Consider the following 56,281-nt stretch of genomic DNA (forward strand, 5'->3'; position numbering starts at 1 on the left):
CAGTTATTATGATACTTGACATATCATCTTGCCATTTTTATATGGCAGTCATAGACGTCAGGACATGATCCATGATTACCGCTACCCAACTCCGTGCCGCGCGTGCATTACTTGGTATTGATCAAAAAAGACTGGCTGAATTAGCGGGCCTTTCGGTGCCCACGATCCAGCGGATGGAGGCCAGCAGCGGCAACGTCAGGGGGGTTGTGGACAGCCTGACCAAGGTTGTTGGCGCGCTTGAACAGGCCGGCGTTGAGCTGATCAGCGAAGGTGCAACCAGCACAGCCAGCGGACGCGGTGTTCGCTTGAAGACCCCCCAAACACCCTAACACGACTTTACCCCGCGACGGCGACCGCCGACCAAAGCCTGCGATCCCGCCGCCTTTTTTACCAAGGTGCGGATAAGATGAATACCAAAGCAAAAGAACCAAGCAACGCGCCCAGTTTCGCAGAACTTTTTACACCAAAGCTGGTGACAGTCCTGCGCGAAGGCTATGGCCTGGCGCAATTGCGCGCCGATGCGGTGGCCGGGCTGACGGTCGCTATTGTTGCATTGCCACTGAGCATGGCCATCGCCATTGCATCAGGGGCGACACCGGCGCAGGGGCTTTATACAGCCATCGTCGGCGGGTTTCTTGTGTCGCTGCTGGGCGGGTCGCGGTTTCAGATCGGCGGGCCCGCGGGGGCCTTCATTGTTTTGGTGGCCAGCACCGTCGCGCTGCACGGGATGGACGGGCTGATCCTTGCAACATTGATGTCAGGCATGATGATGGTGGCCGTCGGTTTTCTGCGGCTTGGCACCTATATCAAATTTATCCCCTTTCCCGTCACGGTCGGCTTTACCGCCGGGATCGCAGTGATCATCTTTGCCAGCCAAATCAAGGAATTGCTGGGTTTGTCGCTTACCGACGAGCCGGGCGAGCTGCTGGAAAAACTCCCCGCGCTGTGGGATGCGCGCGCAAGCTTGACAGCGGCGGCATTGGCGGTCTCGGTCGTGACGGTCGCTGTCATCCTTGGATTGAAAAACTGGCGGCCGCATTGGCCCGGCATGTTGATTGCAGTGGCAGTTGCGGCGGGGGCAACGGCCCTGTTTGGCTTGCCGGTGGAAACCATCGGGACCAAGTTCGGCGGCATCCCCTCTGGCCTGCCTGCACCGGCTTTGCCTGTTTTCACGGTAGATCTGGCGCTTCAGGTCTTGCCCGCCGCCATTTCCTTTACCCTGCTTGGCGCGATTGAATCGCTGCTTTCAGCGGTCGTGGCCGACGGGATGACCGGGCGGCGGCACCGGTCAAACAGCGAACTGGTCGCACAGGGTGCGGCCAATATCGGGGCGGCACTGTTTGGCGGGTTCTGCGTCACGGGCACAATCGCGCGGACCGCCACCAACGTGCGCGCCGGGGCGCATGGGCCTGTCGCAGGCATTCTGCACGCCATTTTCATTCTGTTATTCATGCTGGTGGCCGCACCACTGGCCGCCTATATCCCGCTTGCGGCTCTCGCCGGGGTCTTGGCCGTGGTCGCGTGGAACATGATTGAACGGCCCGCCATTTCGGTTCTGGTCCGGTCCGGCTGGGGCGATGCCAGCGTGCTGGGCGCGACCTTCTTTCTGACCATCTTCCGTGACCTGACCGAGGCAATCATCGTCGGCTTTGCGCTGGGGTCTGTCCTGTTCATCAACCGGATGAGCCAAAGCGCCGCAGTAGAAACAGAGACCCCCTTTGTCGGGCAGGATGTTGCCGACAGCGGCACATCCTATCAAGAGACGACAGCCGCTAACCCCGAAATTGTGGTGTATCACATCACGGGCGCATTTTTCTTTGGTGCCGCCGCATCCATCGGGTCGGTGCTGGACCGTATTCAGACAACACACAAAGCACTGATTGTCGATTTTGGCGCTGTGCCATTCCTTGATTCCACCGGCGCAAATGTGATCGAAGGTCTGGCCCACAAGGCACACCGGCAAGGGGTGCGGCTTTATATTGCTGCCGCAAACCCAGACATTCGCCGCGCCTTGTTGACGCATGGGGTGCGGCCCCCTGAAACTTGTTACACGACAACGGTCGCAGACGCGCTTGAGATCGAAGGACAAACCGCCGCATGACACAGCATCACTTGGTATCATCGGATTGACCATCATCAACGCAGTGCACGTTATCATCGGAGAAGGCCATGAAGTTTGAACAAGCACAAACCCTTTTACGGCGCCGCAATTCGGGTGCAACGTTTCGCAGAAGGGTCGTCTTGCGCGCGCTTGAACGGCCCCGGACGCAGACCGAGTTGCGCAACTATCTGGGCATGAGCAATTCGGGCACCCTGCATCTGTTGCGTCGCATGGAAAGCGAGGGGCTGGTGCGCGCGGTTCAGCGTGTCGGTTGGACCCAAGTCTGGGAACGGCGCACCAATACATGCGACACTGACACCGCAGACGAAAGCGTTACGGGCAAAACCTGAACAGGCTTTTGCTGCAATCACGGGCCGCCATGGGTTTTGCCGGCCTGTGCCACCACATAGGAACCAAGAAAATGGGTATTTTCTTTATTTTCGCACTGATCGCATTTCTGCTTTATCTTTTCTAATCACGGCATTTTCCCGATACCATGTTAGGGGGGTGCGCTTTTTCATTCATCAGATGCAGGCAAATACTGCGGATTGGCTGACATCAGACGACACGACGCATCCACCGCAGGCACCAGCCCTGCCCCAAAAACAGGATCGGGCCCAATAGGGCCAATATCCGTCGCCAATTGATTCAATGACTCGGCGACTTCCGGGGCCGTCAGGTCAGGCACGGCCACCCGGAGCAGCCCAGCAGCAGCCGTTACAAAAGGTGTTGCAAAGGATGTTCCGGTTTTCCAACGCGCGCCCCGCACAGAAGCGGCCGTCCAGACTGCAACACCCGGCGCGGCAAGATCGACGTGTTCGCCCTGCACCGCGCGCCGATAGATATTCTTGTCACGGTCCACCGCGGTGACTGCAATCACCGGTTCAATCGCCGCCGGATACAGCGGGTCGGACCGTGGCCCAGCATTGCCCACAGCGGCCACAACGACGATATCCCTTGTCTCGATGATCCTGCGGATTAGCTCGTCCAAAACGGCATTTGGCGGCCCGGCAAGGCTCAGGTTCATCACATCGATATCCTGTTTGGCTAACAGGTCAATCGCCGCAAGCAATGAAAAAACATCTGCACGTTCATCGCCGTTCTGAACGCTGAAGGCATCGACAGCAAACACCTCGGCCTTGGGAACCAGCCCCGGCGACCGTGTGCCAGGTTGACCGATCAACAAGGCCACGATGGCGGTGCCATGCAGTTCGCGCGACGGTGTGGCCACCGATGGCGCAAAATCCAGTACAGTCAGCGCGGCACCTGCAAAAGTCTCATGGTCGGGATTGATGCCAGTATCGACAACGCCGATGCGCAGTCCGCCGCCACACCCATTGGCCCGGTTTTCGGGTAAGGACCACCCGAAATCAATTCTGATCGGGCATTCGAGGGCGATGCAATCGGGGTCAAACCCTTGTTCGGCGCGGTAAAAATGGTTCAAATCCGCAGCTTCGCCACTTGGCGCGGCGCGCACAATATCGCGGGCCGCGTCAAGCGTCAGCCCCGCCGGGATGCGCAGCCGCCGCGAAACGACACCAAGCGAATCAAGGTCGCGTTCTTCAATGATTGCAAACCCTTGGGACACCAGCCCTGTCAGATCGTCAGGCGACAGGTTCAAAGTGACAATTTCATCGGAAAACGCCACCGGCCGCACCACAGGCGCTGCGGTCGGGGCAGGCCCAGGCGCAGGGCGAAAAATGCGGGACAACAACGGAGCAAGATCAATCGTGACAGGGTCAGCCGTGGGGGCCGGTCGTCTGGCCGAACGGGACCGGCTGGACCTGTCATCGTCGTCATCATCATCATCGTCATCGTCATCGTCGGCATAGGCCATACCGAACGACCAGCTTTCGCCAACCGACAAAATCGGTGCGACCATCAACAGGCCAATACAGAGAAAAAGGATGAAATGACGTGGCATGAATGAATTCCGATTTGTTATCTGACGTGAATTAGACGCATGGAAAAAGAATATATTCCCCGCTAACCATTACAAGCCGAAGTAATTCATGATTCCCACAGCTGGCTCAAGCGATTGTCTTACCCTGATTTTGAAAACACCCTGATCGCCCTGATGCCGAATTTGTATCGGTATGGCCTGCGCCTTTCGCGCCGGCCCGACATCGCAGAGGATCTGGTGCAGATCACGGTCGAACGCGCACTTGGCGCGCGCGACACGCTGGATGCGGCGACCCGCCTTGAACCCTGGCTGATCCGCATTCTGCGCAACGCCTATATTGACATGACCCGGCGCAACAAGACGCGGGGCACAGAAATCGATATCTTTGACGCGCCAGATGCAGCGACGGTCGATGGGGCACGTGTGACCGAAAACGCACTGATGCTGGACGCCACCGAACGCGCCTTGCAAGACCTGCCCGAAGACCAGCGCAGCGTGCTGTTGCTCGTGTGTTATCAAGAGATGTCTTATGCTGATACAGCAGACATTCTGGGCATCCCCAAAGGCACTGTCATGAGCCGCCTTGCCCGTGCGCGTGCCGCCTTGGCAGAAAAGTTGGGAATAAATTGACAGCGCATGCGTCATCACAGGGCAATGTGCGGAGATGGACATGAACAGTGATAAAGTTAACGATCTTACCTTGATGGCCTATGCCGACGGCGCGCTTGACGCCGCAGAGGCCGCGCGCGTTGCGCAAATGGTCGCAGCGGACCCGATACTGGCGCAGCGTCTGGCAGGTTTTACGGGCACCCGCGATGCGCTGGCGGCGCTGCGGCGTAAGGATGATGACAACATCCCACTGCCTACCGACTTGCAGGCGAAATTGCGCGCACAGATAAACGCCGCTGCGGAGGCAAAGGCGGCAGCACCCGCAAACCTGTTACCTTTTGCCCGCAAATCGCGCGGATTGGCGCCGTTTTGGTCTGGCGCGCTTGCTGCCAGTCTGGCCTTGGCCGTGGGCCTGGGTGCAGGCTATTTCATGGCTTCGCAACCTGCCGGCAGCGACAATCTGGCCCTGGCGGCGGCGCTAGACCGCGCGCCATCAGGATCCGAGGAACACTTGGCAGACGGAACCGTCGTGCGGTTGGTATCCAGTTTTTACAATGCACAAGGCGCATTTTGCCGGGAATACGAACGCCGACAGCCCACCGGCGCACAGACGATCGAAGTCGCTTGCGACGCCGGCACCGGATGGCAAATGCAGTTGATGCTGGCCTTCAATGACACCGAAGGTTACGCCCCCGCCGCTGCGCCCGAACTGCTGGATCTGTATTTCACGCAATCTGCCGCAGGCGCGCCGCTTTCGGTCGCGCAAGAGCAAAGTGCGCTTGCAACACGGGGCCGCTGATTTGACATCCGCCGCATGTCTGGCGCCGCTTGTCTGGCGCGGCACGGCACAGCAAAGCGCGCAGTGATCGGGCTAGGTGTTCAGGCCCGAGATGTGTTAGGCTTATGCTGCGATGTGGCCGCCACGTGATGACGTGTGCTTTACTGGAAAATCTTGCGCAAACATGCAGGATCCATCCCCGGCATATATCGGGTCCGCATCGCACAACCAGATAAAGGAGAAACCTTAATGTCTGACAAAAACGCATATACCGAAAAAGCAAAGGCAAAACTGGATCAGTGGAATGCAGAAATCGACAAGCTGAAAGCCAAAGCTGAAGAATCCGAAGCCGATGCAAAGATCGCATATCAAAAACAGATCGACGAACTCCGCGACCAGCGCGATGCCGCGGAAGCAAAGCTCAAGGAAGTTCATGAAGCCAGCGACGATGCATGGTCCGAAATGAAAGCCGGCTTCGATAAGGCGTGGGATAACATATCGACTTCGATTGAAAAGGCCATGTCCCGGTTCAAATAACGTCCCGGCCCAGCCTCGTGCGCAGGCAGATTTTTATTGTGATCCGATCGGCGTCGCAATAGCCTTGCTGCAACGCAGCATGAGGGCGACATGGCCGGGTTTCGCACGCAAGAATACATTAATTCGGTGCTTTCAGGCCAGCGCCCCCGCGGTGTAAACAGCATGGGGGCGTTGGTCAGGCACATCATCTTTGCCTGGGCGAAGGGCTAGCGCATGGTGGGTGGTTTTGTCATTTTCGCGGCACTGGCGGCCCTTATCTTTTTAGCCTATCGCGGGCTGAGCCTGTTGCTGATCGCGCCGGCCATGGCCATGACCGCCGTGCTGATCGCCGAAGGTGGGCCAGTTCTGGCAAGCTATACCCAGGTTTTCATGCGCGCGATGGGCGGATTCGTCATCCAGTACTTCCCGTTGTTCTTGCTGGGCGCGGTCTTTGGCAAACTGATGGAAGCGTCGGGTGCCGCGCGCGTTCTGGCAGATGGTATTATCCACCGGCTTGGGGAACGCCGCGCAATTTTGTCGGTGATCCTGTCCTGCGCGGTCATGACATATGGCGGGGTCTCGCTTTTTGTTGTGGCTTTTGCCGTCTGGCCTATCGCAGCGGCACTGTTCCGCGAGGCGAACCTGCCCAAAGTCCTGATCCCGGCCACGATCGCGCTGGGTGCCTTTACCTTTACCATGACAGCCCTGCCCGGCACGCCAGCGATCCAGAATGCTATCCCGATGCCGTATTTTGGCACCACACCCTTTGCAGCACCGGGGCTGGGGATCATTTCAGGGGCGATGATGTTCGGAATGGGCTGGGCGTGGCTGGAATACCGCGCACGGGCTTTGGGACCGGGCTACGCCAGCACCGCAGAACCCACCCAAAATGCGCAACAGGACAATCTGCCGTCGCTTTTCGTTGCGGTCATTCCGTTGGTTCTGGTCTTGGGGATAAACCTTGTTTTCACTTTCTGGGTGATCCCGCGGATGGACACCGGCTATCTGGCAAGATCAGACTTTGGCACAACAGATGTCTCAGCGCTGCGCGGCATCTGGTCGATCATTGCGGCGCTGACGCTTGCGTCGCTGGTGCTGGTGGCGTTGAACTGGCGGCGTCTGGCGGATGGTCTGGGCAAGACGCTGGACGATGGCGCGCGGGATTCGCTGCAACCGATTTTCAACACCGCAAGCCTTGTCGGCTTTGGCGCGGTAATTGCAACGCTGTCAGCCTTTGGCGTGATCCGTGACTGGGTGGTCAACCTTGGCGGTGACAACCCGCTGATATCGCTTGCCATTGGCACAAGCTTGCTGGCGGGGATGACGGGCTCGGCATCGGGGGGGATGTCCATTGCACTGGCGACCTTGGGCGAAACATATCTGGCGATGGGTCAGGCGGCGGGGATATCGCCCGCGCTGCTGCACCGTGTCACGGCTGTTGCCACAGGAGGGCTGGACGCCTTGCCACACAACGGTGCGGTGATCACCCTTTTGACGATCTGCGGGCTGACGCATCGCGAAGCCTATCGGGATGTCGCCGTGGTCGCCGTCATCATACCGATCATCGCGCTTGTCGTGCTGGTGACGCTGGGCAGCCTGCTGGGCAGTTTTTGAAACACACGATCGAGGATGCGCCCTTTTTCTGATCCGCTTGCACAACAATTCCGCGAAGTCTGGCATGATGCCTACGCTGATCGGCAAGCCGACAAATCTGATTGTATCCGGGTTTCAGCGATGGCACCGGCAATGTGCCTTTCGGTGATCGTGGCGGTGATCGCCTTCCCCTTGTTGCGGGTCGTCAGGCCATTCTGGCGGCACGGCACCTGCCTTGCGCCTCCAGCGTTGTTTTCACTGGTATCGTCATTTCCCGATTGATATGTATAGGCTAAAGACGATACAGGAGCATGCCATGCCGATCAAAGACCACCAGGTTTTGTCGCCCCTGCTTGCAGAGAAAGACATCGCCGCGATTGCCAAGGCGCTGGCACATCCCGCGCGGGTCAGGATCATTGCTTTTGTGTTGTCGCGTCCCGGCTGCATAGGCGGCGATATCGTCGATCAGGTTGGGCTTGCGCAATCGACGGTGTCAGAACATCTGCGGATTCTCAAGGAATCGGGACTGATCGAGGGCACCATCACCTATCCACGGACCTGCTATTGGCTCAACCCTGCGTCCTTGGCCCCGCTGCGCGCCTTGATCGATGCAGTCGCCGCGCGCCCCGCAAGCGGGGAAAACAGTGTTTGCGACACGTCGCCTTGAAAAACGCCGCAACATGCGCCGCCCCCCCCGCCGAGATACCGCGAACAAAGGAACGAATGAATGTCTGCTTTTGAACGATACCTGTCCGTCTGGGTTGGGCTGGCGATTATCGCCGGTCTCGTGCTTGGCCAGATCACGCCGGGGCTGGTCAGCTTTCTGGCCTCGCTGGAATACGGGTCGGTCAATTTTGTTGTCGCCGTACTGATTTGGGCCATGGTCTATCCCATGATGGTCTCGGTGGATTTTCGCGCGCTGGCACGGGTGCATGAACGCCCCAAAGGTATCATCATCACGCTGGCTGTGAACTGGCTGATCAAGCCGTTTACCATGGCCGCATTGGGGCTTTTGTTTTTCGAATGGATTTTCGCGCCTTACATCGAACCGGGCACATCGGGGCAATACATTGCGGGTTTGATCCTGCTGGGGGCCGCCCCTTGCACGGCCATGGTCTTTGTTTGGTCGCAACTGACCAAGGGCGATCCAAATTACACGCTGGCGCAAGTGTCGCTGAATGACGCGATCATGGTGTTTGCCTATGCACCGATCGTGGCACTGCTGTTGGGTGTCACGGATATCGTGGTGCCTTGGGCGACGCTGGTCCTGTCTGTCGGGCTTTATGTCGTCGTGCCATTGGCGGCGGGGATCGTAACGCGCGTGTTGATGACACGCCGCACGGCTCGTCCCGCCGAAGCTGACGCCGCCGTCAATGCCTTTACAGCAAAGGTAAAGCCCTTTTCAGTGATCGGTTTGCTGGCGACTGTAGTGCTGCTTTTCAGCTTTCAGGGCAAAGTCATTCTTGCCCAGCCAGTCGTCATCGTGATGATCGCGATCCCCTTGCTGATCCAGTCCTACGGTATCTTCGCGATTGCCTATTATGCCGCAAAAGCGTGGCGTGTGCCGCACAACATCGCCGCCCCATGTGCAATGATTGGCACATCGAATTTTTTTGAACTGGCAGTCGCCGTGGCCATTGGGCTTTTTGGCCTCAATTCCATCGCAGCCTTGGTCACGGTTGTCGGTGTGCTGGTCGAAGTGCCCATCATGCTGTCGCTGGTCTGGTTTGCCAATCGCACGCGCCACTGGTTCCCCGCCACGCAAACCGCGATCCGCCCAGCCAGTGGAAAAAGCGGGCCTGATATTTCGCATAGCCCTGATCGCAGTTGATCATTGCGCAACCCAAAGCGCGCGCTTTGGGCCCGAAGATGCGCTAAAAGACCGGCTTTCGGGCCGTGCGGCCCCGTTGCGTGATGCCGGGCCAAAGGTTAATATCGACAATGGCGCCGCGAATTCTGCACGCAGTCAGATGACCCAAGGTTTGGCCCACGCCCTGTTGCCCGCCACAGTGACAAGGGCCAGCGCAGGGTCAGCCCCTGGGGCGACTGGTGTCATCCTCTGATCCGGGTGGCTCTTTGCGCCGACGAAATCTGCGCCTATGCGCCCAAGGCGCGGAATTTGTCCCATTTGTCATTAAAATGCCTTTGTTGCGCCGTAACAAACCGCAAAATTAATCCAAAATTAATGGATGTTTTGAAGATATTCAGAGCGGGTAACAGGACAGGCAGCAGGACATGCGACCAAACTCAACGCAAAAAAAACCGGCGCAATCAATCACCGTGAAAATAAAATATAGCTTGAAAACAATCATTTGCGTGGCAGGCGCCAGCATGATGTCCATGGGGCCAGCTATCGCCCAGAATGTTTTTATCACGCCCGATATTCCTTATGTCGAATTTGACAACGGGCGGGAATTTTTCGTTATTGAACGCAATCAGGACGCAGAAGCGCGGATCCCTGACTTTTTCACCATGACGTCGCGCCAATGCCCGCCATTTTGCATACAGCCAATGTCTGGCGGTGAAGGTGTGACAACCGTTGGTGAACTTGAAGTGCTTGAATTCATGCAACAACAGGTCACAAACGGCACGGGGTTGATCGTTGATGCCCGGCTGAACGAATGGTATTTGCGCGGAACAATCCCGGGCGCGACCAATTTGCCATTTACGCTGTTCGACAACCCTGCAAATAACCCGTTTCTGGTGCCGGTGCTGAAGGCACTTGGCGGGGTGCAGGCGGATGATGGCAATTGGGATATGTCTGATGCCCGGGAACTGCTTATGTTTTGCGACGGCCAATGGTGCGGGCAATCGCACATGGCAATTGGAAACCTGATGAAGATTGGTTACCCGGGCGAAAAAATTCGCTATTATCGTGATGGGATGCAGGGTTGGTTGACCGTTGGTCTGACCGTGGAAATGCCGTCGCAATAGGGTCCGGGGGGAACAGCAGTCATGCTGATCACGGTTCGAAAGTTCGCGACCGTTTTTGCGATAGCGATCACACCTCAAATCGCCAGCGCTGCGGGTGACATTGCGCGCGTCGCTGTGCCAACGGACCGCGCGGATCTGGTGCTGGTTGATCTGGACGCATTGACCGCGCAGGACAAGCGACGGTTAACTTTCTATGCTGAAAAAATCATCCTCGGAATAAAGGAAATCAGTGACCTTGAACTGGCTGCGGATGCTGACGGTGTTGCCAATAAAATTGATGCTTGTCGTAATCTTGCAGGAAGATTTACCACTGCATCCCAAGAGCTTGGCCTGACCACAGACGAGGCGCGGCGTTATTTTCTGGTGCAGTTTGTCAGCACCTATACGGGACGGCTGCCTAACGCGATGGTGGATGATACGGGCACCTTTGACCTCAATGCGCTTTTCAGTGGCAACGCCGAACCGCCCAAGCCTCGCCCCACAAACCCAGACGATATTGTTGACCTGCTGCGCAACGAAACGATTAGGGGAACCGCCACCCCGAATTAGCCAATTCGTCACAGGTGACGTTTGCTGTTCTTGCGCTATTCTCTTGCCAAATTTGTAGGAATCCGGGATCATGTCCTACCAACCGCACGGCCGGGTCGAAAATTATACACGCCCATTTCTTGTTACGGCATGGGTATTTGTTTTCATGACGTTATGGCTGATTGCATCGCTTTTTGGGCTTTTGTGGGTGATCGCTGTATCTTATGCGTGTGACCTGTTGCTGAAATGGGCGGGGCGCCGCAAACAGGGCAAATGAATCGCAACATGCTTTTCGATCGAAATGCGGGTTTCGTGACTTGTCCAGCAGTGACTGGACTCTACGTTCCCGTGTGACAACAACAGGAGAATAAAATGAAAAAACACACCGTCCTTTTCAGCGCGCTGGCACTTGCAGGTGCTGCGGCCTTTGCCCAGCAGGCCACGATGGATCATTCAAACATGGATCACGGGGCCGCAACACACGGCATGGCAGACATGTCAGGATCTTCCGCCGCCTATACGGCTGTCAATGATGCCATGCATGGCGCAATGATGATCGAGATGACAGGTGACGCGGATGTCGATTTCATTCGCGGCATGATCCCGCATCACCAAGGGGCCGTCGATATGGCGCGAATTGTGTTGGAATACGGCAGCGACCCTGATGTGCGCAAACTGGCGATGGAAGTCATTGCAGCACAAGAGGCCGAGATCGCCTGGATGCATGACTGGCTGGCGAAAAACGCGCCAAACCAATAAACATTGCGGCATTCACTTAGGGGATCACAAAACGCGACCATCCGCCCAAGAGAGGTAGCAACTTGTGATCCAGGTTAAGTCGAAACGCGAAAAGGTCAGGAATGTTCCTCGGCGGCGGTTTCGGCCAATGCACGGTTCATCACCCGCAGCGCATCGACCTGAAACAGCGCGCCCAAAAGCGCGGGCGGGCTGTTTTCCCCCCCTAAAATGACAACGGGCACAAACGCATGCCCGGTGCGTTCAAACAGCGGCATCGCCTGTTCCAACGTTGCCTGTCCGTCAATATACACCCCGTCGCGGACAAGATCCCAGCACTGGTCTTCAGGCGCAGCGCGCGACATCGACTTGTCCCGCATGATATCAGCCACTTTGAACGTGGACAAAAGATAGGCTTGCGGCCCCGCAGCAAGACGCACGCCCCGCCGTTCCAGCTGGGTCAGAAAGAACGACCGGTCCACCAGCCGTGACGCCAAAGCCGTTGACAGCGACACGGACACCATCACGGCAAGGCCTGTTTGCCAATCTCCGGTCAGTTCGAAAACGATCAAAGTGGTCGAAATGGGCGCCCCTAAAACGGCAGCCGCCACAGCACCCATACCTGCTAGCGCATAAAGTGTCCCTTCGCCCGACATGTTGGGAAAAACGGCTGTCGCAACGATACCAAAGGCCAGCCCGGTCAGCGCCCCTACCATCAAAGATGGCGAAAAAACACCGCCGCCCATGCGCCCCCCGACAGTAATTGCAACAGCAATCACCTTGAGAATGACAAAAACAACCGCTTCATGAAACAAAAGGCTTCCTGTCAAGGCGGCCGATGTCGTTTCATAGCCCACCCCGATGATGTGGGGCCACCAGATTGCCAACCCGCCCAAAAGCGCGCCCGCAATTACCGGACGCAGATAGCGCGGCAGTTTCACGGCGTCTTGCAAATAGCTGGCGACATCCTCTGCCAAGAAAATCGCCTTCATGAAAACAACGGCAACAAGCCCGCACAGCAACCCAAGCAACAAGAATGCAGGCAATTCGATGTAAAAGGTCAGCGCCGTCGAACCCGGCAAGATAAACTCGGTCACATCGCCAAAGGCCAAGCGGTTGATCACCGTCCCCGCCACAGACGCGATGACGATAGGGGCAAAGGCGTGCACCGCGAAATGCCGCAAGATCACTTCAAGCGCGAAGAGCGCACCAGCGATCGGCGCATTAAAACTGGCCGATACCGCCGCGGCCACCGCACAACCCAGCAAATCGCGCCCCGTGATGCCATTTGCCTTGATCACGCGACAGACCCAGGTTGAAATAACAGCCGCCAGATGCACGACCGGCCCCTCCCGGCCGCTTGACCCGCCAGTTGACAAGGTAATCAAAGACGCAAGCGCCGACACAAGGCCGCGCCGCGCCTCGACCCGACCATTGTCAAGGGCGGCGCCCTTGATCACGTCAGACACAGACCGGACGCGGCCGTCATCGGTTCCGAAATGCAACAACAACCCGACAACGAACCCGCCAAAGACAGGGATCAACAAGATCTGGAACCATGCCAGATCGGCGGCAAAACTTGCCAGCAGCGTGGGGTCATCGGACCCGTAAAGCGACGATTGGATGGCGTAGATGCCAAGCCGGAACAACAAAGCCGCAAAACCCGCAGCGATCCCGATGGCCAGCGCAATGAACCAGAACTGCACCTGGCTTGGACCACGGGTTTTTACCACCCGCAGCGCGTTGGCCAAGGCCGCACGCAGGTTTATCGCACCCTGCCCCACGACCGATTTCAATGGCTCTGGCATCAGGAAGACCCTTTTATCAACTTTCTGGGCAGCAACAGATGTTACAGCCGGTCTGGGTGGCTTGGGTGACCTGCCGCAGCACCACATCATCGTTACTAAAAGAACATCTGCCCCGCTCCAACCCTGCTATCGCGGAATCTTGTCCGGCATATAACCTTGGCAGCTGAGAGAATCATTTCAATCACAAAAACCGCAAATTTCACCAAATTGACTTAGCGATTGCAAAGGGCATCGCATCGCCACAAAACAGACAAAATTACAACCTTAACGAAACTTTGACCCGCGACAGCATTGTTTTTCAAACATGCCGCAATGGTGACCAAAATGGACGACGAATGCCCGTGGATGCCAATCAATACCTATTTTATGCTTGTATTGTTGCCAATTAATGTATCACTTTACCAATAATCCCGCTTGGCGTTCATCTTGTGATAATCTCTCAAATTACCTCTTTTGGTTGTGGGTCAGTATATATGACATACTTTGGTATAGGTTGTCGAAAAACAACCAAAACTGCTAAAACAAGGGTGTCGAGAAAGAAATATCTTGACCTTGCCGCAAGTAAGTGAAGTCAAAAGCCGGTTTGAGTGATGACTTCATGACGTTAAAACAGGGGCCTTGTTTGGCCGTTGTCGCGTCAGATTATGTTCGTGATGGGCGTGAGTGGCCAGAACGGACACCTGTTAAAGAGTAAGCGTGTTGACAAGTAACAGAGGTGGCAAAATCCAACGGCAGCTTCGACTGTTCGCGGTTTTTGTCACTTCTTTTTACTGGTCGATCAAAACCTTTGCGGCAGCGCGCGCCGCATCCGTGACGGTATCGCCTGACAGCATCCGCGCGATTTCATCGACCCTTTGCGCCGCGTCCAACGGCACAACTGTCGAGATGGTCGCATCTGCATCCTGATGTTTCTGAACGCGCCAATGGTGCTGGCCAAAAGCAGCAACCTGCGGCGAATGGGTAACAACCAGCACCTGCCCGCCCTGCGCCAGGGCCTGCAAGCGGCGCCCCACCGCATCCGCAGTGGCACCCCCGACACCACGGTCGATTTCATCAAAGATCATGGTCAAACCGTCGGTTGCCTGCGTCAGGCACACCTTTAACGCCAACAGAAACCTGCTCAGCTCACCGCCAGAGGCGATCTTGTTCAATGGCCCGGCGGGCGCACCGGGATTTGTGGCAACGCGAAAAGCAACCGCATCACGCCCCTCGGGGCCCGCATCGCCCGGGGTGATCGTTGTCGCAAAAAGCGCCCGCTCCATTTTCAAAGGGGCCAGTTCGGCCGCCATCGCCATATCCAACCCCGCCGCAGCCCCTTGCCGCAACTGTGACAGTCGATCCGCTGCATCATCATATTGTGCCTGCGCCGCCGTCAGATCAGATTGCAGCTTTTGCAAATCATTTGCGCCGGCATCCAGCAGCACAAGCCTGGCGCGCAGGTCATCGGCAAAACCACCCAGATCATCGGGCAAAACGCCATGTTTGCGCGCCAGCCCCCGGATCGCGAAAAGGCGTTCCTCGACATCCTCCAGATCGGATGGATTGAACGACAGCGCATCAAGACATTGCAGGACGCCGCCCTGTGCGTCATCCAGAGCCAGCATCGCCTGTTCGAGCGCGGCAAGAGGTGCGTCAAGCTGGCCTTCAGCCTGATCTGCCACACCCTGCAACCAACGCGCAGCATCATTTATCATGCCTTCGGCCCCGTTCAGGCCCAAGGCGTCACCCGCCTTGCCAATATCGCTGCGAATCCGCGCCGCAGCCTGCATCATGCGGCGTTGCGTATCCAGCGCTGCCTCTTCACCCTGTTCAGGGGCCAGAGCATCCAGTTCAGCCACAGCATGGCGCAGATAGTCTTCTTCATTGCGCACTGCGGCAATGCGGGCTTCGGTTGCGGCCAATGCTTGACGAATATCATGCAGCTTGCGCCAAGCCGCACGCGTTTGCGCCAATGCATCATCTGCCCCTGCGTAACTGTCCAGCATCTGCCGGTGTCCGCGCGGGTTGAGCAAGCCATGGTCATCATGCTGGCCATGCAGTTCGACCAACGTATCCGACAGGGCGCGCAGCACCTCGCCGCTGACACGCCGGTCATTGACCCAAGCAGTTTTGCGGCCATCGCGCGTGTTCACCCGCCGCAAGATCAGGTCATCTTCAACGGCGATGCCGGCCTCTTGCAAAACCGCATGCGCGGGGTGGTCTGGCGGCAGATCAAAGCAGGCTATTACCTCGCCGTGGTCAGCACCTTGACGGACCAGCTCTGCCCGGCCACGCCACCCCAACACAAACCCAAGTGAATCCAGCAAAATTGATTTGCCCGCGCCGGTTTCCCCCGTCAACACGTTCAGGCCCGGCTGGAAAGCCAGTTCCAGCCGGTCAATGATCAGCATGTCACGGATATCAAGGCTACGCAGCATAACCGCCCCACGCGCCAGGGTTCATGCCCCTGTGACTAGAGCCATTCACCGCGCACCACCTGCCGATAAATCGAGGCAAGCCAACTGTTGCCCGCCGCATCCGCTGTCAGGCCCTGACCGGTCAGCAGGGCATAGCTGGACTGATACCATTCGCTGGACCGATAGTTATACCCAAGGATCGCACCAGCGGTTTGCGCCTCTTCCACCAGCCCCAGCGACAGATAAGATTCAACAAGCCGGTGCAGCGCCTCTGCCGTGTGGGTCGTGGTCTGAAAGTCCTCGACCACGATGCGGAAACGGTTCGCTGCGGCCCCGTAGTACCCACGTTTGAGGTAATAGCGCCCGATTTCCATTTCCTTGGCGGCAAGATGGTCAAAGGCCAGATCGAACTTGAGCTTGGCAGGGCGCGCATATTCGCTGTTGGGATAGCGTTCAAACACATTGCGCAAGGCACCCAGTGCCTGAACCGTCAGGCCCTGATCACGGCCAATTTCGTCAATCTGGTCATAGAATGACAGCGCGACAAGATATGCGGCATAAGGGGCATCCTGTTCGGCTGGATAAAAATCAAGATACCGCTGCGCAGAGGCACGGCTGTTAGGATAATCCTGATCCCGGTGATAGGCAAAAGCCTGCATGATCAGTGCCCGCTGCGCAAATTCGGAATAAGGATAAAGGCGCTCGATCTCTCCGAAGGAAAACGCAGCATTATCCGGTCGCCCCTGTTCGATCTGTAATTCGCCCCGCGCAAAAATCTGTTGCGCAGTCAGGTTATCCAGATTCGTAGCATCACCGCCGCTACAAGCTGCCAGCACGACAAAGGCCAGTGCCGCACACCACTTGTCACTGCTACCCAACATAATCGAAGTCCCCACAAGTCGCGCTTGATAAACAGGGCTGACGCCCCGTCTTATCTTTTTCATCTAGCATAGAAAAATCTGAGGCAAAATGCCTTTTGCATGGTGTAGTCGACAAGACCGAGCGCCGTTGTTTCAAGCAACAGCTGGCAAATCCGCCAGACTGACACCCACACCGGGTAAACGCGCCGCAATTGCGGCATCACAGGCAACCCAGCGCCAATTTTCCGGCTGGTCAAAAAGCTGGCGCAACAACCGGTTGGTGATCGCGTGTCCCGCGCGGATCCCGGTATAACGGCCAAGAATTGGCGCACCTGCGGTGTAAAGATCACCCAAAGCATCCAACATCTTGTGACGCACGGCTTCATCCGGGTGGCGCAGGCCGCCAGGCGTCAGCACCTGATGCCCATCGAACACGACAGCGTTATTCAACGTGCCACCCAATGCCAGCCCATTGGCGCGCATGACGTCCACATCGGACGCGCGGCAAAAGGTCCGGCTGTCGCAAAGCTGGCGCACAAAAGCACCATTGGCCATATTCAGCGACTTTTGCTGCCTGCCAATTGCGGGTTCTTCAAAATCAATCTGGAAATCAATCTGCAATGTCGTGGCCGGCGTCAGGCTAGCCGTCGATACCCCATCGGTAACAGTGACATCGCGCAAGATTTCGATTGCGCGCAACGGTGCGGACACCGTGGCAAGCCCAACATGCATGATACCGCGCACAAAGGCAGCCGCACTGCCATCAAGGATCGGCACCTCTGGTCCATCAATGTCGACCACTGCGTTATGCACACCACAGCCAGACAAAGCGGCCATCAAATGTTCAATGGTCGAAACCGTCACACCCGCAGCCGTCACAAGCCGCGTATTCAGCGGCGACACAACCACATGATCCCAACGGGCGGGTAAAATGGGCTGACCAGGCAAATCAACGCGGCGAAAGACGATTCCGCTTTCCGCACCAGCGGGGCGCAGGACAACCCGCACAGGCGCACCAGAGTGCAGCCCAACACCGTCGAAGGTTACTGGCGAATGAAGCGTGGTCTGCACGCGAACGTCCCTCTGATTATATTTCTTCATCTCGCTTCACCACCTAAGATGCGCGGCGACGAGTCTCAACTCACTCTTTGCAACGGTCTGAAACATGCGCCGCAAATCCCCCCCCCGCAACCAAGCCGCCGCGAACATCCGCTTGTTTCAAAACGGAAAAAGGCCACCCTTGGGCGACCTTTTATAGCGCAAAGCACCCGCCTGTGCAGAAGCAAACTGCCTCAGTTCGCTTGGCGCCGCAGGAAAGCCGGGATTTCAACACGTTCCTGATCTTCGTCTGCATCCTCATCGTGACGCAAAGCGGTGACTTGCGGTTGGTGCCGCGACGGTTGATGCCCGCCCGCATCAGGCTGCGCGCCGGTCATCCGGTTAATCAGCGAATTGATCCCGAAACGGGACTTTTCCTGTTCAGCAGGCGCTTGTGCTGCTGGGCGCTGTTGGGCGGCCTGCTTGGGAACACGGTTCACGGCCGCTTGCAAGCGCGCCATCGCTTCGGGTGTCGGGGTGCCGGGGGCGGCGGCAGGACGCGGTGCGACAAAACTGTCTGCTTCGGTCATCGCAGGTTCCGGGCGCGACGGATAAGCCGGGGGTGGCAGATCATCGGCAACCGCCTTTGTGGCCTGTGTCCGGTCGTCGGTATCGCGCCGGGGCGTAAAGGCCGCAGCAGATTGCGTTTCTTGTTCGCCGAAATCTTCGAACAGGGTGCGTTCTTGCGTGGCACGCGCCGCAATGGCAGGGGCCTGCAGATCTGGTTCGTCCATAGCGGCGGGTTGTTCTGCAATCACAGGGCGGGAAACATGGTTTGACATGGGCCTGCGGGGCAAAGGTGTATCCGCATTGCTGACAATGGCATCAATACCCGTGGCCACCACGGAAACGCGCATCTTGCCTTCCATGTTGGTGTCGAGCGTGGAACCAACAATGATATTCGCTTCTGGATCGACCTTTTCGCGGATTTTATTCGCGGCTTCGTCAAGTTCGAACAGGGTCAGATCATAGCCGCCGGTGATGTTGATCAGAACTCCTTTCGCACCCTCAAGGCTGATTTCATCCAGAAGCGGGTTCGCAATCGCCTTTTCGGCGGCCTGGATGGCGCGGTTTTCACCTTCGGCTTCGCCGGTGCCCATCATCGCCTTACCCATTTCGTCCATGACAGACCGCACATCAGCGAAATCAAGGTTGATCAGGCCGGGACGGACCATCAGGTCGGTCACGCCTTTGACACCCTGATACAGCACATCGTCTGCCAGCGCGAAAGCTTCGGTAAATGTGGTGTTTTCATTGGCCAGACGGAAAAGGTTCTGGTTGGGGATGATGATCAGCGTATCCACGACCTTTTGCAGCGCCTCGATGCCTGCATCGGCCTGTTTCATCCGCTTGGCGCCTTCGAACTGGAAGGGTTTGGTCACAACACCGACAGTCAGAACACCCAGCTCGCGTGCTGCTTGCGCGATGATCGGCGCGGCCCCTGTCCCGGTGCCCCCGCCCATACCGGCAGTGATGAAACACATATGCGCACCAGCCAGATGATCGACGATCTGTTCAATGCTTTCTTCGGCGGCCGCAGCGCCGACACTGGCGCGCGCGCCCGCACCCAGACCTTCGGTGACTTTCAGACCCATTTGAATTTTCGCCTCGGCCCGCGACTGTTGCAGCGCCTGCGCATCTGTATTGGCGACAACAAATTCCACACCATCGAGCGCCTTCTCGATCATGTTGTTGACAGCGTTACCACCAGCCCCGCCCACACCAAAGACGGTGATGCGTGGCTTCAATTCTTCGTGTCCCGGAAGGGAAAGGTTTAATGTCATAATGTGATCCGCCTGTTTACCTCTGCGCCCACCCCAGCGAACGCTGCCTGCCATGTATAGTTGATCGTAACCGAGTGATGCGGAAACGTCACGATAAAAACATAAAATGACCACCAAATATGGATGAATTTTTCACTTTAACCGCCCGATATCCACAAATCGGCAAGATATTGCGCATTACCAGTTATCCTTGAACCATTTGACGGCCCGCTTGAGCGAACGCGCGGGGTATCTATCGGCCGGAATTTCGAAATCCCACCATTCATCTTGCGGATTTGCGGCAAATAAAGTCAGCCCGACAGCCGATGAAAACGCAGGGCCAACCGCCGCCTGCGGCAAGCCTTGCACCCGCAAGGGACGGCCCAGGCGCACCTGCTGGCCCAGGATCTTGCTGGCCAACCCGTCAAGACCCGGGATCTGGCTGCCGCCGCCGGTCAGCACGATTTGCTGACTTGGCAGATGTTCGAACCCTGCCGCGTCAAGACGCGCGCGCACCTCTTCCAAAATCTCTTCGACGCGGGGGCGCATGATCCCGATCAATTCGGCACGGCTGACAGTGCGTTTGTCATGCTCCCAATCACCTGTGTCGCCCCCGATATCGATCATCTCGCGGTCATCCATGCCGGTGGCCACAACCCCGCCGTAAAAGGTTTTGATCCGTTCGGCGGTTGCCGCGGGAATTTGCAGACCCATGGAAATGTCAGATGTCACATGATCCCCCCCCATGCGCACGGCATCGGTATAAATCATGTGCTTTTTCATAAAGACCGAAATACCGGTAGACCCGCCCCCCAGATCAACACAGGCCGCCCCCAGTTCCTGTTCGTCTTCCACAAGCGATGCCATGCCCGACACATAGGCAGACGACGCAAGACCAGCCAATTCCAGGTCACATCGTTTAATGCAGTAAAACAGGTTCTGGATCGCCGTCGCATCCACCGTCAGCATATGCATGTCCGTGGTCAGCCGGTTGCCGATCTGCCCGCGCGGGTCCGCCAAACCCGACCGGTGATCCAGCGCAAAGTTGACCGGATGCGCGTGCAAGACTTCGCGGCCGGCACCATAATCTGGCACCTCGCAATTGGCCATCACCTGGCTGATGTCCTGCTCTGTTACCATCGCGCCCGCAATATCCAGCGCCCCGTCCAAGCCGTATGACCGCGGGCGCGCGCCCGACAAAGCCGCGATCACATGATCGACACGCACATTCGCCATTTTTTGCGCCGCCTGCACCGCCGTGCGGATCGCGCGTTCAGTTTCCTGCATCGCCTCGACTTCGCCAAAGCGCACACCACGGGACCGGGTTGTCGCAGCACCGATCACCCGAAACTGTGACTGGCCCGCCATCGATCCGATCCCATCGATACTACGGAACCGCTCTGGCCCGTCAAAGCGCAACACCAGACAGGCGATTTTTGACGTGCCTACATCCAGAACAGCTACTACACCACGTTGCAGTGCGGCCTTGCGCATCTGGCGCATCGCACGTTGGCTGTCGTAAAGATCGCCCATCAGTTATTCGCCCCGTTTGTTATTTGTATTTCATTTACCCGCCGCATTGCTGCCGCAGCTTCTGCATTCATGCGCAAGGTCGGACGGCTGGCTTTGCGCATGTCAACAATCGCCACATCCCGTTCCAACATGTCTTGCGCGGCGTTCAGCGCGATGATCCGGTCCAGCGCCGCAGGGGCATCTGCGCCGGGCAGCAGCAGGCGCTGATCACGGTCAAGGATGATGTCCCAGCGGCGCTGTCCGATCCGCACCAACCCGCGCACCCGGTCGCGCAAGGGGCCGGCACGCGCATAAAGCGCCAGCGCCTCGGCGATATTCTGTTCCGCACCATCCCCCGCGATCAGCGGTAAATCCAACCGGTCGCTGCGGGCATCGACCGTGCCGGCAGGCACGCCATCGGCGTCGATCAGGCGCAGGGTTTGCCCGTCACGCCACAGGGCTGCGGGCACACGCGGTATAAGCGCAACTTCGAGCGCGCCGCCTTCGCCAAGCCGCACGCGGGCCGATCTGACCGCAGCAAGGGCCTCGATCGTTTGGCGCATCGTCTCCAGATCAAGTTGAAAAGACGACACCGGGAAATTGTCTGGCAAAAGCGCCGCGACGCGCGATTGCAGCGCTGCATCCCCTCCTGTCAGCAGCAGTGATTGCACCATGAATTGCGGGCGTTCCTGAAAATTCTGCTTGACCTGTGCGACCTGCCCCTCAAGCAAGGCGCGGTTGTCCGGTTTGGCCAGCCAAGACCCTGCAAGCGCCGCGATCACGATCAGCGGCACACCGATGCGCACGAACAGCCGAAACCCCGGCGTCAACATCAACCGTTGATAACGATAGCCCAGACGCGATGGCGCAGGGTCACGCAGGGGCGATTGCGGGCGGCGCAGGGCGGTCATCTGTCGCATGATGCATCCTCGACCAGCCAACGGCAGAAATCGGGAAAGCTGATGCCCACATGTGCGGCCTGTTCAGGGGCCAGTGATGTCGGCGTCATACCCGGTTGCGTATTGGTTTCCAGCAGGATCAGGCCATCAATGCCACGAGATTCATCCCAGCGGAAATCGGTGCGGCTGATGCCACGGCACCCCAGTGCGCGATGCGCGCGCAGGGCGTAATCCAGACAGGCATCAAAGATTTCTGTTGGAATTTCGGCTGGCACCACATGGCGCGACCCGCCGGGTTTGTATTTGGCGTCGTAATCATACCAGCTGTCGGTCAGAATATCGGTCACCGTCAGGGCCCGGTCCCCCATCACCGTGGTGGTCAGTTCACGCCCCGGCGCGAAAGCCTCGACCATGACGCGATCGGGCATATCATCGCCCAGTTGCGGCGGGCCGTTGGCATCGTCATGCACAAGATAAATACCAACGCTGGACCCTTCGTTGTTGGGTTTGACCACATAGGGCGGCGGCATGACGTGTGCTGTGCGCACATCATCGGCGGCCGCGATCACGCTGTTGACCACAGGCAGCCCGTTGAGACGGTAAATTTCCTTGGTGCGTTGTTTGTCCAGCGTCAGCGCCGAGGCAAGAATGCCCGAATGTGTATAAGGTATGCGCAGCCATTCCAGCAGCCCCTGAATGGCCCCGTCTTCGCCCCAGCGGCCATGCAGCGCGTTAAAAACAGCGTCAGGCGCGATATCAATCAGCCGTGCAGATATGTCGCGGCCCGCATCGAGCGCGATCACTTCGCATCCACTGTCCCGCAAAGCTGTTGCACATTCACGGCCCGACGAAAGCGACACCTCGCGTTCAGCCGATGGGCCACCCATCAGAACAACAACCTTCGGGTTTGCCCTGCTCGACATACCCTTACCGCCTCGAACGCGGGTCATTTTGACCCGTCAATTATGTGGTCCTTGCCCGGGACCTTGGCCATTTTGGCCTGTTATTCCGCGCTGTCGTCGCCCAACCGTTTGCCGACCCGCATAATTTCCCAGTCTAGCGTAATGCCTTGGCCAGCGTAAACCTTTTTCCGCACCAATTCGCCCAAATCTTCCAGATCGGCCGCGGTGGCCCCGCCCGCGTTGGTCAGGAAATTCGAATGTTTTACATTCATGATCGCACCGCCAAGCGCAACCCCGCGCAAGCCTGCGTTATCAATCACCTTCCATGCCTTCAGATCATGGGTATCATCTGCCCGCCCGGTCGAGGAATATCCCACCGGATTGCGAAAGGTCGATCCGGCGGTGCGGTCACGTGTCGGCTGGGTTTCATCACGCTTGGCCAGCTGGTCGGTCATCCGCTGCGCCAGAACGGCCGGATCCCCTGCAGCGGGGGTAAACCGGGCAGCAACAATCACCGCACCGTCGGGCAAAACGCTGCTGCGATAGGCCAGTTGCAGATCTTTCACCGCAAGTTCAGCCACAGACCCATCGCGGCGCACGACCGTCACCGATGTCAAAACATCGGCCACATAGGCCCCGTAACAGCCCGCGTTCATCCGCACCGCCCCGCCGATGGTACCAGGAATGGTGCGCAGGAATGTCAGATCCAGCCCCGCCTCGGCGGCCTTGCGGGCGACATGGGCGTCAAGTGCTGCGGCACCGGCGGTGACAATGCCATCCGCGATACTGATCGTGTTGAACCCACGGCCAAGCCGGATCACCACACCGCTGATGCCACCATCGCGCACGATCAGGTTAGAACCGACGCCCATCGTAAACACCGGCACATCGGTGGCAAGGGCAGCAAGAAAACTGGACAGATCGTCAATATCAGCGGGCTGAAACAGCACCTCGGCCGGGCCGCCGACGCGCATCCACGTCAGGTCGGCAAGCGGGCGTTGCAGCGTCAGCGTGCCGCGCACGCAGGGCAGATCGAACGTCACTTTGTTTTGCACGGTTTTTGTCACCCTTTTCGATCATCACGTCGACGCAAAAGCCACCCCAACAGCGCGCCGGCCAATCCGCCCAGCAGCGACGGAAACACCCATAACAGCGCCAGATCCATTGCCAACAGCGGATTTATCCCAAATGGGCGGCCGGTGGCATAGATCAGGATCGTCAGACAGCCCCCGATGACCGACAAAACGCTGAGCGCCAGACCAAAGCCCCCCGCCCGCACCCAGCGCAGCAGCAGCGCAAAGGTCACCAGCGCGCAAACCGCCATGATTGCAATGATCCCGAAACCCGCCATCAACGCGCCGCCTTCCGCCTGATCCAGCGCCAAAAATAGAACAGCGGCCAACGCAAAAACGACCCGCCCGCAACCAGCCCAAGCACCCCATACCAGATACCGCCCGTCCATGTGACCCAGACCAGCAAAGGCACACCGATTGCGATCAGCACATAGGCCCGCCGCCAGTGGTTATCACGCGACGGGATCATCGCCAGCACAAAGGCCAACACCACCCACAAGCACAGGCCCAGCAACTGCGGATCGGACCACAGCCCATTCATTTGGGCACCTCTGGCCGTTCCCCCCGCGCCCGGCGATATATGTAAATCAACGGATTGCGGAACATCGAGGCAAAGGCGGCAAGGCCAAGCACCCCAAAGAACCAGCCGTAATCATACCCGATCCAGATGATCAGGACGGGGGCCGCGACCAGCAGAGCAATGCCGGGCGCGTATTGGTGGCGCATCGGCAAAAACGCCGTGATCGTGGCGGCGATGACCCAAAGGCAGGCAACAACCGCCGATACCGTCACTTAGCCAACCTTGCGGGCAACCCGTTCGCCCAGGCGCTGATCGTGCCGGCGCCAAGGCAGACCACCATGTCGCCCGGCCTTGCCTGTTCGCGCACAAGACGTTCCAGATCATCCTCGGATGTCACAGCCCTAGCGTGGCGGTGGCCGTGGCGGATCAGGCCCGCGACAAGACTGTCACGGTCGGCACCGGGGATCGGGTCTTCGCCTGCGGCAAACACCTCGGTGATGCCAACCACATCCGCATCATTGAAACAGGCGCAGAATTCTTCAAAATGATGCGACAGGCGGCTGTAACGGTGTGGCTGATGCACGGCAATCACACGGCCCGTTGTTGCCTGACGGGCCGCTTTCAGCACCGCTGTAATTTCGACCGGGTGGTGGCCATAATCGTCGATGATGGTGACGCCACCCACCTCGCCCACCTTGGTAAAGCGGCGGTTGACGCCGCCGAATTTCTTGAGGGCTGCGCGGATTTCATCCTTTTTCATGCCAAGATGCCGCGCAACTGCGACAGCAGACAGCGCATTGCTGACGTTGTGATCGCCCGGCATGGGCAATTCGCAACCTTCAATGATGCTATCCTCGGCCTGCAATGCCACATCGAAATGCGCAACGCCCGCCTTGTAGGTCAGGTTGATCGCCCTCACATCCGCCTGCGCGTTAAAGCCGAATGTCACGACGCGGCGGTCGGTGATCCGGCCCACCAGCGCCTGCACCTCGGCATTGTCGGTGCAGCAGACGGCCAGCCCGTAAAACGGGATGTTGGACACAAAATCGTAAAACCCCTGCCGCAGATTTTCGATGGTGCCCCAATGATCCATATGTTCGGGGTCAATGTTGGTGACAATGGCGATTGTGGCAGGCAAACGGTTGAAAGTGCCGTCGCTTTCATCCGCCTCGACCACCATCCATTCGCCCTGCCCCATGCGCGCGTTCGACCCATAAGCGTGGATGATCCCGCCGTTGATGACCGTCGGGTCGATCCCGCCTTCGTCCAGCAGGGCCGCGACCATGGTTGTTGTCGTCGTCTTGCCATGGGTGCCGGCCACCGCCACGTTGGATTTCAGGCGCATCAGTTCGGCCAGCATTTCCGCACGGCGCACAACTGGCAGGCCACGCGCGCGGGCGGCGTCCAGTTCGGGGTTGCCGGGTTTGATCGCGGATGAAATCACGATCACAGCCGCGCCTTCAAGGTTTTCGACACGCTGGCCTTCGTAAATCACCGCGCCCAGCTTTTTCAGCCGTTCGGTGATCTTGGTGGCCTTCAGGTCAGACCCCTGCACGCGGTAACCATGGTTCAACAGCACCTCGGCAATGCCCGACATGCCGATGCCGCCAATACCGACAAAATGGATCGGGCCGACATCAAGGGGCAGTTTTGTTGCAGCATTCATCAGCGGTGTTCCATCCATCATGTTTTGCGTCCCTCTGCCAGATTTTCCACCAGCTGCACAAGCCGGTCCGTCGCATCAGGCACCGCACAGGCCAGTGCGGCATGCGCCATGTTCACGGCGCGCCGATCATCCGACAGCACATTTTCGATTGCGGCAGACAGGTTTGCCACGGTAAAGTCCGGCTCGGTCATCAAAACCGCCGCACCAGCCGCGACCAACTGGCGGGCATTGGCTGTCTGTTCATCCCGGATCGCAGTTGCCAGCGGCACCCAGATCGCAGGCCGCCCGATGATACTGACATCCGCAACAGTGGACGCGCCTGAACGTGCGATGACCAATTGCGCCTCGCTCAAACGTTGTGGCACGTCCGTGAAAAAGGTCTGGACATCCGCCTTGATCATTTCGCTGGCATAATAATCGGATACGCGGGCCAAATCCTCGGCACGGGCCTGATGGCTGACGCGCACGTTGCGCCGGATATGTTCAGGAAGCTGTGCAATCGCAGGCGGCACAATATCCGACAGGATTCGCGCGCCCTGGCTTCCACCCAGCACAAGGATCGCCATCGGGTAATCCCCTGGCGGAATATAGGGTGCGCCATGTTTGTCCAAAATCGCCGCGCGCACCGGGTTGCCCGTGTGAACGCCGTCAAGTCCACTTGGCAAATCCGTAGGCGAGGTGCCACAGGCGACCGCATCGACCCGACGTGCAAAAAGCTGATTCACACGCCCCAGCACGCCGTTTTGTTCATGAATCATCCGCGGGCGGCGCAGGACCCAAGCAGCGGCCATGGCCGGGATCGCGGGATAGCCGCCAAACCCGACAACAACCGCCGGCCGGTCGCGCATCATCCGCCACGTGGCCGCCACGATACCCCCCAGTATACGGAACGGCACAGTCAGTTTCCCCGCCAGCCCCCCGCGGGCAAATGTGGCGCTGTCGACAACCTCGACATCCACCGCGGCGGGAAAACCGCCCGTATAGCGCGCGCCGCGCGGATCGGTCGACAGACGCACACGCCAGCCCTTAGCCAGCATCGCCTCGGCCAAGGCCTGCGCAGGAAACATATGCCCGCCTGTGCCACCGGCCGCGATAATCAGCAATGGCGCCGTCATCGGTTTGCCCGACGCAACAGAATATCACCAATCTCACCCTGTGGACGCGTGCGGGTAAGCGCCAAAAGCATCCCCACAGCAATACCGCCCGCAATCAGCGATGACCCCCCGTAGCTGACAAAAGGCAGGGTCATGCCTTTTGCGGGCAGCAGACGCACGGCAACGCCCATGTTGATCATCGCCTGCACGCCAAACGCACAGGCCAGGCCCGTGCCCGCCAGCCGGATAAACGGGTCACGTTCCTTCATCAGGCGCAACAACGACCGCACCACAATTGTGGAATAGAGCGCCAAAATACCCAGCACGCAGATCAAACCGTATTCTTCGGCAGCGACAGCAATGATGAAATCGGTATGCGCATCGGGCAGCGACCATTTCACTTGCCCTTCACCAACACCGACGCCAAAAAAACCGCCCTCGCGGATCGCATTGGTGGCATAGCCAAGCTGGGTGGTCGGGTCGACCTCAGGCGACAGAAACCCATCGATACGACGGGCAAAATGCTCGGATTTTGTATAGGCAATGCTGCCTGCAAGAACGACCAGCCCAGCCAGCACCAACAGCAACAGTATCGGCGCACCTGCCACGAAATACATGACCGACCAAGAAAAAAGCACCAACGCCGCCTGCCCGAAATCAGGTTGCGCCGCCAGCATCAGCACGATGACAATGGTCAGCACGAATGACCAGGATTTACCCGGTGGTCCGCCTATGTGTTGGGATGCCGCCAACAGCCATGCCGCCATGACAACAAAACCCGGCTTCAAAAACTCGGAGGGCTGAAAAGACGCAAACCCCAGCGAATACCAGCGCACGGCCCCTTTGCCGAAATCCGTCCCGAACACCGGCAACATCGCCAGCGCAGCAAATGCGGCCAAAAACCCCAACACAGCCAGACGGCGCACCATTGTCGGCGACATCATGGACACAACGAACATCACCACCACGGCCACCCCGCCAAAAACCGCTTGCCGGGTGACATAATAAAAAGGTTCCAACCCGTTTTTAGCCGCCAGTGGCGGCGACGATGCCAACCCCAAAAGCAAACCAATCCCGAACAGGATCAGGATGCAGCACATCGTCCATTTATCGATCGTCCGCCACCACCGTGGAAGAACCGGGTCACCGGATACCACCGGGACCGTGCCATAGACCATTTCCGTCATGGATCACCGCCATACTGCCTCAATCGCCCGTTTTCCGGGTCTGACATGACCCTACCCTGCATTGCCGCGCGATTCCACTGAAAATCCATGGCAACGCCATCGCTTCTTCCAAGCATGAATATCCCCGCCAGAGGCTCTCGCAGCAGACCACACTTGCACCAGGCCGCATTCCACGCCACATCCGCACCATGAATATCGAAACTCTGATCATTGGCGCCGGTGCGGCGGGCATGATGGCAGCCGCACATGCCGGGCCGGGTGTGCTGGTGGTTGACCACGCCAAGGCACCGGGTGAAAAAATCCGCATCTCTGGCGGCGGGCGCTGCAATTTCACCAATCTGCACAACAGCCCTGCAAGTTTCATCAGTCAAAACAAGCATTTTTGCAAATCTGCGCTAGGGCGATATACCCAATGGGATTTCATCAACCTTGTGGATCAGCACCGGATCCCTTGGCATGAAAAAACGCTGGGGCAACTTTTTTGCGACACCAGCGCCCGCGATATTATCACCATGCTGCATGCGGAAATGGATAGGGCGGGGGCAATGCTCTGGCTGCAAACAACCGTCGGTGACATCAGCCATGACGGCAGCCACTTTCGGATCACCCTGATGCGCGAAGGGCACCAGCATCAGGTGGCCGCGCGCAACCTTGTTGTGGCGTCGGGCGGCAAATCCATTCCCAAAATGGGGGCCAGCGATCTGGCTTATCGCATCGCAGACCGGTTTGGCCTGCCAGTTGTTGCCCCGCACCCTGCGCTGGTGCCGCTGACATTCTCGGATGACCGGTTCAAACCACTTGCCGGGGTCGCCACCCAGGCGCGCGTCACGGCCCATGGCACCGCCTTTGACGAAGCGATCCTTTTTACCCACCGGGGACTGTCAGGCCCAGCCGTGTTGCAAGTGTCTTCCTACATCAGCGATGGCGAGGCCATCAGTATCAACCTCAACCCCGCCGATACGCTTTATACGACGCTGCGTGCGCAACGGCAAATCGCCGGGCGCAAGGCATTAACGACCGTCCTTGCGCAACATTTGCCCACGCGCTTGGTTGATCATCTGGCTGCTGACTGGGGGCTGGCGGGCAATCTTGCCGATCAAAGCGATACCGCCCTGCAAAGCCTATGTGACCAACTGCAAAGCTGGACCCTGACCCCAAGCGGGACCGAAGGCTATCGCACCGCTGAGGTCACGCGCGGCGGCGTGGATACGGCGGCACTTTCCTCCAAGACAATGGGGGCAAAATCTGTGTCAGGCTTATATTTTATTGGTGAATGCGTCGATGTGACTGGTTGGTTAGGTGGTTATAACTTTCAATGGGCGTGGTCGTCAGGCTGGGCCGCTGGTCAGGCGATCCGATCATCAGGCTGACAGGATCACCCGGCATTGATCTGCCCTCTGCCCTCGGGCCAGCAGATCGGCGGTTTGCGCGGTTGTGGCCTTCAACAGATCCTTGTTCAGGCGGCGGCTGGCGCCTGCCAGACCTTCGCCTTGTCCACAAGGATAAAGGCATCAACCAACTGCGCGAGCAGACGCGTATCATGTTGCATTGCCGCAATCGCTGCGGCGGTTTGCCCTGCCATCGCGCCGTTATGCTGGGTCATGCTGTCCAATTGGGCGACTCCGGCGGCAATTTCGGCAAGGCCAGTTGCCTGTTCCTGCAAGGCGCTCGTGACCTGCGCCATCAAGACTGACGCCCGGTTGACTTCACTGACAATGTTACTGAGTGAATCGCCGGCCTGATCCGCAAGTTGGACACCTGATTCAACCAGACGCCCGCTGTTCTGGATCAGGGTTCCAATTTTCATGGCGGATTCTGACGCCCGTCGGGCCAGACCGCGCACTTCTGACGCGACAACGGCAAACCCGCGCCCGGCCTCCCCGGCGCGGGCGGCCTCGACCCCCGCGTTCAGCGCCAGCAAATTGGTCTGAAAGGCAATGTCGTCGATCAAGGTGATGATCTGCGATATCTGCGCCAAGGATTTTGCAATCTCGCGCATCATCGTCACGCTTTCCTGCATTGCAGCATTGCCGCGTTGGGCATTTTCGTGCGTTTGCGCCACCACTTGGTCTGTTTCTGCCGTTGCATTGTTGGATGCGCGCATGTTGCCGTTGATTTCGTCAACCGCCGCGGCAGTCTGTTCCAATGCCGCCACCTGCGTTTCTGTCCGGTGTGACAGATCCTTGGCCGCCATACGGGCGATACCGTCGTGGATATGTTGAAAAGCGATGTTCTGTTCTTCCATCTGGGCGAAATAGGCGTCGATCACGACATGCATATCCAGGCCAAAGGCCCGCGTCAGCACGGTCACCGCCCGCCTGATGCCCACCGCACGCAGCTGCCCCCGAAAACCGCGCATTTTGCGGTATAAAAGCGCCTTTATCTGCGACGTGGCATGGGTATAACCAGGCAAATATAGTCCGAAAGGCTTTGCTACACCGCAAGTTTAAATTTTCCGTTGCCAATGCCGGCCTGTTCACTGTCACCCCGGCTGTGCGGCCGCCATGACGCAGGCTGTGAAGTCTTCGCCACGTTTTTCAAAGTTGTCATATTGGTCAAACGATGCCGCCGCAGGGGCAAGCAACACAACATCACCCTGCTGGGCCTCTGCCACGGCCCGCGACACGGCAACCGCCATCGTCGTGCAGATTTCGGCCTGCGTACCGGTCAGTTGACGGGCAAAATTTGCCGCATCGCGCCCGATCACATAGGCTTTGACCACGTGGCTCAGATGCGGCAGCAACGCGTCAAGACCGCCTTCTTTTTGCAAGCCGCCACATATCCAGCGGACCTTGGGAAAGGCCTGCAAGGCCTTGGCGGCGCTGTCCACATTCGTGGCCTTGCTATCGTTGACAAACGTGACCCCGCTTCGCTCTGCAATCAGTTGGCTCCGGTGCGGAAGCCCGGGATAGCTTTGCATTGCCGCTTCGATCCCACGCGGACCAAGGCCAAGCGTCCGGCAGGCTGCATAAGCGGCACAGGCGTTCTGGTGGTTGTGCGCACCGGGCAGCCCTTTGATCTCGCGCAGGTCGATCGCCCCGACCTGCCGACCTTGGCGGAATTCAGACAAAAACCCCTTGCGGGCAAAAACCGACCACCCCTGCCCCGCCAACTTCTGCCCCGAAGACACACGGATCACCCGGTCGTCGGCCTGCCCTGTGCTGATCTGATTGGCCAGGTACCTGCCTTCGGGTTCATCCACGCCAATCACCGCACGATCCGGGCCGCCTTCGGCGAACAACCTGCGCTTAGCCGCAAAATAGCCGCCCACCCCCGCGTGCCGGTCCAGATGGTCGGGCGACAGATTGGTAAACACAGCAATATCCGGGGTTAGCGCACGGGCAAGGTCGGCCTGATAGGACGACAGTTCCAGCACGACAACAGCGCCATCGCACGGCGGGGCGATATCCAGCACACCGCGCCCGATATTGCCCGCCAGTTGCGCAGGGCGACCATTTTCAACCAGAATGTGATGGATCAGCGCCGCCGTCGTCGATTTTCCGTTCGATCCGGTCACGGCGATGACCCGCGGGGCCACATCAAAGCCATCCCAGTCGTCGGTCGCAAAGGACTGGAAAAAAAGCCCGATGTCGTTATCCACCGGCACGCCGGCATCCCATGCCGCGGCAACGGCGGGATGCGGGGCGGGGTAAAGATGCGGGACGCCGGGGCTGACGATCAGCGCGGCGACATCATTGTAAGACTGCGGCTGCGTCAGATCACGCAGCGTCAGACCGTCTGCCAGTGCTGCATCACGGCCCACCTGCCCGTCGTCCCAGACAACCACATCGGCACCACCTGCGCGCAACGCCGTCGCCGCTGTCCGGCCAGACCGGCCCAGCCCCAACACAGCCACGCACCGGCCTGTATACCCTTGCACTGGAATCATCACACGGCCCCCTTGATGTTGCGCGGGCACACTGCCGTGTGGACCGGCCACACGCAAGGGATGCCTGCTTAGGTCGGGCGCTGCGATTTATCAGCACCGATGACCGCACGGGCCACAAGATATGAGACCGGCAGCGCCACACCAAAGCCCAGCACAGCCGCGATAATGATGGGACGGGTGGTGTCGTAGCCCATGACAAGGCTGACAACGATAAACGACCCGGCAAGGCTGGTTCCGATGATGGCAAAAAGCATGGCTGCAAGGCGAAGCATGATAAGTCCCTCAAATGATGTCGCAGGGGGTATCGCAGGTTTTCGCAGGGGTGGGTTTGATTTGGGTCAAATGGGGGTGTGACTTCGCAGTCAGGTCGCACCCGAACCGAGGCGGCGGCAAGCGAAGTGCCGGCCCCGTGGGGGGCGGTTCGGGCGCTGCCAAATCGAAGATTTGGCGTTGGTGATATCTCAGGAAGATCCCCTAGCTATCCATCTTCAGCGCCGAAATAAACGCCTCTTGCGGGATATCAACTTTCCCGAACTGGCGCATCTTTTTCTTCCCCGCCTTTTGCTTGTCCAGCAGTTTGCGTTTGCGCGTCGCATCCCCGCCATAGCATTTTGCAGTCACGTCCTTGCGCAGGGCCGACAGGGTTTCGCGGGCGATGACCTTGCCGCCGATGGCCGCCTGAATCGGGATCTTGAACATGTGACGGGGGATCAGATCCTTTAGTTTTTCCACCATCGCGCGGCCACGCATCTCGGCCCGGTCGCGGTGGACCATCATCGACAGCGCATCAACCGGTTCGTCGTTCACCAGCACCGACATTTTTACCAGATTGTCCTGCTGATACCCCGTCAGAACATAGTCGAACGACGCATAGCCCTTGGTCACCGATTTCAGGCGGTCGTAGAAATCGAACACCACCTCGTTCAAGGGCAGATCGTAAACCACCATGGCGCGCGATCCGGCATAGGTCAGGTCCAGTTGCACGCCGCGCCGATCCTGGCACAGTTTCAGCACGTCACCCAGATAGTCATCGGGCACAAGGATCGTCGCCTTGATGCGCGGTTCCTCGATATGGTCCACATGGGTCAGGTCGGGCATGTCGGCGGGGTTGTGCAATTCCTGCATCGTCCCGTCGCGCATATAGACGTTATAGACGACCGACGGCGCGGTGGTGATCAGGTCGATGTCATATTCGCGTTCGATCCGGTCGCGGATCACCTCAAGGTGCAAAAGCCCCAGAAACCCGCAACGGAAACCGAACCCAAGGGCGGCGGATGTTTCCATCTCGAAACTGAAGCTCGCGTCATTCAGCGCCAGTTTTTCAATGGCATCGCGCAGGTCTTCGAACTCGGAACTGTCCACAGGGAACAGCCCACAAAAAACCACAGGCTGCGCGGGTTTGAAGCCCGGCAGCGCGGTCTCACAGCCCTTTTTCTCGCTCGTGATCGTGTCACCGACACGGGTATCGCGCACCTGTTTGATGGATGCTGTGATAAATCCGATCTCGCCCGGCCCCAGTTCTGTCACATCCTGCATCTTGGGGCGGAACACGCCAATCTTGTCGATCTGGTGGACGGTACCGTTCGACATGAATTTCACACGGTCATTTCTTTTCATCGTGCCGTCGATGATCCGCACCAGCACGATCACGCCCAGATAGCTGTCATACCAGCTGTCCACCAACATCGCCTTTAATGGCGCATCACGGTCGCCCTTGGGGGCAGGCAGGCGGTGCACAATCGCCTCTAGCGTTTCGTGAATGCCAACGCCGGTCTTGGCGCTGACCCGGATCGCCTCGGATGCATCCAGGCCGATCACATCCTCGATCTGGGCCGCGACCTGATCGCATTCGGATGCGGGCAGGTCGATCTTGTTCAACACCGGCACGATTTCGTGGTCGGCATCCAGCGCGTGATAAACATTGGCCAGCGTCTGCGCCTCGACCCCTTGGGTGCTGTCCACAACCAAAAGAGACCCTTCAACCGCGCGCATGGACCGCGACACCTCATAGGCGAAATCGACGTGGCCGGGGGTATCGATCAGGTTCAGCACGTATTTTTCGCCGTTGTCGGCGGTATAGTCGATGCGAACCGTGTTGGCCTTGATCGTGATCCCGCGTTCACGTTCAATATCCATGGCGTCAAGCATCTGTTCCTTCATATCACGAAGGGCCACCGTATTGGTGGACTGGATCAGCCGGTCGGCCAGCGTGGATTTGCCATGGTCGATGTGCGCGACGATGGAGAAATTGCGGATGTGCGAAAGCTCTGTCATAGCACGCATATGTAGGTGTTTTCATGGCTGGTCAATGGGTTTGCACAGTGGGAAAGCCACCAGGATGCGCGGCGCGGCGGACATCATGTAGCCCGCCCCCCTGATGCCAGCAGTCGCCGGACAGGCGCGCAGGCAACCGCAACCACAAACGCCCCGTTTTTACCAGAGCCGGCCCGCCTTGCGCAGAAGTCAAATACCCGTCTTTGTGCGAATGCCGCATTGCTTTGTGCGGCAAGGCCCGCCATAGTTATTGCTCAATTGTAACGCGATGGACGCCCGCGCAGACGGGTGCCGAAACAATCCAGAGGCAGCGATGCGTCACATTCTATTGATTGGTGCTTTGGCCAGCACCGCCGCCTGTGGCGGTGGCGGTCGTGTGTCCGGTGATATTGCCCAGGCCTGCGTTGATTCAGGCCGCCGCGACGCATCACCGGCGCTTTGCACTTGCGTGCAGCAGGTTGCAGATCAAACCTTGTCAAACCGGGAACAATCCCGCGCGGTCGCGTTTTTCGCAGACCCGCAACTGGCACAGGATGCCCGACAATCCGACAACGCGCGCGACCGGGCATTTTGGACCCGCTACCGCGCGTTCACCGATCTTGCCACCCAGATATGTCAGCCAGCAAAGATCGGTTAGCCCGTTCCAACAGATCAAGGCAGCCGTCAAAATCGCGGGTGTAATAAGGATCTGGCACATCCCGCGCCGCCATTGTGCGCAGTGGCGTCGGGTGGCCCAAGGGCCGCAGCGCGGCAATGTCGGCCAGATTTTTCCGGTCCATCGCGACGATCAGGTCAAAAGCGTCGAAATCCGCGGCGGTGAACTGGCGCGCACGCAAACCGCTCAGGTCCAACCCACGCGCGGCGGCCGCGGCCTGCATCGGGGCATAAGGCGGTTCGCCAACATGCCAGTTTCCGGTGCCCGCACTGTCCAGCGTCAGACCGGGGGCCAGCGCGCGCATGATCGCCTCGGCAGCGGGTGATCGACAAATATTACCAAGACACACAAACAGAATGCGCATCAGCTGCGCCACAAGGTGGCTGGGCGTACCGCTGGGGTGTGACCCTTGATCATCGCGGGTGTCCTTTGCAACGGGGCATGGCAATTGCGATTAAAACTCAACAACGCCATCGGAACAAGGCCAAAAGACCCCTGAAATGCTGTCGCGGGCTGGACAGCGCGCCCGCGCCCGATAAGAAGGTTCGTATGAAGCCACAAACCGACATTTCCGCCCTTGCTGCCGATGTTCGTGCCGGCAACCGCCGTGCGCTGGCCCGCGCAATCACGCTGGTAGAAAGCGCGCGCGCAGATCATCGCACACAGGCGCTAGCGCTACTGTCTGCCATCGGCACCGACCGCGAAGCCTTGCGCATCGGCATGTCCGGCACGCCCGGCGTGGGCAAATCCACCTTTATTGAAAGTTTCGGGTTGATGTTGACCGCTCAGGGCTTGCGGGTGGCCGTGCTTGCGGTTGATCCGTCATCGGCCCGATCCGGCGGGTCTATTTTGGGTGACAAGACCCGGATGGACCATCTGGCGCGCGATCCCAACGCCTTTATCCGGCCATCCCCCAGCCAGACCGAACTGGGCGGCGTGGCCCGCCGGTCGCGCGAGGCCGTGGCGCTGTGCGAGGCGGCGGGATACGATGTGGTGCTGATCGAAACCGTGGGCGTGGGGCAATCCGAAACGGTGGTGGCGCAGATGTCTGACCTGTTTGTGCTGCTGCTAGCCCCCGCTGGCGGGGATGAATTGCAGGGCGTCAAGCGCGGCATCATGGAAATCGCTGACCTGATTCTGGTGAACAAGGCCGATGGTGATCTGAAACCGCAGGCGATGCGCACCTGTGCGGATTATGCCGGCGCACTGCGCCTGTTGCGCAAACGCCCGCAAGACCCGCCCGGTTTTCCCAAGGCGCTGACCGTCTCTGCGCTGGAAAACGCGGGCCTGGCGGCAGCATGGGCAGAGATGCAGGCATTGATCGACTGGCGCCGCGCAGCCGGCGTCTGGGACCAGACACGCCAGGCGCAGGCGATCTATTGGTTTCAAGAGGAAGTCCGGCAGGGCATGTTGCAGTTCTTGCGCAACGATGTCGAAACCGCCGCCCGGATGCGCGCCACCGAGGACGACGTGCGCGCCGGCACGCTGGCCCCCGCCGCAGGCGCGGCTTTGGTGCTGGATGCTTTGGGCAAAGGGCCACGATAATTTCTACGGGCCGGGCATAGCGGGTTGACGGGCGGGCGGAATCCTCATATCTGGCGCTGACCTTATAAACGACCCTGCCGCTAGGGGGGTCCAACCCGTTTCACGCGATGTCCCACCCGTTTTGGTCGGCGATATCCACAAGACAAGGAAAACGCCCATGTCGCGCCGTTGCGATTTGACCGGAAAAGGCCCGATGTCGGGCAACAACGTAAGCCACGCCAAGAACCGCACCCGCCGCCGGTTCCTGCCCAACCTGCAGGACGTGACGCTTCAGTCCGACGTGCTGGGCCGGTCGTTCAAGTTCAAGATTTCGAACGCTGCGCTGCGCACCGTCGATCACCGTGGTGGTCTGGATGCGTTTATGGCCAAGGCCAAAGACACCGAACTGTCAGCCGATGCGCTGAAGGTCAAGAAAGAGATTGCTAAGGCAACCGTCGCGTAAATCGATTGTTTTTTCGGAAAGTTCGAAACCCGGTTGCAACTTGCGACCGGGTTTTTTGTTTTTGGCGGGGTGGGTCTTGACCCACCTCTGTTTCAGGGGCCACATCCCCGCCATGCACAGCCTGCCCATTGATCCCATCCTGCCCGAACTGATCGCCGCCCTGCGCCGCGAAGGCCGCGCGGTATTGCAAGCACCCCCGGGTGCGGGCAAGACCACGCGCGTGCCGCTGGCGATGCTGGTGGCGGGGCTGACAACGGGCAAGATCATCATGCTGGAACCCCGCCGCCTTGCCGCCCGCGCCGCCGCAACCCGGCTGGCCGAAGGGCTGGGCGAGGTGCCGGGCAAAACCGTCGGCTACCGGATGCGCGGCGACAGCACCCCCGGCACCCGAATCGAGGTTGTGACCGAAGGCATCCTGACCCGCATGATCCAATCCGACCCGGACCTGACCGGCATTGGTGCCGTGATATTCGATGAATTCCACGAACGGTCCCTGAATGCCGATCTGGGGCTGGCGCTGGTGTGGGAATTGCGCGGCGTTTTGCGCCCTGATCTGGTGGTGTTGGTCATGTCCGCTACGCTGGATGCAGCCCCTGTCGCAGCCCTGCTGGATGACGCGCCGGTCATCACATCCCAAGGGCGCAGCTATCCCGTTGCCACGCATTTTCTGGACCGTGCCGTGCCAAAGGGCATCCGGTTGGAACAGGCCTGCGCCGATCTGGTGGCCGATGCCGTCAGCCAGACAACAGGCGGCGTGCTGGTCTTTCTGCCCGGCGAAGGCGAAATCCGCCGCGTGCAATCCGCGCTGGCAGGCCGCCTGCCCGCAGGTTGCGACATTCGCCCGCTTTATGGCGCGCTGCCGTTCAAGGACCAGCGCGCCGCGATTGCGCCGGTGACGACAGGCCGCAAGATCGTGCTGTCCACATCCATCGCAGAAACATCGCTGACGATTGAAGATATCCGCGTTGTCATCGATGCGGGCCGTGCGCGCCGTGCGCGGTTTGATCCTGCATCAGGCATGCCGCGGCTGGTCACCGAACGGGTCAGCCGCGCCGAGGCAACGCAGCGCGCGGGCCGCGCGGGCCGCGTTGCCCCCGGCGATGCCTACAAGCTGTGGACCAAGGGCGAGGATGGCGCCCTGCCCGCCTTTGCCCCCGCCGAGATCGAAGCCGCCGATCTGGCGAACCTTGCGCTGGAACTGGCCGTCTGGGGCAGTGACGATCTGGCCTTTCTGACGCCGCCACCGCCGGGTGCCTTGGCCGAGGCGCGCGCGCTGTTGCAAGGCCTGGGCGCGCTGGATGCCGATCTGCGCATCACCGCACACGGGCGCGCATTGGCCGCCTTGCCGCTGCATCCGCGGCTTGGGCACATGATGCAAACCGCAGGCGCGCAAGCGGCGCCGCTGGCGGCACTGCTGGCGGCGCGCGACCCGCTGCGCGGCGCACCTGCGGACCTGCACCTGCGGATGGCAGCGCTGCGCGGGCGTTATGACGGACCGGGCACGGTCAACCCCGCCGCGCTGGCGCAGATCAAGGCGGAAATCCCGCGCCTGTCCAAGGGGCTGCCCAAGGTGCCACCGATGCCGTTGGCGCAACAGGTGGCGTTGGCTTACCCCGACAGGGTCGGGCTGCGCCGCAAGGGCGATGATCCACGCTATGTCCTTTCGGGGGGCAAGGGCGCTGTGATGAATGCGGGCGACCCGCTGGCGGGCCAGCGGTTGATCGTGGCCACCGATCTGGATGGCGACACCCGCGAGGCACGCATCCGGCAGGCCGTGGCCATCAGCGAGGCAGAACTGCGCGACACCTTTGCCGACCAGATCGTATGGCACGATGTCTGCACATGGTCGCGCCGCGAAGGCCGTGTGCTGACCCGGCGGCAGGAAAAATTCGGCGCGCTGGTGCTGGATGACCGGGTGTGGTCAGACGCACCTGATGACGCGGTTGCCCGTGCCATGCTGGATGGGGTGCGGCAGTTGGGGCTGCGCCCGTCCGCGGCGACCGACAGGTTCCGCGCGCGGGTCGCCTTGGTTGATGATCTACCCGCGATGGATGACGCCACGCTGCTGGATACTGCCGAAGACTGGTTGCTGCCGCATTTGTCGAGTGTGCGCAGTGCCGATGACTGGAAACGGTTCGATCTGCTGCCCGCCCTGCGCGCGATGCTGGACTGGGACCAGACACAGCGGCTGGACCGCGCGGCACCGGCGCATTTCGAAACCCCGCTGGGGCGGAAAATTCCTATTGATTACAAAGGCGAAGCGCCTGAAATCACCCTGCGTTTGCAGGAAATGTTCGGGGTCACGATGCACCCCATCGTGGGCCGCACGCCACTGCGGATCACGCTGTTATCGCCGGGGCAGAAACCGGTGCAAACCACGCAGGATATCGTGGGGTTCTGGGCCACATCTTATGATGATGTGCGCCGCGATATGCGCGGGCGTTATCCCCGTCACCCCTGGCCCGAAGACCCGACACAGGCAGACCCGACCCAGCGGGCCAAGCCGCGGGGCACCTGAGGGGCGTCACGACACGGGAACAATTCCGCTGATTTGCCAAGCAATTCAACCTGTGTTATCAACACGGTAATAAATCAAGAATAATATCAGGCCTGTTATGACTTCTATGCTTCAATCCTTTTGGACGGGCGCACTGCGCCCGTTGATTTCGCGCCCCCCTGCGTTGCAAGTTGCGGCGCTGTGTCATCGCGACGGCCCCGACGGACCAGAGGTATTGCTTGTTACCAGTTCCAGCGGGCGCTGGATCCTGCCCAAGGGTTGGCCCATCGACGGGCTGACAGCCGCAGAAGCCGCCAAACAGGAAGCCTGGGAAGAGGCCGGCGCAAAGTCCAATACAGTTGGTGACGCCGCCTTTGCCAATTACCTGACAGAAAAACGCTTTGACAACGGGGCTGTTGTCCCTTGTGAAATCCGTGTTTATCCAATGTGCGTGACATCCATGGCCGACACTTACCCCGAAGATGACCGCCGCGATCGCGCCTGGGTGTCCATTGCAGATGCCCTGAACATGGTCGATGAAGACGGTCTGAAACAGTTGCTTTCACAATTCGCGGCAGATCATTCTGAATAGCCATGTTGTGTTGCGGCGGTTGACCCGCTAGGCGTGCCATCCAGCAATATCGGGAACCATGGTAATGCCAGACAGCAAGCCAACACATCGATGGAAACAGCTTGACCGCGACCTTGGCCGGATCGGTGCAGTTGAATATGCAACGCATTACGTGGCACAGCCCCTTGTCGGGTTTGGCATCGCGCTTGTGTTCATTGCTGTGGCGGCCTTTGCCAGCACGTTGTTTTTCGGCGGCGACCAGTATTCCTATATCGTGATCGTGGCAGCGGCCTTTGGCGCCTATATGGCAGTGAATATCGGCGCCAATGACGTTGCCAACAATATGGGGCCTGCCGTGGGGGCCAATGCGCTGACCATGGGCGGCGCAATCGTCATTGCGGCCGTATTCGAAAGCGCGGGCGCGCTGCTTGCTGGTGGTGATGTGGTTTCGACCATTTCCAAGGGCATTATCGACCCTGACAGCGTTGCCAGCAGCGAAGTGTTCATCTGGGCCATGATGGCGGCGCTGATTTCATCAGCCTTGTGGGTCAATATGGCAACATGGGTTGGGGCCCCGGTTTCCACCACCCATTCGGTTGTCGGCGGCGTGATGGGCGCGGGCATCGCCGCAGCCGGGTTTGCTGCCGTCAGTTGGCCAACGATGGGGGCCATCGCCGCCAGTTGGGTGATTTCGCCCGTTCTGGGCGGGCTGATCGCGTCGGGTTTTCTTGCCTTTATCAAGATCATGATCATCTACCGTGATGACAAGATCGCCGCAGCCCGCCGCTGGGTGCCCACACTGATCGGCATCATGAGCGGGGTTTTCGCGACCTATCTGGCGATGAAGGGTCTGTCGCGGATCGTCAACATCAGCTTTGGCGCCGCTTGCCTCGTCGGGCTTGGCGTGGGACTGGTCACGCTGACCATCGTCCGCCCGCTGGTCTGGCGGCAATCGGAAGGGTTGGAAAACCGCAACAAGTCATTGAAGGTGCTGTTCAATATCCCGCTGATCCTGTCGGCTGCGCTGTTGTCATTCGCCCATGGCGCCAATGATGTGGCCAATGCGGTGGGGCCGCTGGCGGCAATCGTGCATGCAGAAAGTTTTGGCACCTTTGCAGGTCAGGTGGATATTCCCACTTGGGTCATGGTGACAGGCGCCTTTGGCATTTCTTTCGGGCTGGTGCTGTTCGGGCCGAAACTAATCCGCATGGTGGGCAGCCAGATCACCAAGCTGAACCCGATGCGCGCCTATTGCGTGGCCTTGTCAGCAGCAATTACCGTAATCGTCGCCAGTGCGCTGGGCCTGCCGGTGTCATCGACCCACATCGCTGTCGGCGGGGTATTCGGTGTGGGCTTTTTCCGTGAATGGGATTCAGAGCGCCGCGCGCGTCTGTCGGCAAACAACCGCCCCGAGGCCAAACGCATCGCCCCCGAGGAACGCCGCCGCCGCAAACTGGTGCGCCGGTCGCATTTCCTGACCGTTATCGCCGCATGGGTCATCACCGTGCCCGCCGCCGCGCTGATGTCGGGGTTCATTTTCGTGATGCTGCGCATGGCCTTTGTGGGCTGACGCCTGTCTTGCACATCACCGCCCCAGACAATACCGCATGATCGCCTTTTGCGCGTGCAGGCGGTTTTCCGCTTCGTCGAAAATCACGGAATGTGGGCCGTCCATCACGCTGCTTGTCGCCTCGTCTTCGCGGTGGGCAGGCAGGCAATGCATGAACAGGGCATTTGGTTTCGCTTTGGCCATCAGCGCATCATTCACCTGATAGCCGCGCAACTGGTTGTGCCGCCGTTCGCGCGCCGATTGCGGGTCATGCATTGACACCCACGTATCCGTCACCACAAGGTCAGCGCCCTTCACGGCCTCGTTCGGGTCGCGCACAGTTGTATAAAGCCCTGCCAGCGCCGGTTCGGGGTCAAGCGGCGGCGGGCCGGTGAACACCAGATCAAAATCAAACTGCTTGGCGGCATGGGCAAAGCTGGCAAAGACGTTGTTCCCATCGCCTGACCAGACGACCTTTTTGCCCTTGATCGGGCCGTTGTGTTCTTCAAACGTCATGATGTCGGCCATGATCTGGCAAGGATGCGTGCGGTTGGTCAGCCCGTTAATGACCGGCACACTGGCGTATTCCGCCATATCAAGCAGGGTTTGTTCCTCGAACGTGCGGATCATGATCAGATCGACATAGCGCGACAGCACACGCGCGGTATCGGCAATGGTTTCGCCGTGACCAAGCTGCATATCAGCCCCTGACAGCACCATGGTTTGCCCACCCATCTGGCGCACACCCACATCAAAGGACACCCGCGTGCGCGTCGATGGTTTTTCAAAAATCAGCGCCACCATATGACCGGCCAGTGGCTGTTCGGCGTCAGGCGTGCCTTTGGGCAGACCGGCACGGGCATTTTTCATTGCGCGCGCATCGGCAATGATAGCGTGCAAGTCATCTGTCGGCGTCGAATGAATATCGAGAAAATGTGTCATTTACTTCGCTTTTCTTGGGCCGAAAAATTTGGCCGGGAACTTTTCATTTTAGGGCATGACCTGAACCGGCCTGCCGTCGCGGGCGGGGAAAGGGGACGTTACGCATTGTCCCCACGAAGCTGACGTGCCGCAGTGCCCAACCGGGCAATTGCCGTGTCGATCTCATCTTCGGAAATCGTGAGCGGGGGCAAAAGCCGGATCACATTGTCGGCTGCAGGCACAGTCAGCACCAGCGCCTGATACCCGGCTTGCACGACATCGGTGTTTGCCACCTTGCATTTCAGCCCAAGCATCAGACCACTGCCGCGCACCTTTTCAAAGATATCGGGAAAAGCCGCGACCAGACCTTCCAGTTTTTGCCGCAGATGCCCCGCCTTGCGGTTCACATCGGCCAGAAATGCGTCATCTGCGATGATCTCCATTACTTTGGCGCCGACGGCGCAGGCCAGCGGATTGCCCCCATAGGTGGACCCATGCGTGCCCGCTGTCATGCCTGATGCGGCGTTTTGGGTCGCCAGCACAGCGCCCAGCGGGAACCCGCCGCCGATGCCCTTGGCCACCATCATGATATCGGGCGTAATCCCGGCCCATTCATGCGCAAAAAGCTTGCCCGTGCGCCCCATGCCGCACTGCACCTCGTCAAGGATCAGCAACACACCATGCTGGTCGCACAGCGCACGCAGGCCCTTCAGGCACTGATCCGGCACCGGGCGAATGCCGCCTTCGCCCTGCACCGGTTCGATCAGCACCGCCGCCGTCTGGTCCGTCACCGCAGCGTTCAGCGCATCATGATCGCCAAATTCAAGATGGGTAAAGCCGGGCAGCAAGGGGCCAAAGCCTTTGGTCATCTTTTCCGAACCCGCCGCCGCAATGCCAGCCGCGGACCGGCCATGGAACGACCCTGAAAAGGTAATGATCTCGGTCCGGTCTTGGCCTTTGTCATACCAGTATTTGCGCACCATCTTGACGGCCAGTTCACAGGCCTCGGTGCCGGAATTGGTGAAAAACACCGTATCTGCAAAGGTATGGGCAACCAGCGCATCGGCCAGTTTTTGCTGGGCAGGAATATGATACAGGTTCGACGTATGCCACAGCGCCTGCGCCTGCGTGGTCAGCGCCGCCACCAGTGCAGGGTGCGCATGGCCCAGCGCATTAACAGCAATACCCGCGCCAAGATCCAGAAACCGCCGCCCATCTGCTTCAGTCAGCCATGACCCGTCGCCGGAAACAAAGGTCATAGGTGCGCGGTTATAGGTCGGCAAAATAGATGGGATCATCACGATCATCCTTGAATACAGACCTGATTGGTGCAGGACCACAGGCCAGGTGTCAACGTTTTTGGGGGCTTATGACTGGCAGGCAAAAGGGCGGCGCGGTCAGCGTCGGCGTCGGTTGGCTTGTGTCACCTGGATCATCATGGCGCGGTCATAGCGGCGTTTCATGGAAGATGAAACAAGCAATTTCAAACCCGAACGCCCAGCCCGCACAGATGCTTTGGCGCAGCAATCGCGCCGGGGGCGCCTAGCCTTTCAGCCGATACCCGCGGTGCATCCACTGCCAGCAAATGCCCAGAACAACCGTGCAAGCCAGCCCGACAACACCCAACCCGACCCAAGGGCTGCTGTCACTGACGCCGATCATGCCATAGCGCACCCCGTCAATGATGTAAAAAAACGGGTTCACATGGCTGAGCGTCTGCAAGAAACCCGGCAAGGCGTCGATGGAATAGAATGTCCCCGACAAGAACGCGAGAGGCGTCACCAGAAAATTTGAAATGGCCGCCAACTGGTCAAATTTATTTGCATAAATACCTGCGATCAGACCAAGCCCACCCATCAGGACCGACCCCAGAAAGACAAATGTCATCACCCAGACCGGGTTGCGCATTCCGACATCCAGAAACAGCGCGGCCCCCGCAGCAATGACCACTGCAACCAAAAACCCCCGCGCAATCGCCCCGCTGATATAGCCGACAACCAATTCGGCCCCCGACAGGGGTGGCATCAGCGTATCGACGATATTGCCCTGCACCTTGGCCGATGCAAGACTGGATGACGTATTGGCAAAGGCGTTCTGGATCACGGTCATCGTCAAAATACCGGGGGCGAGGAAAGTCATGAAAGGCACGCCCATCACGTCACCACGCTGCGGGCCGATGGCGATGGTAAAGATCATCAGGAACAAGCCTGCGTTGATCAGGGGCGCCATGACCGTCTGTGCCCAGACGTTCATGAACCGCTGAATTTCGCGTTTCGCAAGCGTCCAGGTCCCCAGCCAATTGACAAGCCCAAACCGGCGCACACCCATCATTGTTTGATCCGTCATCTCATCCCTCGTTTTTAATGCACGCCTTGGTGCTTCACTTCCGTGATCGTGGTGCTTAGAATAGAAGGCTGATAGATGACACGCGGGCAGATGTGTAGTGCTTTGCCGCTTTCCCGAACCAAAGGAATAAATATGTCCTGGACAGACGAGCGCGTCGAGACGCTCAAAAAGATGTGGGGCGAAGGCCAGTCGGCCAGCCAGATCGCAAAGGAATTGGGCGGCGTGACCCGGAACGCCGTGATCGGCAAGGTGCACCGGCTGGGCCTGTCGAACCGTGCCGGCACGACCGCCAGCGCAGCCCCGGCCCCGAAAACAGCCGCCAAGGAAAAACCGGTCGCCGCCGCCAAGCCCGCACCAAAGCCCGCGACCAAGGTAAAACCGGCACAGGTGCCCGCTGTCGTCGAAAAAGAAGAACTGGACGAAAACGGTATACCAATTTCTGCCGCGCGGCGGGCGATCATTCCGGCGGGCCAGCCTTTGCCACCACAGCCATCAGCCAATGAAATCAGCCCAGAGGCTTTGGCCAAGGTCAATGAAATCGAAAAAAAGGCCAAGCGGCTGACGCTGATGGAACTGACCGAAAAAACTTGCAAATGGCCCGTAGGCGATCCGGCGACGGAAGATTTCTGGTTCTGCGGGTTGGGTGTGCAACAGGGCAAACCTTATTGCGAGGCGCATGTCGGGGTGGCGTTCCAGCCGATGTCGTCGCGGCGGGACCGCCGCCGCTGATGCAACGCGTGCGGCGGGGCAAGCCCCGCCCGACATGCACACCGATGCGTGTCACGCGGCGCGCGCCCCGCTGATCGCCCCATTCCCAACATCCGCAACCCACGCTAGAGGCGGCCAATGACACAGAACCCGCCATCACTCCGCCCCGATCTGGCGAATGCGCGCATCCCGCAAGACGCCCGCACGCAAGTCACCGACGCCCGCCGCGCAGGCCAGCCGACCATCGGCATGGTCAGCTTGGGCTGCCCCAAGGCGCTGGTGGACAGCGAACGCATCCTGACGCGGCTGCGCGCCGAGGGCTATGCCATTTCCCCCGATTACGCCGGCGCTGATGCCGTGATCGTCAACACCTGCGGGTTTCTGGACAGCGCCAAGGCCGAAAGCCTTGATGCCATCGGCGAGGCATTGGCCGAAAACGGTCGCGTCATCGTCACCGGCTGTCTGGGGGCCGAACCCGACTATATCCGCGAACACCACCCGCAAATTCTGGCTGTGACCGGCCCGCATCAATACGAACAAGTGCTGGATGCCGTGCATGGCGCGGTGCCGCCCAACCCCGACCCGTTTGTCGATCTTCTGCCCGCCACTGGCGTCAGCCTGACACCACGGCATTACAGCTATCTGAAGATTTCCGAAGGCTGCAATCACAAGTGCAAATTCTGCATCATCCCCGATATGCGCGGGCGTCTGGTCAGCCGCCCGGCCCATGCGGTGCTGCGAGAGGCGGAAAAACTGGTAGAGGCGGGTGTGAAAGAGCTTCTTGTGATTTCGCAAGATACCTCAGCCTATGGGCTGGACCGTAAATATGACGTAAACCCGTGGAAAGATGGCGCTGTGCGCAGCCATATCACCGATCTGACCCGCGAATTGGGGCGTTTGGGCGCTTGGGTGCGGCTGCATTACGTCTATCCCTATCCGCATGTGCGCGACCTGATCCCGCTGATGGCGGATCCCGTCACTGGCGTGCTGCCTTATCTGGACATTCCGTTCCAGCATTCCCACCCTGATGTGCTGCGTCGCATGGCGCGGCCTGCTGCGGGGGCGAAAACGCTGGATGAAATCGCCGCGTGGCGCGCCATTTGCCCCGATATCACCCTGCGCAGCACCTTTATCGTCGGCTACCCCGGCGAGACAGAGGCAGAGTTCCAGCATCTGCTGGATTGGCTTGATGCCGCGCAACTGGATCGTGTGGGGTGTTTTCAATACGAAAACGTGGCTGGCGCGCGGTCAAACGCCCTGCCCGACCATGTGCCGGACGATGTGAAACAAGACCGCTGGGACCGGTTCATGGCCAAGGCTCAAGCCATTTCTGCCGCCAAGCTGGAGGCAAAAGTCGGCAAGCGGCTGGAGGTCATCGTGGACGACATCGACGAAGACGGCATCGCGACCTGCCGCACATGGGCCGACGCCCCCGAGATCGACGGAAACCTGTTTATTGATGAAGGGACAGAGGCGCTGGCCGTGGGGGATATCGTGCAGGTTGTGGTAGAGGAAGCGGGGGAATATGACCTGTGGGGCACCGTTTCTGACAGATCTTGATACGATCAAATCCCGACACGCGCTCATCTATTGAAATGCAGTCAGTCCGGCACCGCCGGTGCCCAAAGGGCGAACTGGCATGCCGACAGGACAGATCGCGACTTGAAAACCCTGCCCTCAGGTCACCTGCACGCGGCGCAGTTGGGCAAATTCCTTGCGGTTTTCGCAATAATCCGGCGCCTGCGGCAGGGCCAGCATGGTTGCCAGCAGACGGTCGCATTGACCAACCTGCGCGCAACCACGGCAGGCCGTCACCATATCGGCAAAGTCATCCGTATCAATCTGGCCTTCGTCCAGCGCGGTCGAAAGATCAACCCCGTTGGCTTTGGACATTTTCAAGACGCGCATGAAATGGGCGCGCATATCACCAAGGGTCTGCATAACGATCCTCCAATCTGTTGGGAATCGTCTAGCAAAGGGGCAAAATCCGGTCTTTGCGCTGGATCAAATTGACAACTGCGGCCAGGGCGGTCAGGCGATCCGGCTGACCTTGGGGAAGGATTGACCAAAGCCGCTGCCTGACTACATTTAAAGCCAGGAGACAAAAATGACCTATCCAACGCATGTCTTATCTGAACGGATTGCCGATGGTGCCATGCATGCGGTTGGTGTGATTGGCGCAGTCAGCGGGGCCATCGTGCTGATGATCTGGGCGGCAGATTTGGGCAGCACTGGGCAGATGGTTGCGGTTTCGGTCTATGGGGCGACGCTGATTGCGACCTTTGTGGCCTCTGCCATGTATCATATGACCCCTTGGCATGGTATCCGGCCGGTCTTGCGCCGTTTTGATCATGCAGCCATCTATCTGAAGATTGCTGGCACCTATACACCGCTTGTGGTGATGATCGGCAATGGATTTGCCTATGTCATTCTTGGGATCGTCTGGGCACTGGCAGTGATTGGCATGGTGCTCAAACTGTTTTTCTGGCGTGCGCCCGGGCGCTTTGGGCCAACGCTTTATCTGGTCATGGGATGGTTGAGCGTTGCGCTGATCTGGTCGTTGTGGCCGCTGGTTCCGGGCATCGCGATGGCGCTGATCGCTGTGGGTGGGCTGCTTTATACAGGCGGGGTGCCGTTTTATGCGTCCGAAAGGCTGCGGTTTTCGACGGCAATCTGGCATGGGTTTGTGGTAGCGGCTTCGGGCTGTTTTTTCGCCGCGATCACTTTGGCCATTGTTAGCGCGGTATAATCGCCCCGCGATCCGCGTGGTAACCGGTGCAAACGCCAAACCACAGGCCTGTCATAACCCCGCCGCCACACGCTGAACCGTGCGCAGCCTGTCGGCATTGGCCGGATGTGTTCCCAGAAACCGGTCGCCCGGATCGGGGATGCGAAAAAAGAACGCAGCCCCTTGCAACGGATCATAGCCCGCGGCGGCTGTGATCTGCGTGCCCAACGCGTCGGCCTCAAGCTCAAATTCCTTGGAATAGCTGCGCGCAGCGACATTCGCCCCCATCTGCTGGGCAGACTGGATGACGGCAGCATCACTGATACCCATTGCCCCGGCCAGTTCCCCGAAAACCAACGCGCCAACGGTCGCATTGCGTTGCGTGCGTCCGATATGACCCCGGATATGGTGGGCCGCTTCATGCGCCAGAACGAATGCCAATTCGTCGCGGTTGCGGGTTTCAGCGATCAACGCCGGGGTAAAGCCGATAACCGGACGCCCTTGCCGGTCCAGCGTCTGATAGGCGTTTGCGCCCAATTCCGGGCGCGTATCCACGACGATCTGGAAGTCGCAGTTCTGATCAACCGCGCGCTGGCGGCAAAATCTCTCGGCGACGGGTGCGACCGTGGCGACAACCTGCACAAAGTTGTCCATCGCCCTGCCCGTGGAAACCTGCGGTTCGGGTGCAAACTGCGCAGGCGGTGGGGGCGCAGTTTCCTCAGGCACGGTACAAGCGGCGGCAAGCAGGCACAGGGCAAGCACGATGAAACGCATTGAAACCTCCGGTTTTCAGGCTTGGAAAGATGATCCAATGCCATCCCCCTTGCAACCCTGACATGGCCCGTTAGGTTACAAAATATGTTTACCATCGAACACGATTATGACGCCACAGTCATCACCTTGGTGGATGAAGGCCCCGCGCCCTTGCAAGAGGATGTGGTCATCAATGCCTTTGACGATTGCATTACCGTCGTGCAAGTCGATCCGCGCAGCGATCAGACGGTGCAGATCACCCTGTCGCTGACGCAATTGCGCGATCTTCAGGCCGCGCTTGACCTGCCCGAAGGCATTTACCGTTTGCGCAAGCCCTAGGTGACAGCGATCACCTTGTCGCGGCTGGTGTGCCCGCGCATGACCGTCAGGCGGGATTTTGGCACGCCCAGCGCCTTGGACAGCAGCACAAGAACCGCGGCGTTCGCCTTGCCATCTTCGGGCACCACAGTGACATTGACCCGAATCTGCCCGTCGCGCAGCAAAACGTCGGCCCGCGCGGCCTTGGGGGTGACGCGCACGGCAAACTGGCTGCCCGGCACGGCAAGATGTTTCAAATCAACCATAGGTCGGATTTGCCCGTTGCGCAGGGCGGCGTCAACGGTTCTTGCATCAGGGGGCTGGTGCGACAAAGATGCGTCAAACACAGGCAAGAGGGGACAGATATGCCAACAGGGTTTTTCTGGGACGAACGGTGTTTCTGGCATGGCGGCGGGAATTATGCCGGCATGTTGCCCGTGGGCGGGTTGGTGCAGCCGCTGGACGGTGGGCTGCCCGAAAGCCCCGAAACCAAGCGGCGGCTGAAAAACCTGATCGAAGTCACCCGCCTGACCCGCGATCTGGACTTGCGCGGTGCCGATTCGGCCAGCCGTGCCGATCTGCTGCGGGTGCATCCGGTGCATTATCTGGATGAATTCAAGGCTCTGTCAGATGCAGGCGGCGGCGAACTGGGCCGGCGGACGCCCTTTGGCCCCGGCGGATACGAACTGGCGGCGCTATCGGCAGGCCTGGCCAAAACCGCGCTGGCGGCGGTGCTGCGCGGTGATCTGGACAATGCTTATGCGCTGTCGCGCCCGCCCGGGCACCACTGCCTGCCGGATTTCCCCAACGGGTTTTGCCTTCTTAACAACATCGGCATCGCAATCGAGGCGGCGCGCGCCGCAGGTCTGGCACAGCGTTTTGCGGTGCTGGACTGGGATGTGCATCATGGCAACGGGACCGAGGCAGTGTTCTACGACCGCGCCGATGTGCTGACCGTGTCGATCCACCAAGACCGGAACTATCCCATGGACACTGGCGCCTTTGCCGACCGTGGCACGGGTGCTGGTGTAGGGTGCAACCTGAACATTCCCCTGCCCCCCGGCACCGGCCACAAGGGGTATCTGGCGGCGATGGGCAGGATCGCCCTGCCCGCGATCCGCGCCTTTGCGCCTGACGTGCTGATCATCGCCTGCGGGTATGACGCGGCGGCGAATGATCCGCTGGGCCGGATGCTGGCCACCGCCGATACATTCGCACAGATGACACGGCAGGTGATGGACCTGGCCCGCGATATCTGCGGCGGCAAACTGCTGATGGTGCATGAAGGCGGCTATTCGGAAACCTATGTGCCGTTCTGCGGCCATGCGGTGCTGCAACAGATGTCCGGCAGCGCGATCACTGCGCCCGACCCCTTTGCCGAGGTATTTCCCCTGCGCCAGCCCGATGCGGGGTTTGATGCCTATCTGGACGGTGTGATCAGCGATATGGTGGCAGCACTGTGACGTAAGGTGGGTTTTAACCCACCCGACATGTTGTCAGCGCATGATCGCCCCCTTATCTGCTGATCAGACCCGCCAAAGGATCACCCATGCCCGTCCCCAACCCTGCTGCCCTTGATTTCCTGCTGACCCGCCGGTCACGCCCCGCGAAGACGCTGACCGCCCCGGTGCCGGACCGCACAGCACTGGAAACGCTGCTGACCGCAGCCGCCCGCACGCCCGATCATGGCAAGCTGGAACCATGGCGGTTTATCGTGCTGGAACGGCCCGCGCTGGCCCGGCTGGCCGCGATGATCCCCGCGCGCGGCGCGGCGCTGGGGCTTGATCCTGAAAAGATTACCAAGGCTGTCATACAATACGCCGATGCCGAACTGGCCATCGTGGTGGTCAGCACCCCCAAAGCATCCGACAAGATCCCGCAGATTGAACAGATCTATTCCGCCGGCGCCGTCTGCCTGGCGCTGCTGAACGCAGCCCTTGCCGCCGGTTGGGGTGCGAACTGGCTGTCGGGCTGGGCCAGCCATGACCGCGCATTCATCCGCGACGGGCTGGGGTTGGCCGATCATGAAAACATCGCCGGGCTGATCCATATCGGCACCGAAACCAGTGCGCCGCCCGAACGACCCCGCCCCGATCTGGCCCGCATCACCACATGGGCCAGCGCATGATACTGACTGATTTTGCCAAGGCCGTTGCACAACTGTCCGACAGCCGGTTCCAATCCGTGTTGTGGCGCGGGATCGGGCTGACTGTCGCGCTGCTGGTGGGAATTTATGCCGGGCTGCTATGGTTGATCGACGCGCTGACCACCGATCCCATCACCCTGCCCTTCGTGGGCGAGGTGACGTGGCTGGGCGACCTTCTGGGCTGGGGGTCACTGGGGCTTGTTATCTTGTTGTCGGTGTTCCTGATGGTGCCTGTGGCATCCGCCATCACATCCCTGTTTCTGGATGAGGTCGCAGAGGCTGTTGAAGACGAACATTTTCCCATGCTGCCGCCCGTGCCACCCATCGGGTTCTGGGAAGGGCTGCGCGACACAGTGAATTTTCTGGGCGTGTTGATCAGCGCAAACCTGCTGGCGATCATTCTTTACATGTTGCTGCCCTTTGCCGCCATGTTCATCTTTTACGCGCTGAACGGATATTTGCTGGGGCGGGAATATTTCCAGCTTGCCGCGATGCGCCGTGAAGGGCGCGAAGCCGCCAGGGCCCTGTTCAAACAACATAGCATGACAGTCTGGGCTGCCGGTTGTCTGATGGCGGTGCCGCTGTCATTTCCGATTGTCAATCTGGTGATTCCGATCCTTGGCGCGGCAACCTTTACCCATCTATATCATAGGCTTAGTCAGCGCTGACCGCAGGCGTTGCCATCCGGTTAAACCAATCCAGATCGCGCACAGTGATCGCACCCGACAAGATCGTGCCGGCCAAAATTGCCCAGATTGGCACAGCCCAAAGCGTTGTAATCTTGGCCTTGCGCCCGATCTGCGCATCTGCGGGGGCGGATGCATGTGTGCCCGGCACGATCTCGCCCGCGTCACCCTGGCTGACCATGCGCAGCGGCAGAACGATAAAAAACACCATGGACCAAACCACGGCAAACAAGACAAAGGCTGATGTCGGCCCCATATGCTATCCTTTCCAGATTATCCTTGCACAGATACGCCGATTTCAGCGGCGAACAAGGGTCAGACCTGTTCCAGTTCGATCAGACACCCGTTGAAATCCTTGGGGTGCAAGAACAGCACCGGCTTGCCATGGGCACCAATCTTCGGTTCACCCCCACCCAGCACGCGCGCCCCTTCGGCCAGCAGATGATCGCGCGCGGCCAGAATATCATCCACCTCGTAACAGATATGGTGAATGCCGCCTGATGGGTTCTTGTCCAGAAACCCCTTAATCGGGGATGCATCGCCCAAAGGATAAAGCAGCTCGATCTTGGTATTGGGCAGGGTGATAAACACCACCGTCACACCGTGATCAGGTTCATCCTGCGGGGCACCCACATCGGCCCCCAACATGGTGCGATATTGCGCGCTTGCGGCCGCCAGATCGGGGACAGCGATAGCGACATGGTTCAAACGGCCGATCATGCGATACTCCTTTTTTGCGGGAAATATGGCCTGCGCGGCGCGGCGGCGCAATGCGTATTGGGTATGTTAAGAGGCTGTTCACTTTGTTCTGTGCTGAATGGGGCCGGTCACGCAGAAAGGGACGAATCGTCATGGATGTCTTGAATGAATTGCTGCAAACCCGCGCGCCCACGGCGCAACGCCCACTGATGGGGCTGACTGTGCTTTTGGTCGAAGACAGCCGTTTTGCATCCGAAGCATTGCGCTTGTTGTGTCAGCGGTCTGGCGCGCGGATCAGGCGGGCCGACAGTCTGGAACATGCCAAACGGCATCTGGCGGTCTATCGGCCGTCTGTCTTGATGGTTGATGTCGGCCTGCCGGACGGATCAGGGCTGGCGCTGATCGCGGCGGTCGCGCGCGCCACCCCGCGGATTGACGTCATCCTTGGCATCAGCGGTGACACCCTCGCCCAAGAATCGGTCATAGCCGCCGGTGCGGATGGATTTCTGGAAAAGCCGATTGCCAGCCTGGCAAGGTTTCAGGCGGCAATTCTTGACCATTTGCCCGACGACCAGCGTCCGCCGGGCCCCAGATTGGTAAGCGACGAAACGGTCAACCCTGATCTGGTCGCCTATCACGACGATCTGATCCATATCGCCAAAGTGCTTGCCAAAAATGCAGCTGGCGACATCGCCTATATCACCCAATTTCTGGATGGCGTTGCGCGGTCCGCGCGGGATGATGAATTAGCCCACGCCGTGCATGATCTGGCCCGACACCGCAAGACCGGGGCCAACCTGTCATCCTGTATCGCGAGGCTATTGCAAATCGTGCAAAACCGCATCGCGGCAAGCGCACCGATCTGATGCGTCAGCTTTCCGGCGGCAGGACACGCAAGCGCAATTCGCGCAACTGTTCGTTCATCGGTTCTGATGGGGCGCCCATCATCAAATCCTCGGCGCGCTGGTTCATCGGAAACATGATGACCTCGCGGATGTTGGATGCATTGGCCAGCAACATCACGATCCGGTCGATCCCCGCAGCACAACCACCGTGGGGTGGGGCGCCGTATTGGAACGCGTTGACCATACCACCGAACCGCTTGCGCACTTCATCCTCGCCGTAACCAGCGATTTCAAAGGCCTTGAACATGATTTCAGGCTTGTGGTTCCGGATCGCGCCTGACACCAGCTCATAGCCGTTGCAAGCCAGATCATACTGATAGCCCAGCACATCCAGCGGGTCACCGTTCAGCGCATCCATGCCACCCTGCGGCATCGAAAACGGGTTGTGTTCAAAATCGACCTTGCCGGTTTCATCGTCTTTTTCATAGATCGGGAAATCCACGATCCAGGCAAAGGCAAACCGGTTCGTATCGGTCAGGCCCAATTCATCGCCGATCACAGTGCGGGCCTTGCCCGCAACAGTTTCAAAGGCATCCGGCCTACCGCCCAGGAAAAACGCAGCATCACCAAGGCCTAGGCCAAGCTGCTGGCGGATCGCCTCAGTCCGTTCGGGGCCGATATTCTTGGCCAGGGGGCCTGCGGCTTCAAGCCCTTCGCCCTGATCGCGCCAGAAAATATAGCCCATGCCCGGCAAACCCTCTTTCTGGGCAAAGGCATTCATGCGGTCGCAGAACTTGCGCGACCCGCCACCGGGGGCCGGGATGGCACGAATTTCGGTGCCATCCTGTTCCAGCAGTTTGGCAAAGATCGCAAAGCCTGAATCGCGGAAATGGTCGCTGACCACCTGCATCTTGATCGGGTTGCGCAGGTCGGGTTTGTCGGTGCCATACCACAGGGCAGCATCCCGATAGCTGATCTGTTCCCAGGTTTGGTCCACCGTGCGGCCACCGCCGAATTCCTCGAATATGCCGCCGATCACGGGCTGGATCGTGTCAAACACATCCTGCTGGGTGACAAACGACATTTCCAGATCAAGCTGGTAAAAATCCGTGGGCGACCGGTCGGCGCGCGGGTCTTCGTCGCGGAAACAGGGGGCGATCTGGAAATATTTATCATACCCGCTGACCATGATCAGCTGTTTGAACTGCTGCGGGGCCTGCGGCAAGGCATAAAACTTGCCCGGATGCAGCCGCGACGGGACCAGAAAATCGCGCGCGCCTTCGGGGCTGGATGCGGTGATGATCGGCGTCTGGTATTCGCGGAACCCTTTGTCCCACATCCGCCGGCGCATGGATGCCACAACATCCGAACGCAGTTTCATATTATCCTGCATCGCCTCGCGGCGCAGATCAAGATAGCGGTATTTCAGGCGGGTTTCTTCGGGGTATTCCTGATCACCGAACACCATCAGGGGCAGTTCCTTTGCCGCACCCAGCACCTCGATATCGCGGATAAAGACCTCGACCTCGCCGGTGGGCAGCTTGGGGTTGACCAGTTCCGGGTCGCGCGCCTTGACCTCGCCATCAATGCGGATGCACCATTCCGACCGCACCTTTTCAACATCGGCAAAGGCAGCGGAATCAGGGTCGCACAAGACCTGCGTGATGCCATAGTGATCGCGCAGGTCGATGAACAAGATCCCGCCATGGTCACGAACCCGATTGACCCAGCCCGACAGGCGGACGGTCTGGCCGACATCGGCGGCGGTCAGTGCGGCACAGGTATGGCTGCGATAGGCGTGCATGGGTTATTCCTTAAACTGGTCAGGCTTCGGCCCGATACACCCCTTTGCACCGGCGGTGTCAACCTTATGCGGCAGCTACCCCGCAATATCGCGGCGCGCGCGCATCAAATTTTGCTAAATTTGATGCCATCAGCCCGCGACAAGTTCAAACCGGCAGGCAGGGGCGCCCATCGCGCAACAGCGCGTTTCCACACAGCGCAAACGGCGGTCCACCAATGCGGTGAACAGGGTTTCAAACACAGCACGGTGCCAATGGCACAGCGGCACATCGCTGTGTTCCCCCCGCACAATAGGGTTGTCGGCAATGTCGAAGACCAGCGGCGCGCGCACCGAAAACACCCCCGATCCTGCAAAAGTCCAGGCATGGCGGGCAATCGCGCGGGTCAAAACCGGCCCCGCCACGCGCGCAGGCAAGGCGCGCAAGACCCGT

Annotated in this window: 59 protein-coding genes (1 of these 59 cut by a window edge); 28 read left to right on the forward strand and 31 right to left on the reverse strand. The window is 59.4% G+C overall.

Going from position 1 to position 56,281, the window contains the following annotated elements; all coding sequences use genetic code 11:
• Positions 1-71 precede the first annotated feature (71 nt).
• The 3 genes from IBX59_RS07870 to IBX59_RS07880 all read left to right on the forward strand — a co-directional run bounded on the left by IBX59_RS07870 (position 72) and on the right by IBX59_RS07880 (position 2,451).
• Positions 72-329: a helix-turn-helix domain-containing protein gene (locus tag IBX59_RS07870; protein WP_296374191.1), complete on the forward strand. Its 258-nt coding sequence runs from the start codon at positions 72-74 to the stop codon at positions 327-329.
• A 77-nt stretch (positions 330-406) separates the two neighbouring features.
• Positions 407-2,101 (forward strand): SulP family inorganic anion transporter, encoded by a 1,695-nt coding sequence (locus tag IBX59_RS07875; protein WP_296374193.1) that lies wholly within the window; start codon positions 407-409, stop codon positions 2,099-2,101.
• 68 nt (positions 2,102-2,169) lie between these two features.
• Positions 2,170-2,451, forward strand: coding sequence for a winged helix-turn-helix domain-containing protein (locus tag IBX59_RS07880; RefSeq protein WP_296374195.1), 282 nt, complete (start codon positions 2,170-2,172; stop codon positions 2,449-2,451).
• A gap of 167 nt (positions 2,452-2,618) precedes the next feature.
• Here the strand turns inward: IBX59_RS07880 and IBX59_RS07885 are convergent, their stop codons facing one another.
• Positions 2,619-4,025 (reverse strand): S8 family serine peptidase, encoded by a 1,407-nt coding sequence (locus IBX59_RS07885; protein ID WP_296374196.1) that lies wholly within the window; start codon positions 4,023-4,025, stop codon positions 2,619-2,621.
• A 114-nt stretch (positions 4,026-4,139) separates the two neighbouring features.
• Between IBX59_RS07885 and IBX59_RS07890 the strand changes: the two genes are divergently transcribed.
• The 11 genes from IBX59_RS07890 to IBX59_RS07940 all read left to right on the forward strand — a co-directional run bounded on the left by IBX59_RS07890 (position 4,140) and on the right by IBX59_RS07940 (position 11,721).
• Positions 4,140-4,634, forward strand: a complete 495-nt coding sequence (locus IBX59_RS07890) for an RNA polymerase sigma factor (protein WP_296374198.1) — start codon at positions 4,140-4,142, stop codon at positions 4,632-4,634.
• A 40-nt stretch (positions 4,635-4,674) separates the two neighbouring features.
• Entirely contained in the window at positions 4,675-5,412 is a 738-nt protein-coding gene (locus tag IBX59_RS07895) for a hypothetical protein (RefSeq protein WP_296374201.1), read from the forward strand.
• 153 nt (positions 5,413-5,565) lie between these two features.
• A complete protein-coding gene (locus tag IBX59_RS07900; RefSeq protein ID WP_296374203.1) occupies positions 5,566-5,928 on the forward strand; it encodes a hypothetical protein in 363 nt (120 codons plus the stop codon).
• Positions 5,929-6,141: 213 nt separating this feature from the next.
• Positions 6,142-7,521 carry a GntP family permease gene (locus IBX59_RS07905; RefSeq protein ID WP_296374204.1) on the forward strand — a complete coding sequence of 460 codons (1,380 nt, stop codon included), beginning with the start codon at positions 6,142-6,144 and terminating at the stop codon, positions 7,519-7,521.
• Between the two features lie 120 nt (positions 7,522-7,641).
• Positions 7,642-7,782 carry a hypothetical protein gene (locus IBX59_RS07910; protein WP_296374206.1) on the forward strand — a complete coding sequence of 47 codons (141 nt, stop codon included), beginning with the start codon at positions 7,642-7,644 and terminating at the stop codon, positions 7,780-7,782.
• A gap of 34 nt (positions 7,783-7,816) precedes the next feature.
• Complete coding sequence (locus tag IBX59_RS07915; RefSeq protein WP_296374208.1) at positions 7,817-8,167, forward strand: helix-turn-helix transcriptional regulator; 351 nt, start codon at positions 7,817-7,819, stop codon at positions 8,165-8,167.
• 60 nt (positions 8,168-8,227) lie between these two features.
• Positions 8,228-9,331, forward strand: a complete 1,104-nt coding sequence (arsB, locus tag IBX59_RS07920) for an ACR3 family arsenite efflux transporter (RefSeq protein ID WP_296374210.1) — start codon at positions 8,228-8,230, stop codon at positions 9,329-9,331.
• Positions 9,332-9,798: 467 nt separating this feature from the next.
• Entirely contained in the window at positions 9,799-10,434 is a 636-nt protein-coding gene (locus tag IBX59_RS07925; protein WP_296374212.1) for a rhodanese-like domain-containing protein, read from the forward strand.
• 138 nt (positions 10,435-10,572) lie between these two features.
• Positions 10,573-10,983: a hypothetical protein gene (locus IBX59_RS07930; protein ID WP_296374214.1), complete on the forward strand. Its 411-nt coding sequence runs from the start codon at positions 10,573-10,575 to the stop codon at positions 10,981-10,983.
• 70 nt (positions 10,984-11,053) lie between these two features.
• Positions 11,054-11,239, forward strand: a complete 186-nt coding sequence (locus IBX59_RS07935) for a hypothetical protein (RefSeq protein ID WP_296374216.1) — start codon at positions 11,054-11,056, stop codon at positions 11,237-11,239.
• A gap of 95 nt (positions 11,240-11,334) precedes the next feature.
• On the forward strand, positions 11,335-11,721 hold the full coding sequence (locus tag IBX59_RS07940) for a DUF305 domain-containing protein (protein WP_296374218.1): 387 nt from the start codon (positions 11,335-11,337) through the stop codon (positions 11,719-11,721).
• 95 nt (positions 11,722-11,816) lie between these two features.
• Here IBX59_RS07940 and IBX59_RS07945 read toward each other — a convergent pair whose 3' ends face one another.
• From IBX59_RS07945 to ftsW, 15 genes are all read right to left on the reverse strand, one after another.
• Entirely contained in the window at positions 11,817-13,505 is a 1,689-nt protein-coding gene (locus tag IBX59_RS07945) for a chloride channel protein (RefSeq protein ID WP_296374220.1), read from the reverse strand.
• Between the two features lie 767 nt (positions 13,506-14,272).
• Positions 14,273-15,922 (reverse strand): DNA repair protein RecN, encoded by a 1,650-nt coding sequence (gene recN / locus IBX59_RS07950; protein WP_296374223.1) that lies wholly within the window; start codon positions 15,920-15,922, stop codon positions 14,273-14,275.
• A 35-nt stretch (positions 15,923-15,957) separates the two neighbouring features.
• Positions 15,958-16,782 (reverse strand): outer membrane protein assembly factor BamD, encoded by an 825-nt coding sequence (locus IBX59_RS07955; RefSeq protein ID WP_296374226.1) that lies wholly within the window; start codon positions 16,780-16,782, stop codon positions 15,958-15,960.
• Between the two features lie 132 nt (positions 16,783-16,914).
• Positions 16,915-17,832 carry a UDP-3-O-acyl-N-acetylglucosamine deacetylase gene (gene lpxC, locus IBX59_RS07960; RefSeq protein WP_296374228.1) on the reverse strand — a complete coding sequence of 306 codons (918 nt, stop codon included), beginning with the start codon at positions 17,830-17,832 and terminating at the stop codon, positions 16,915-16,917.
• Positions 17,833-18,053: 221 nt separating this feature from the next.
• Positions 18,054-19,643, reverse strand: coding sequence for a cell division protein FtsZ (gene ftsZ, locus IBX59_RS07965; RefSeq protein ID WP_296374230.1), 1,590 nt, complete (start codon positions 19,641-19,643; stop codon positions 18,054-18,056).
• A 177-nt stretch (positions 19,644-19,820) separates the two neighbouring features.
• The gene (gene ftsA / locus IBX59_RS07970; RefSeq protein WP_296374233.1) at positions 19,821-21,155 is read right to left on the reverse strand and encodes a cell division protein FtsA; all 1,335 of its coding nucleotides are present in this window, start codon (positions 21,153-21,155) and stop codon (positions 19,821-19,823) included.
• A complete protein-coding gene (locus IBX59_RS07975) occupies positions 21,155-22,054 on the reverse strand; it encodes a cell division protein FtsQ/DivIB (RefSeq protein ID WP_296374235.1) in 900 nt (299 codons plus the stop codon). The genes ftsA and IBX59_RS07975 overlap by 1 nt, the downstream gene beginning before the upstream one ends.
• Positions 22,042-22,956 (reverse strand): D-alanine--D-alanine ligase, encoded by a 915-nt coding sequence (locus IBX59_RS07980; protein ID WP_296374309.1) that lies wholly within the window; start codon positions 22,954-22,956, stop codon positions 22,042-22,044. Before IBX59_RS07980 ends, IBX59_RS07975 begins: the two co-directional genes overlap by 13 nt.
• Positions 22,957-23,036: 80 nt before the next feature.
• Positions 23,037-23,990, reverse strand: coding sequence for a UDP-N-acetylmuramate dehydrogenase (murB, locus tag IBX59_RS07985; RefSeq protein WP_296374238.1), 954 nt, complete (start codon positions 23,988-23,990; stop codon positions 23,037-23,039).
• 8 nt (positions 23,991-23,998) lie between these two features.
• Positions 23,999-24,286, reverse strand: a complete 288-nt coding sequence (locus tag IBX59_RS07990) for a UDP-N-acetylmuramate--alanine ligase (protein WP_296374240.1) — start codon at positions 24,284-24,286, stop codon at positions 23,999-24,001.
• On the reverse strand, positions 24,286-24,549 hold the full coding sequence (locus IBX59_RS07995) for a DUF2484 family protein (protein ID WP_296374242.1): 264 nt from the start codon (positions 24,547-24,549) through the stop codon (positions 24,286-24,288). Before IBX59_RS07995 ends, IBX59_RS07990 begins: the two co-directional genes overlap by 1 nt.
• Complete coding sequence (locus IBX59_RS08000; RefSeq protein ID WP_296374243.1) at positions 24,546-24,800, reverse strand: DUF2484 family protein; 255 nt, start codon at positions 24,798-24,800, stop codon at positions 24,546-24,548. Before IBX59_RS08000 ends, IBX59_RS07995 begins: the two co-directional genes overlap by 4 nt.
• Complete coding sequence (murC, locus tag IBX59_RS08005; RefSeq protein WP_296374311.1) at positions 24,797-26,194, reverse strand: UDP-N-acetylmuramate--L-alanine ligase; 1,398 nt, start codon at positions 26,192-26,194, stop codon at positions 24,797-24,799. The genes IBX59_RS08000 and murC overlap by 4 nt, the downstream gene beginning before the upstream one ends.
• 17 nt (positions 26,195-26,211) lie before the next feature.
• The gene (locus IBX59_RS08010; RefSeq protein ID WP_296374245.1) at positions 26,212-27,309 is read right to left on the reverse strand and encodes a glycosyltransferase; all 1,098 of its coding nucleotides are present in this window, start codon (positions 27,307-27,309) and stop codon (positions 26,212-26,214) included.
• Positions 27,306-28,475 carry a putative lipid II flippase FtsW gene (gene ftsW / locus IBX59_RS08015; RefSeq protein WP_296374247.1) on the reverse strand — a complete coding sequence of 390 codons (1,170 nt, stop codon included), beginning with the start codon at positions 28,473-28,475 and terminating at the stop codon, positions 27,306-27,308. Before ftsW ends, IBX59_RS08010 begins: the two co-directional genes overlap by 4 nt.
• Positions 28,476-28,663: 188 nt before the next feature.
• On the opposite strand from ftsW, the gene IBX59_RS08020 reads away from it, so the two are divergent.
• Positions 28,664-29,845 carry an NAD(P)/FAD-dependent oxidoreductase gene (locus tag IBX59_RS08020; RefSeq protein ID WP_296374251.1) on the forward strand — a complete coding sequence of 394 codons (1,182 nt, stop codon included), beginning with the start codon at positions 28,664-28,666 and terminating at the stop codon, positions 29,843-29,845.
• An 86-nt stretch (positions 29,846-29,931) separates the two neighbouring features.
• On the opposite strand, the gene IBX59_RS08025 is transcribed toward IBX59_RS08020, so the two are convergent.
• From IBX59_RS08025 to IBX59_RS08045, 5 genes are all read right to left on the reverse strand, one after another.
• A complete protein-coding gene (locus IBX59_RS08025) occupies positions 29,932-30,888 on the reverse strand; it encodes a methyl-accepting chemotaxis protein (RefSeq protein ID WP_296374253.1) in 957 nt (318 codons plus the stop codon).
• A 69-nt stretch (positions 30,889-30,957) separates the two neighbouring features.
• The gene (murD, locus tag IBX59_RS08030; protein WP_296374312.1) at positions 30,958-32,364 is read right to left on the reverse strand and encodes a UDP-N-acetylmuramoyl-L-alanine--D-glutamate ligase; all 1,407 of its coding nucleotides are present in this window, start codon (positions 32,362-32,364) and stop codon (positions 30,958-30,960) included.
• A gap of 68 nt (positions 32,365-32,432) precedes the next feature.
• Positions 32,433-32,636 (reverse strand): CTP synthetase, encoded by a 204-nt coding sequence (locus tag IBX59_RS08035; protein WP_296374255.1) that lies wholly within the window; start codon positions 32,634-32,636, stop codon positions 32,433-32,435.
• Between the two features lie 202 nt (positions 32,637-32,838).
• Positions 32,839-34,638, reverse strand: coding sequence for a translation elongation factor 4 (gene lepA, locus IBX59_RS08040; protein WP_296374314.1), 1,800 nt, complete (start codon positions 34,636-34,638; stop codon positions 32,839-32,841).
• A gap of 590 nt (positions 34,639-35,228) precedes the next feature.
• A complete protein-coding gene (locus IBX59_RS08045) occupies positions 35,229-35,657 on the reverse strand; it encodes a low molecular weight protein-tyrosine-phosphatase (RefSeq protein ID WP_296374258.1) in 429 nt (142 codons plus the stop codon).
• A 185-nt stretch (positions 35,658-35,842) separates the two neighbouring features.
• Between IBX59_RS08045 and meaB the strand changes: the two genes are divergently transcribed.
• The 5 genes from meaB (at position 35,843) to IBX59_RS08070 (ending at position 41,918) form a co-directional block, all read left to right on the forward strand.
• The gene (meaB, locus tag IBX59_RS08050) at positions 35,843-36,838 is read left to right on the forward strand and encodes a methylmalonyl Co-A mutase-associated GTPase MeaB (RefSeq protein ID WP_296374260.1); all 996 of its coding nucleotides are present in this window, start codon (positions 35,843-35,845) and stop codon (positions 36,836-36,838) included.
• 157 nt (positions 36,839-36,995) lie between these two features.
• Positions 36,996-37,280 carry a 50S ribosomal protein L28 gene (gene rpmB / locus IBX59_RS08055; protein ID WP_296374262.1) on the forward strand — a complete coding sequence of 95 codons (285 nt, stop codon included), beginning with the start codon at positions 36,996-36,998 and terminating at the stop codon, positions 37,278-37,280.
• A gap of 112 nt (positions 37,281-37,392) precedes the next feature.
• A complete protein-coding gene (gene hrpB, locus IBX59_RS08060) occupies positions 37,393-39,798 on the forward strand; it encodes an ATP-dependent helicase HrpB (RefSeq protein WP_296374265.1) in 2,406 nt (801 codons plus the stop codon).
• A 106-nt stretch (positions 39,799-39,904) separates the two neighbouring features.
• A complete protein-coding gene (locus tag IBX59_RS08065) occupies positions 39,905-40,369 on the forward strand; it encodes an NUDIX hydrolase (RefSeq protein ID WP_296374267.1) in 465 nt (154 codons plus the stop codon).
• Positions 40,370-40,433: 64 nt separating this feature from the next.
• Positions 40,434-41,918: an inorganic phosphate transporter gene (locus tag IBX59_RS08070; RefSeq protein WP_296374269.1), complete on the forward strand. Its 1,485-nt coding sequence runs from the start codon at positions 40,434-40,436 to the stop codon at positions 41,916-41,918.
• A 15-nt stretch (positions 41,919-41,933) separates the two neighbouring features.
• On the opposite strand, the gene argF is transcribed toward IBX59_RS08070, so the two are convergent.
• The 3 genes from argF to IBX59_RS08085 all read right to left on the reverse strand — a co-directional run bounded on the left by argF (position 41,934) and on the right by IBX59_RS08085 (position 45,164).
• Positions 41,934-42,839, reverse strand: a complete 906-nt coding sequence (argF, locus tag IBX59_RS08075) for an ornithine carbamoyltransferase (RefSeq protein ID WP_296374271.1) — start codon at positions 42,837-42,839, stop codon at positions 41,934-41,936.
• Between the two features lie 98 nt (positions 42,840-42,937).
• The gene (locus IBX59_RS08080) at positions 42,938-44,116 is read right to left on the reverse strand and encodes an aspartate aminotransferase family protein (RefSeq protein WP_296374273.1); all 1,179 of its coding nucleotides are present in this window, start codon (positions 44,114-44,116) and stop codon (positions 42,938-42,940) included.
• A 244-nt stretch (positions 44,117-44,360) separates the two neighbouring features.
• Positions 44,361-45,164 (reverse strand): ABC transporter permease, encoded by an 804-nt coding sequence (locus IBX59_RS08085; RefSeq protein WP_296374275.1) that lies wholly within the window; start codon positions 45,162-45,164, stop codon positions 44,361-44,363.
• A 132-nt stretch (positions 45,165-45,296) separates the two neighbouring features.
• Here IBX59_RS08085 and IBX59_RS08090 point away from each other — a divergent pair, with 132 nt between their 5' ends.
• Positions 45,297-45,893 (forward strand): GcrA family cell cycle regulator, encoded by a 597-nt coding sequence (locus IBX59_RS08090; RefSeq protein WP_296374276.1) that lies wholly within the window; start codon positions 45,297-45,299, stop codon positions 45,891-45,893.
• A 117-nt stretch (positions 45,894-46,010) separates the two neighbouring features.
• Positions 46,011-47,432: a 30S ribosomal protein S12 methylthiotransferase RimO gene (rimO, locus tag IBX59_RS08095; protein WP_296374278.1), complete on the forward strand. Its 1,422-nt coding sequence runs from the start codon at positions 46,011-46,013 to the stop codon at positions 47,430-47,432.
• Positions 47,433-47,549: 117 nt separating this feature from the next.
• On the opposite strand, the gene IBX59_RS08100 is transcribed toward rimO, so the two are convergent.
• Positions 47,550-47,813, reverse strand: coding sequence for a DUF6455 family protein (locus IBX59_RS08100; protein WP_296374281.1), 264 nt, complete (start codon positions 47,811-47,813; stop codon positions 47,550-47,552).
• A 166-nt stretch (positions 47,814-47,979) separates the two neighbouring features.
• Between IBX59_RS08100 and IBX59_RS08105 the strand changes: the two genes are divergently transcribed.
• A complete protein-coding gene (locus tag IBX59_RS08105) occupies positions 47,980-48,621 on the forward strand; it encodes a hemolysin III family protein (protein WP_296374282.1) in 642 nt (213 codons plus the stop codon).
• Between the two features lie 51 nt (positions 48,622-48,672).
• Here the strand turns inward: IBX59_RS08105 and IBX59_RS08110 are convergent, their stop codons facing one another.
• Positions 48,673-49,374, reverse strand: a complete 702-nt coding sequence (locus tag IBX59_RS08110; RefSeq protein WP_296374284.1) for a M48 family metallopeptidase — start codon at positions 49,372-49,374, stop codon at positions 48,673-48,675.
• An 84-nt stretch (positions 49,375-49,458) separates the two neighbouring features.
• Between IBX59_RS08110 and IBX59_RS08115 the strand changes: the two genes are divergently transcribed.
• Complete coding sequence (locus IBX59_RS08115; protein ID WP_296374286.1) at positions 49,459-49,692, forward strand: hypothetical protein; 234 nt, start codon at positions 49,459-49,461, stop codon at positions 49,690-49,692.
• Here IBX59_RS08115 and IBX59_RS08120 read toward each other — a convergent pair.
• On the reverse strand, positions 49,689-49,937 hold the full coding sequence (locus tag IBX59_RS08120) for a DUF167 domain-containing protein (RefSeq protein WP_296374288.1): 249 nt from the start codon (positions 49,935-49,937) through the stop codon (positions 49,689-49,691). The genes IBX59_RS08115 and IBX59_RS08120 overlap by 4 nt on opposite strands.
• A gap of 99 nt (positions 49,938-50,036) precedes the next feature.
• On the opposite strand from IBX59_RS08120, the gene IBX59_RS08125 reads away from it, so the two are divergent.
• The 3 genes from IBX59_RS08125 to IBX59_RS08135 all read left to right on the forward strand — a co-directional run bounded on the left by IBX59_RS08125 (position 50,037) and on the right by IBX59_RS08135 (position 52,485).
• Positions 50,037-51,134: a class II histone deacetylase gene (locus tag IBX59_RS08125; RefSeq protein ID WP_296374290.1), complete on the forward strand. Its 1,098-nt coding sequence runs from the start codon at positions 50,037-50,039 to the stop codon at positions 51,132-51,134.
• Between the two features lie 86 nt (positions 51,135-51,220).
• A complete protein-coding gene (locus tag IBX59_RS08130) occupies positions 51,221-51,799 on the forward strand; it encodes a nitroreductase (RefSeq protein ID WP_296374292.1) in 579 nt (192 codons plus the stop codon).
• The gene (locus IBX59_RS08135) at positions 51,796-52,485 is read left to right on the forward strand and encodes an EI24 domain-containing protein (protein WP_296374293.1); all 690 of its coding nucleotides are present in this window, start codon (positions 51,796-51,798) and stop codon (positions 52,483-52,485) included. The genes IBX59_RS08130 and IBX59_RS08135 overlap by 4 nt, the downstream gene beginning before the upstream one ends.
• On the opposite strand, the gene IBX59_RS08140 is transcribed toward IBX59_RS08135, so the two are convergent.
• Positions 52,472-52,759 (reverse strand): DUF1467 family protein, encoded by a 288-nt coding sequence (locus tag IBX59_RS08140; protein WP_296374296.1) that lies wholly within the window; start codon positions 52,757-52,759, stop codon positions 52,472-52,474. The genes IBX59_RS08135 and IBX59_RS08140 overlap by 14 nt on opposite strands.
• Before the next feature lie 59 nt (positions 52,760-52,818).
• On the reverse strand, positions 52,819-53,223 hold the full coding sequence (mce, locus tag IBX59_RS08145; RefSeq protein WP_296374298.1) for a methylmalonyl-CoA epimerase: 405 nt from the start codon (positions 53,221-53,223) through the stop codon (positions 52,819-52,821).
• Positions 53,224-53,354: 131 nt separating this feature from the next.
• Between mce and IBX59_RS08150 the strand changes: the two genes are divergently transcribed.
• Positions 53,355-54,068: a response regulator gene (locus IBX59_RS08150; RefSeq protein ID WP_296374300.1), complete on the forward strand. Its 714-nt coding sequence runs from the start codon at positions 53,355-53,357 to the stop codon at positions 54,066-54,068.
• 4 nt (positions 54,069-54,072) lie between these two features.
• Here the strand turns inward: IBX59_RS08150 and aspS are convergent, their stop codons facing one another.
• Complete coding sequence (gene aspS / locus IBX59_RS08155; RefSeq protein WP_296374302.1) at positions 54,073-55,851, reverse strand: aspartate--tRNA ligase; 1,779 nt, start codon at positions 55,849-55,851, stop codon at positions 54,073-54,075.
• A 129-nt stretch (positions 55,852-55,980) separates the two neighbouring features.
• Positions 55,981-56,281, reverse strand: the 3' portion of a protein-coding gene (gene bchJ, locus IBX59_RS08160; RefSeq protein WP_296374304.1) for a bacteriochlorophyll 4-vinyl reductase. Its footprint extends 278 nt past the window's final position; the window shows 301 of its 579 coding nt (coding positions 279-579); the start codon falls outside the window, past its right edge; the stop codon is at positions 55,981-55,983.

The organism is Yoonia sp. (genome assembly GCF_014859355.1).
GTDB lineage: Bacteria > Pseudomonadota > Alphaproteobacteria > Rhodobacterales > Rhodobacteraceae > Yoonia.

What these genes read in the sequence shown, in the direction of transcription:
- IBX59_RS07870 (WP_296374191.1), top strand. Translation starts at nt 72, where the DNA reads ATGATTACCGCTACCCAACTCCGTGCCGCGCGTGCATTACTTGGTATT.
- IBX59_RS07875 (WP_296374193.1), top strand. Translation starts at nt 407, where the DNA reads ATGAATACCAAAGCAAAAGAACCAAGCAACGCGCCCAGTTTCGCAGAA.
- IBX59_RS07880 (WP_296374195.1), top strand. Translation starts at nt 2,170, where the DNA reads ATGAAGTTTGAACAAGCACAAACCCTTTTACGGCGCCGCAATTCGGGT.
- IBX59_RS07885 (WP_296374196.1), bottom strand. Translation starts at nt 4,025, where the DNA reads ATGCCACGTCATTTCATCCTTTTTCTCTGTATTGGCCTGTTGATGGTC.
- IBX59_RS07895 (WP_296374201.1), top strand. Translation starts at nt 4,675, where the DNA reads ATGAACAGTGATAAAGTTAACGATCTTACCTTGATGGCCTATGCCGAC.
- IBX59_RS07905 (WP_296374204.1), top strand. Translation starts at nt 6,142, where the DNA reads ATGGTGGGTGGTTTTGTCATTTTCGCGGCACTGGCGGCCCTTATCTTT.
- IBX59_RS07910 (WP_296374206.1), top strand. Translation starts at nt 7,642, where the DNA reads ATGGCACCGGCAATGTGCCTTTCGGTGATCGTGGCGGTGATCGCCTTC.
- IBX59_RS07915 (WP_296374208.1), top strand. Translation starts at nt 7,817, where the DNA reads ATGCCGATCAAAGACCACCAGGTTTTGTCGCCCCTGCTTGCAGAGAAA.
- arsB (WP_296374210.1), top strand. Translation starts at nt 8,228, where the DNA reads ATGTCTGCTTTTGAACGATACCTGTCCGTCTGGGTTGGGCTGGCGATT.
- IBX59_RS07935 (WP_296374216.1), top strand. Translation starts at nt 11,054, where the DNA reads ATGTCCTACCAACCGCACGGCCGGGTCGAAAATTATACACGCCCATTT.
- IBX59_RS07940 (WP_296374218.1), top strand. Translation starts at nt 11,335, where the DNA reads ATGAAAAAACACACCGTCCTTTTCAGCGCGCTGGCACTTGCAGGTGCT.
- IBX59_RS07945 (WP_296374220.1), bottom strand. Translation starts at nt 13,505, where the DNA reads ATGCCAGAGCCATTGAAATCGGTCGTGGGGCAGGGTGCGATAAACCTG.
- recN (WP_296374223.1), bottom strand. Translation starts at nt 15,922, where the DNA reads ATGCTGCGTAGCCTTGATATCCGTGACATGCTGATCATTGACCGGCTG.
- IBX59_RS07955 (WP_296374226.1), bottom strand. Translation starts at nt 16,782, where the DNA reads ATGTTGGGTAGCAGTGACAAGTGGTGTGCGGCACTGGCCTTTGTCGTG.
- ftsZ (WP_296374230.1), bottom strand. Translation starts at nt 19,643, where the DNA reads ATGACATTAAACCTTTCCCTTCCGGGACACGAAGAATTGAAGCCACGC.
- ftsA (WP_296374233.1), bottom strand. Translation starts at nt 21,155, where the DNA reads ATGGGCGATCTTTACGACAGCCAACGTGCGATGCGCCAGATGCGCAAG.
- IBX59_RS07975 (WP_296374235.1), bottom strand. Translation starts at nt 22,054, where the DNA reads ATGCGACAGATGACCGCCCTGCGCCGCCCGCAATCGCCCCTGCGTGAC.
- IBX59_RS07980 (WP_296374309.1), bottom strand. Translation starts at nt 22,956, where the DNA reads ATGTCGAGCAGGGCAAACCCGAAGGTTGTTGTTCTGATGGGTGGCCCA.
- IBX59_RS07990 (WP_296374240.1), bottom strand. Translation starts at nt 24,286, where the DNA reads ATGGCGGGTTTCGGGATCATTGCAATCATGGCGGTTTGCGCGCTGGTG.
- IBX59_RS07995 (WP_296374242.1), bottom strand. Translation starts at nt 24,549, where the DNA reads ATGAATGGGCTGTGGTCCGATCCGCAGTTGCTGGGCCTGTGCTTGTGG.
- murC (WP_296374311.1), bottom strand. Translation starts at nt 26,194, where the DNA reads ATGAATGCTGCAACAAAACTGCCCCTTGATGTCGGCCCGATCCATTTT.
- IBX59_RS08010 (WP_296374245.1), bottom strand. Translation starts at nt 27,309, where the DNA reads ATGACGGCGCCATTGCTGATTATCGCGGCCGGTGGCACAGGCGGGCAT.
- ftsW (WP_296374247.1), bottom strand. Translation starts at nt 28,475, where the DNA reads ATGACGGAAATGGTCTATGGCACGGTCCCGGTGGTATCCGGTGACCCG.
- IBX59_RS08020 (WP_296374251.1), top strand. Translation starts at nt 28,664, where the DNA reads ATGAATATCGAAACTCTGATCATTGGCGCCGGTGCGGCGGGCATGATG.
- murD (WP_296374312.1), bottom strand. Translation starts at nt 32,364, where the DNA reads ATGATTCCAGTGCAAGGGTATACAGGCCGGTGCGTGGCTGTGTTGGGG.
- IBX59_RS08035 (WP_296374255.1), bottom strand. Translation starts at nt 32,636, where the DNA reads ATGCTTCGCCTTGCAGCCATGCTTTTTGCCATCATCGGAACCAGCCTT.
- lepA (WP_296374314.1), bottom strand. Translation starts at nt 34,638, where the DNA reads ATGACAGAGCTTTCGCACATCCGCAATTTCTCCATCGTCGCGCACATC.
- IBX59_RS08045 (WP_296374258.1), bottom strand. Translation starts at nt 35,657, where the DNA reads ATGCGCATTCTGTTTGTGTGTCTTGGTAATATTTGTCGATCACCCGCT.
- meaB (WP_296374260.1), top strand. Translation starts at nt 35,843, where the DNA reads ATGAAGCCACAAACCGACATTTCCGCCCTTGCTGCCGATGTTCGTGCC.
- rpmB (WP_296374262.1), top strand. Translation starts at nt 36,996, where the DNA reads ATGTCGCGCCGTTGCGATTTGACCGGAAAAGGCCCGATGTCGGGCAAC.
- hrpB (WP_296374265.1), top strand. Translation starts at nt 37,393, where the DNA reads ATGCACAGCCTGCCCATTGATCCCATCCTGCCCGAACTGATCGCCGCC.
- IBX59_RS08065 (WP_296374267.1), top strand. Translation starts at nt 39,905, where the DNA reads ATGCTTCAATCCTTTTGGACGGGCGCACTGCGCCCGTTGATTTCGCGC.
- IBX59_RS08070 (WP_296374269.1), top strand. Translation starts at nt 40,434, where the DNA reads ATGCCAGACAGCAAGCCAACACATCGATGGAAACAGCTTGACCGCGAC.
- argF (WP_296374271.1), bottom strand. Translation starts at nt 42,839, where the DNA reads ATGACACATTTTCTCGATATTCATTCGACGCCGACAGATGACTTGCAC.
- IBX59_RS08080 (WP_296374273.1), bottom strand. Translation starts at nt 44,116, where the DNA reads ATGATCCCATCTATTTTGCCGACCTATAACCGCGCACCTATGACCTTT.
- IBX59_RS08085 (WP_296374275.1), bottom strand. Translation starts at nt 45,164, where the DNA reads ATGACGGATCAAACAATGATGGGTGTGCGCCGGTTTGGGCTTGTCAAT.
- IBX59_RS08090 (WP_296374276.1), top strand. Translation starts at nt 45,297, where the DNA reads ATGTCCTGGACAGACGAGCGCGTCGAGACGCTCAAAAAGATGTGGGGC.
- rimO (WP_296374278.1), top strand. Translation starts at nt 46,011, where the DNA reads ATGACACAGAACCCGCCATCACTCCGCCCCGATCTGGCGAATGCGCGC.
- IBX59_RS08100 (WP_296374281.1), bottom strand. Translation starts at nt 47,813, where the DNA reads ATGCAGACCCTTGGTGATATGCGCGCCCATTTCATGCGCGTCTTGAAA.
- IBX59_RS08105 (WP_296374282.1), top strand. Translation starts at nt 47,980, where the DNA reads ATGACCTATCCAACGCATGTCTTATCTGAACGGATTGCCGATGGTGCC.
- IBX59_RS08110 (WP_296374284.1), bottom strand. Translation starts at nt 49,374, where the DNA reads ATGCGTTTCATCGTGCTTGCCCTGTGCCTGCTTGCCGCCGCTTGTACC.
- IBX59_RS08115 (WP_296374286.1), top strand. Translation starts at nt 49,459, where the DNA reads ATGTTTACCATCGAACACGATTATGACGCCACAGTCATCACCTTGGTG.
- IBX59_RS08120 (WP_296374288.1), bottom strand. Translation starts at nt 49,937, where the DNA reads ATGGTTGATTTGAAACATCTTGCCGTGCCGGGCAGCCAGTTTGCCGTG.
- IBX59_RS08125 (WP_296374290.1), top strand. Translation starts at nt 50,037, where the DNA reads ATGCCAACAGGGTTTTTCTGGGACGAACGGTGTTTCTGGCATGGCGGC.
- IBX59_RS08130 (WP_296374292.1), top strand. Translation starts at nt 51,221, where the DNA reads ATGCCCGTCCCCAACCCTGCTGCCCTTGATTTCCTGCTGACCCGCCGG.
- IBX59_RS08135 (WP_296374293.1), top strand. Translation starts at nt 51,796, where the DNA reads ATGATACTGACTGATTTTGCCAAGGCCGTTGCACAACTGTCCGACAGC.
- IBX59_RS08140 (WP_296374296.1), bottom strand. Translation starts at nt 52,759, where the DNA reads ATGGGGCCGACATCAGCCTTTGTCTTGTTTGCCGTGGTTTGGTCCATG.
- mce (WP_296374298.1), bottom strand. Translation starts at nt 53,223, where the DNA reads ATGATCGGCCGTTTGAACCATGTCGCTATCGCTGTCCCCGATCTGGCG.
- IBX59_RS08150 (WP_296374300.1), top strand. Translation starts at nt 53,355, where the DNA reads ATGGATGTCTTGAATGAATTGCTGCAAACCCGCGCGCCCACGGCGCAA.
- aspS (WP_296374302.1), bottom strand. Translation starts at nt 55,851, where the DNA reads ATGCACGCCTATCGCAGCCATACCTGTGCCGCACTGACCGCCGCCGAT.